Here is a 54,488-nt window from a genome sequence, read left to right as displayed (position 1 = left end):
CCGAGGCGATGTTGCGGACCTGGCTGGTCAGGTTCGACGCCATCGAGTTCACGTTGTCGGTCAGGTCCCGCCAGGTGCCGGAGACGCCCTTCACCTGCGCCTGACCGCCCAGGTTGCCCTCGGTGCCCACCTCACGAGCCACCCGGGTCACCTCGTCGGCGAACGACGACAGCTGATCCACCATCGTGTTCACGGTGTTCTTCAGCTCCAGGATCTCGCCCTGGGCGTCCACTGTGATCTTCTGCGACAGGTCGCCCTTCGCGACAGCCGTGGAGACCTGGGAGATGTTGCGGACCTGGCTGGTGAGGTTGCCGGCCAACTGGTTGACGTTCTCGGTGAGGTCCCGCCAGGTGCCGGAGACGCCACGCACCTGGGCCTGGCCACCCAACTTGCCCTCGATGCCCACCTCACGAGCCACCCGGGTCACCTCGTCGGCGAACGACGACAGCTGATCCACCATCGTGTTCACGGTGTCCTTCAGCTCCAGGATCTCGCCCTGCGCCGCCACCGTGATCTTCTGCGACAGGTCACCGCGCGCCACCGCCGTGGAGACCTGCGCGATGTTCCGGACCTGGGCGGTCAGGTTCGACGCCATCGAGTTGACGCTGTCGGTCAGGTCCTTCCAGGTGCCCGCCACGTTCGGCACCTCGGCCTGGCCACCCAACTTGCCCTCGGTGCCCACCTCACGGGCCACCCGCGTCACCTGCTCGGCGAAGAGCCGCAGCGTGTCGGTGAGGTAGTTCATGGTGGCGGCCAACTCGGCGACCTCACCACGCGCGCCGACCGTGATCTTCTGCGACAGGTCGCCCTTGGCCACCGCCGTCGCCACCTGCGAGATCGAGCGCACCTGGCCGGTCAGGTTCGACGCCATCGTGTTCACCGAGTCGGTGAGGTCCTTCCAGGTGCCGGCGACGCCTCGAACGTCGGCCTGGCCGCCCAGCTTGCCCTCGGTGCCCACTTCACGGGCCACCCGGGTCACCTCGTTGGAGAACGACGACAGCTGGTCCACCATCGTGTTCACGGTGCGCCCGATGCGCAGGTACTCACCGCGCAGCGGCCGGCCGTCGATCTCCAACGCCATGTGCTGGGACAGGTCACCGTCGGCGACCGCCACGATCACCCGGGCGATCTCCGTGGTCGGTCGACCCAGGTCGTCGATCAGCGAGTTGATCGCCCGCTGCCCCTCCGCCCAGGAACCGTCCAACCCCTCGTCGTCGAGCCGCTCGGTGAGCCGGCCGTCGCGACCGACGATCCGGCTGATCCGCCGCAGGTCCAGGTACTGCCGCTCCTGGAGCGAGACCACCTCGTTGAAGGCGTCCGCCACCTCACCGGCCGCGCCGGCGCGGCGGGGAAGCCGGACCTTCAGGTCGCCGCGACCGATCCGTCGCAGGGCCTCGGTCAACTCACCGAGGAGCGCCTCGTGGTCGGGCGCGGACGGATCCGCGACCGACTGCTTCGCCGTGGTCATCATTCCTCGCTCAACTCGGGGGCGCCGGTCCGTGCGGACACACCGGCACCCCATATTGTGCCCGCGCGAGCCGTAGTGCCAGGGTCCACGACCCGCCAGATGGCATCGATCGCCCGCCGACCCACCCGATCGGCACCGACCCGGCACACCGGGCCGCAAACCTCGCCCCGATCCCGGATCCGTCGATTCGAGCGCTCGGATGGGCGCGCCGCCACCGGTGTCGCTGACCGACGCGACAGCGCGCGATCGGTGATCGGCTTGGCACCCGGCAGGGGGACGGTGGAGGATACGAGGGTGTCAGCCGAGGCGGGGCCCGCGACGGCCGGGGCCCGGGACGGGGCCGTCCGGCGTGTCCGCCTGCCCGCGGACCGCCGCACGCCGGCCGCCGCCCGCGCCGTGGTCCGCTCGGTGTTGACCGAGTCACACCTGGACGAACTGGCCAACGAAGCCCTGCTGCTCACGACCGAGCTGACCACCAACGCCGTCGAGCACGCCCGTACCGAGTTGGACATCGAGGTCGTCGCCGACGACATCGGGCTGACCGTCACCGTCTCCGACTTCGCCCCGGGCTCGGGCGACGAGCTGACCGTCGGCACCCGCAACGACGCCACCGAGATCGACGAGGTCTCCGTGCGAGGCCGGGGTCTCCTCCTGGTCGACCACTTCGCCAGCCGCTGGGGCACCACCTACCTTCCCACCGGCAAGGGCGTCTGGTTCCGGCTGGACCGCCCCGGCGTGGACCCACCCGCCGCGGGCACCGTCGGCGACTCCACACCGGCCAACGCCGGCCCGCTCACCAGCGCCGACCGGTCCGCGCCGAGCGCCAGCGCCATGAGTGAACTCATGCAGACCGCCCCCGACCTGTACGGGGACGACCCGTTGCCCGACTTCGCCACCAGCCTGCTCAGCCGGGTCGCCGAGATGGTGGGCGCGGCCGGCGGCACGATCCGCCTGGACCGGGGCGACGGGCAGGGCCGCCAGGTGCTGGCCCGCTTCGGTCGGCCGCCCCGCCCCGGCAGCGAGTTGCTCCGGGTGCCGCTGACGGTGCACCGCCCGTACGCCGGGGAGTTGGAGCTGGACGCCGCCCCGTCGGCGTACGCCCGACCGCTGGCGGTGCTCACCGCCGAGCGGCTGTCGCTGCACCTGGAGAACGACCGGCTACGCCGGACCGACGTACGCCGGCAGGTGTGGCTGACGTTCCTGGCCGAGGCGAGCGAGCTGCTGGCCCAGTCGTTGGACGTCGACCTGACCATGGCGCTGGTGCCGCAGTTGGTGGTGCCGCGACTTGGTCAGTGGTGCGCGGTGCACACCACCGACGAATGGGGCCGGCTCCGGTTGGCGGCGGCCAGCCACGCCGACGAGTCGATGCTTCCGCAGTTGCACAAGGTGCTGGCGGAGACCGGTCCGGATTCGATCCAGGCCCGCCTGCGCGAGGCGTCCCGCAGCGCGGCGCAGATTCCGCTGGGCGGGCCGATGGAGGGCTTCGCGGTCCCGCTGATCGCCCGCGGGCAGCGGCTCGGGACCCTGGCGGTCGGGCGGCACCAGCGGCACCGGCACGACCCGGACGAGGTGGCCGTGCTGGAGGACGTGGCCCGGCGGGCCGCGCTGGCCATCGAGAACGCCCGGATCCACGCCGAGCGCCGCCGCGTGGCGCAGACGCTCCAACAGTCTCTGCTGCCGCCGGTGCTGCCGGTGGTGGACGGGATCGGTTTCGCTGCCGAGTACGTCCCGACCGGCGACGACGCCGAGGTGGGGGGCGACTTCTACGACGTGGTGCCGTTGCCCGACGGGCGCTGGCTGGTGGTGATCGGTGACGTCTCGGGCAAGGGTGTGCAGGCCGCCGCGGTGACCGGGCTGGTCCGGGACGTGATCCGGGTGCTGGTCGGCGACGGCAAGCCGTTGCCGGAGGCGTTGGCCCGGCTCAACGAGACGCTTGTCGAACGCGGCGGTGGCCGTTACTGCACGTTGGCGTTGGCGGCGGTCGGGCCGGGCGAGGGCGACCAGTTGGCCGTGTCGCTGCACCTCGCCGGGCACGATCGACCGGTGTTGCTGGCGGGGACGGGCGGTGCCGAGTTCGTCGGCACCGGCGGCACGGCGCTCGGCCTGCTCGACACGATCACCTCACCCACGGCGGAGATCACGCTCGCCCCGGGCGACTCGCTGATCTTCTACACCGATGGCGTCACCGAGCGGCGGCGCGGCCGGGAGCTGTTCGGCACCGACCGGCTACGGGACGCCGCCGCCCCACTGGCCGGATATTCCGCCGATGTGGTGGCCGCCCGGCTGCGCGCCGCGGCGATCAACTTCTCGGTGGAGCCACCCCGGGACGACATCGCCGTGCTGGTGCTCCGCAACGACGCGAGCTGACCGCCGCGCGGCCCCGGATTTCGGCTCTGCTCGGTAGATTGACGGCTATGTCGAGCGTCGCGCAGGTCTCGTCGTACTCTCGGCCGGCGGTCCGGGCCCTGATCGTCGCGCAGCTCGCGGCCATCGGCGCGTTCCTCGCCGTGCTGCTGCTCTACCTCGGTCGGATGGTGACCGCTGGCGTCGGCCCGGCCGAGATGCTGACCGGCGCGTACGACCCGAAGGACCTGATTCCGTTCGGGATGGATGGGCTGAACCCGTTCCTCTGGCTCTATGCCGTGGTCGGGATGCTCTATGTGGCGGGTGCGTTGCTCGGGCTGCCGTTGGCGATCGTCGCGCTGGCGCTGGCCGCCCGGGAGCGCGAGGCCATGCCCCGGATGACCCGAGCGCTGCTGCTGACCGGTGCGGTGGGCGGTCTGCTGGTGCTGGTCGCCCGCTTCACCCCGCCACTGCTCGACATGCACCGGTGGTGGCTGGACTGACCAACCCGGCCGGACGGGACCGCGCCGGCCCTACAGGCCGCCGGGGAGCCGTCCGGGCGCGAGCCGGTGCTCCGGATCCAGGTGTCTCTTCGCGGCTCGCAGCTGGGCCAGGCCGGCCAGATCGCCCCAGAGGTCGACGGCCTGCCGGACCGCCGCCGGAGCGGAGACCACCAGGCAGCGGCCCTGCCGAGCCAGCAGCACCCCTCGGACGGCGGCCAGAATGGACGCCACCCGGGCGGGCGCCAACGTTCCGGGTAGTGCCGCGTGCACCACGCCCAGCCCGGCGGACCCGCGCACCGGCACCGGCGTGCCGGCCGCGTCGCGGAGCGCGTAGACGGCGGCGTGCAGATCGCCGATCGGCACCTCCAGGCGCAGCGCCGTGTCACCGGGCGCGAACGGGTAGCGGCGCCACCACGTCGGCGCGGAGTGGGCGATGGTGGCCTCCCCGTGCAGCAGGCCGACCAGCCGCTCGGCCCGCTCGGTGACGTCGGCGGGGCCACCCTCCAAAAGCACCACCAGGCTGCCGGCCCGGGACGGGGCACCGGCCCGGCCGGACATCGAGGGGTGGCGTTCCCGGGCGGTGGCCGCCGGGTGACCGGGCGGGTACGGCGTACGTGGCCGCGGGGTGCCGCTGGGCAGGTCCAGCTCGATGGCCGACGGCTCCAGCCGAGCGGCGAGGATCGTCCGGACCAGGTCGTGCACCTCCAGCGGGGTCCACACCGGACGGGACACCCAGAGCCTGCTCGCCGGCACCGGCTGCACCCGCAGGCTCGCCGAGACCAGCACGCCGAGCGCGCCCTGCGAGCCGCAGAGCAGGCGGGCCAGGTCGAGCGCGGGCGCGGCGCCGCCGACGCTGACCAGCTCACCGTCGGCGGCGAGGTAGCGCACGCCGAGTAGTTGGTCGCAGGGGCTGCCGTGACGGTGTGACAGCGGGCCGGCCTCGCCGGCGGCGAGCACCCCACCCAGGGTCGCGCCCGGTGACGGGGCGTCCATCGCGAGCCGCTGGCCGGTGCGCTCCAGGGTGGCCTGCACCGCCCGCAGCGGGGTGCCGGCACCCACGTCGGCCACCAACGCGTCGGCCGGCTCGTGACCGATGCCGGCCAGCCGGCCGGTGTCGAGCAGGATGTCGACCTGGACGGGGGTGGCACCCCAGTCGATCTTCGTGCCCGCACCTCGGGGCACCACCGTCAGGTCGTGCACGGCGGCCAGCCGCAGCACCTCGGCGGCGGCGTGCGGGCCGCCCGGAACGGCCACCCAGCGCGCCGGCCGCCCCGCCACCTCGTCGGCGGGACCGGCCAGCCGGGAGAACGGTGGACCGCAGATCGCCGCCAACCGCCGGGTGATCTCGAGGGCTCCGGACCGACCGAGGGAACTCGCTGCTGCCGCCATGCCGGTCATCGTACATGTGTTCGAAAAGCGTGGTGGCGAGTATCGGGATGCCGCTGGTCCGGCGCGCTGCGGCCACCGGCCGGTAACGTGGCCGCCGTGACCACCGAGACTGCCCCGCCCGCGGCGAAGCGGGTGCCCAGCGAGCGCACCCACCACGGCGACACGGTCGTCGACGAGTACGCCTGGCTCGCCGCCAAGGACGACCCGGAGACGATCGCCTACCTGACCGCCGAGAACGACTACACCGACGCGCGTACGGCACACCTGGCCGGGTTGCGCGCCGACCTGTTCGAGGAGACCCGTCGGCGTACCCAGGAGACCGACCTGTCCGTGCCGACCCGCAAGGGCGGGCACTGGTACTACACCCGGACGGTCGAGGGGCAGCAGTACGGGGTGCAGTGCCGCCGGGCGGTCCGCGACGGCGAGACCGACCCGCCGGTCAGCGCGGACGGCGCCCCGCTCGACGGCGAGGAGGTGCTGCTCGACGGCAACCTGCTGGCCGAGGGGCACGACTTCTTCTCGCTCGGCGCGTTCGACGTCAGCCCGGACGGTCGCTGGCTGGCCTACTCCACCGATTTTTCCGGTGACGAGCGATTCACCCTGCGCGTGAAGGACCTGACGACCGGCGAGCTGCTGCCGGACGAAATCCCGGACACGTTCTACGGCACCGCCTGGTCGACCGACGCCTCGGTGCTGTTCTACGTGACGGTGGACGACGCCTGGCGGCCGAACCGGGTCTGGCGGCACACCGTCGGCTCCGCAGCCGCCGACGACGTGGTGGTCCACCAGGAGGACGACGAGCGGTTCTGGGTGGGCGTGGAGCTGACCCGGTCGGAGAAGTTCATCCTCATCGACATCCACAGCAAGGTGACCAGCGAGGTGCTGGTGATCCCCGCCGGCAACCCGACCGGCGCGCCGGCCGTGATCGCCCCGCGCCGACAGGGCGTCGAATACGCGGTGGAGCACCACGGCCACCGTTTCCTGATCCTGCACAACGACGGCGCGGAGGACTTCGCGCTGGCGTTCACCTCGGCGGACGCGCCGGGCGACTGGGTGCCGCTGATCGAGCACACCCCCGGCACCCGGCTGGAGGCCGTCGACGCCTTCGCCAACCACCTGGTGGTGTCGCTGCGCACCGATGGGCTCACCGGGCTGCGGGTGCTGCCGGTGGGCAGCGACGACGGGTACGACATCGACTTCCCCGAGCCGCTGTACAGCGTCGGGTTGGACGCCAACCCGGAGTACCGCACCGGGCAGGTCCGGCTGCGCTACTCCTCGCTGATCACCCCCGACTCCGTGTACGACTACGACCTGGTCACCCGGCAGATGGTGCTGCTCAAGCAGAAGCCCGTGCTGCCCGGGCCGGACGGGCGGCCGTACGACCCGGCCGAGTACGAGCAGCACCGGGACTGGGCGCTCGCCGACGACGGCACCCGGGTGCCGATCTCACTGGTCTGCCGCGTCGGCACCCCCCGGGACGGCTCGGCGCCCTGCGAGCTGTACGGCTACGGCTCATACGAGGCCAGCATGGACCCGTGGTTCTCGGTGGCCCGACTGTCCCTGTTGGACCGCGGCGTGGTCTTCGCGGTGGCGCACATCCGGGGCGGTGGTGAGCTGGGTCGCCGGTGGTACGACCAGGGCAAGCTGCTGGCCAAGAAGAACACCTTCACCGACTTCGTGGCCTGCGCCCGGCACCTCGTCAAGGCCGGCTGGACGGCCAGCGACCGGCTGGTCGCCCGGGGCGCCTCGGCCGGCGGCCTGCTGATGGGCGCGGTGGCCAACCTCGCGCCGGACGCGTTCACCGGGATCGTGGCGCAGGTGCCGTTCGTGGACGCGCTCACGTCGATCCTCGACCCGTCGCTGCCGCTTACCGTCACCGAGTGGGAGGAGTGGGGCAACCCGCTCGACGACCCCGAGGTGTACGCGTACATGAAGTCCTACACCCCGTACGAGAACGTGGCCGCCGTGGACTATCCCGCGATCCTCGCGGTGACCAGCCTGAACGACACCCGGGTGCTCTACTCGGAGCCGGCGAAGTGGATCGCCCGGCTGCGGGCGGTCGCCCCGGGCGGCGACTATCTGCTGAAGACCGAGATGGGTGCCGGGCACGGCGGCCCGAGTGGTCGCTACGACTCCTGGCGCGAGGAGGCGTTCATCAACGCCTGGATCCTGGACCGCATCGGCCGCGCCTGACGACGGGGGCGGCGGCGATGACCGACGAGGACGGGCAGGGGTCGGCGCCCCGGCGTGCCTCCGCGTGGATGATCCTCGCCGTGGTCGCCGCCGCCCTGCTCGTCTGCTGCTGCTCCGCCGCCGTGGGCCTGCTGATCTCCTGGTCGGCAGGGCTCTTCCACAACCCGGCCTGACCGGCCGACGGCTGACGCCATCCCGCTTCAGCCGCGGCCGGCGCCGATCAGCGCCGCCGCCTCGCCGGTGCGCACCATCCGCTGCCAGCGCAGCCGGTTGCCGATCAGCGCGGTGACCACCGACTGCACCACCACCAGGTACATGAGCTGCCGATAGACCAGTTGTTGGAACGGCAGCGCCCAGAGCGGCCCGTACCGCTCCCGGTCCAGTCGCAGCGCGTACGCGGCGGTGGCCGCCTGGAGCAGCAGCAGTCCCGCCCAGGCCAGGGCGAGGGTCGACCAGGGCAGGAAGAGCAGGCCGTACACGGCGAACACGTCGACCGCCGGCGCGGTGAGCGGCAAGACGATCTGGAACACCGTGAGGTACGGCAGGCCGCGTCGGCCCAGCTTGCCGCCGGCACCCGACTCGCGCAGCGCGTGCCGGTGCTTCCACATCGCCTGCATGGTGCCGTAGCACCACCGGTAGCGCTGCCGCCAGAGCTGGCGCAACGACGACGGGGCTTCGGTCCAGGCGATGGCCGACTCCTCGTAGACGACCCGCCAGCCGGCCCGGAGCACCTTCATGGTCAGGTCGGTGTCCTCGGCCAGCGTGTCCGACGGCACCCCACCCACCCGCAGCAGCACCTCGCGGCGGAACGCACCGATCGCGCCGGGGATGGTCGGCATGCACTCCAACACGTCGTACATCCGTCGGTCCAGGTTGAAGCCGATCACGTACTCCAGGTGCTGCCACCGGCCGAGCAGCCGACGCCGGTTGGCGACCTTGGTGTTGCCGCTGATCGCGCCCACCGACGGGTCGGCGAAGCCCTGGACCAGCCGGTGCACGGTGTCCGGTTGGAAGACGGTGTCCCCGTCCACCAGGACCAGCAGACTAGCCCGGGCGGCCCGGATGCCGGTGTTCAGCGCCGCCGGCTTGCCGGCGTTGGCCTGCCGGATCACGCGTACCCCGCGCAGTCGCATCCGCTCGACGATGTCGGCGGTGCCGTCGTCCGACCCGTCGTCGACCACGATCACCTCCAGCGCCGGGTAGGCGCTGGCCAGCAGGGACCGGACCGTGGCGGCGATGTTGGCCGCCTCGTTGTACGCGGGCACGATCACCGAGACGGGTGCCCGCACCTCCGGCCGGTCCCGGCGGGGACGGCGGACCCGGCGCACGTGCCGCTGGGCGCAGAACACCTGCACCGCGAGACGGGCGACCCCGAGCACGAGTGCGGTGGCGAGCAGGACGTTCATCACGTCGGCCGACCAGCGGGCACCGGTCTGGGTCCAGCGCAGCGCGGTGCCGCTCAGCCGGGCACCCACACCGGCCGGGACCATCGACGGCGAGGCGTCGATGCCGGCGGAGACGGTGGTGAACCGGTAGCCCTGATCGCCCAGCGCGGGCAGCAGCCGGTCCAGCGCGGCGAGCGTCTGCGCCCGGTCACCGCCGCCGTCGTGCATCAGCACCACCGCTCCCCGACCCCGTTTCGGGGTGGCCGCCCGCACGATCTGGTCGGCGCCGGGGCGCTGCCAGTCCTTGGTGTCCAGGTCGCTGAGCACCGCGACGTGCCCGGCACCGGCGGCGGCGCGCAACGCGGCGTACTCGGGCCCGGTCAGCGCCGTCGGCAGCGACGAGAACGGCGGCCGGAACAGGGTCACCTCCCGGCCGGTGGCCGACGCGATGGCCTTGCGGGTCAGCGACAGTTCGAGGTCACGACGCCATGACGACACCTCGGCGAGGTTGGCGTGGGTGAACGTGTGCGACCCGATCTCGTGCCCCTCGGCGAGGATCCGCCGGACCAGTTCGGGATGCTCGTTGACCCGGGCACCCACCACGAAGAAGGTGGCGTGCGCGCCGTGCCGGCGCAGCACGTCGAGGACCTGCGGCGTCCAGCGCGGGTCCGGCCCGTCGTCGAAGGTCAGCGCGATGGTGCGGTCCGGTAGCGCCCGGCTGGCCGGTTCGGCGCGGTCCAGCCGCAGCACCGGGCCGCCCGAGCCGACGGCGGCCGGAACGTCCGGCGCGGGCCGTGCGGTGGCGTTTCCCGAGCCACCGGCGAGGCCGCTCACCAGGCCGTTGACGGTCAGCGCCGCGAGCAGCAGGAGCAGCCCGAGCAGGAGCAGCAGCCAGTGCGCCCGAGGGTCACGCCGGGCCACGTGTTTCGCCATCGTCACTGCGGCTTACCGGGCGACTTGCTCGGCTTGGCGGTGTTGCGGTGCTCGTCGCCACGACCCGGTTGATCGGTGACGGACGGCGCTCCGGTGGCCGTGGCGGTCGGACCGGCCGTGGTGGGTCGGTTTCCGGTGGTCGGGGTGGCGCGCGGCAGCGGCGCCGACGTGCGGGTCGCCGACGACGGCGACGGCGACGTGGCCACCCGGGGCTGGTTGATCCCGTCCACGCCGGCCTCCACCGGGCGCGTCCCCCGGGAGTCGTCCGACCAGCCGGGCAGCGGCACCGAGGTGTCCAGGAAGAGCCCCGCGGCGATCAGGGCGAGGCTGGTGAGCAGGCCAAGGCCCATGGCGGTGCCCGCGATGACGGTCAGCCGTCGACGACGTCCGGTGCCGTCGACGAACACCGGCGGGGCGGAGCCCGGTTGGTTGTGCATCTGGCGAACTCCCACGGTTACCGTGCCGGGACCGTCCGGTCCGACACCGCAGACCCGATCGTCCGGGCCTCCGGTGCACACAGCGGCACCGCCACCAGCGGTGTTACATCGGCTCAGGCCGTGCGCAGCTCGTCCAGCGCCGTGCTGACGCGCAGGAAGAGCAGACCGACACCGACCGTCACCAGCACCGCGGCCAGCGCGCCGACGCCGAGCCAGGCCAGGTGCTCCAGCGGTACGGGAACGGCTCGCCGCACCTCGGGAACGTGCACGATCCGGGTGTACTGCTCGCGGGTGGCAGGGTCGTCGCAGAGCGCCACCGCGGCCTCGCAGATCGTCGTCGACCAACCGCCCGTTGACACCTCCCCGACGAGCCCTCGACCGAGCAGCGTGCCCACGGTGAGCGCGAGCAGGATCGCCGGCACGGCCGGTGCCAACGCCTGCCAGGCCACCGAACGGCTCAGCGTGGCGCGGGGCACCCCGGTGGCGACCAGGGCGGCGTACGCGCGGCGACGGGCGACGATCCCCTCGACCAGCGCCACGATCAGCCCGCCCGTCGCGATCAGGACGGCCACGGCGACCGCGCCGTCGACAAAATCCATCGTCGACAGGTAGAAGGGGTTGGCGCCACCGTCCGCCCCGACGAGCCGGCTCTGCTCACGGTCGAGCTGGTCCTTGGTGGCGAAGTAGGCCCGCTGGGCGGCTGCGCCCCCGCCGAAGATCAGGGCGGCCAGCAGCGCGGCGAACGTGCGGCTGCCCGCCCACGGATCGGCCATCAAACGGCCCGCCGCGAGCAGGGCCGGGGCGCGGCGGGCGTACCGACGCAGCAACAGTCCGCAGTGGTACGAGATCCAGCCGGTGCCGATCACCACCCCGATCATCGCCGCGATCGCACCCGCCGCGAACAACAGCGGCGCCAGCCAGGCCCACTCTTCGTTGTCGTCGACCCGATGCGCCACCGGATGGATCACCGCGAACGAGACCACACCGAACCCGATCAGGAGCCCGGCCCACGGGCCCGGACCGCGCTCGCGGGCCGCCTTGCGGCTCACCCCGAGCGGGCTGGTGGTGACCATACGCAGCAGCACGGCGGTGGCCAGCGCAGCGACGATCGGCAGACCGAGCACCACACCGGCCACCGCGCCGACCGACGGCAGCACGTCGGTCGGCAGGGCCAGTTGACCTCGCGCGTCCGGTCGGTGCAGCAGATCGCGGCCGATCAGATAGACAGCCAGCCCGATCAGCGAGCCGAGCAGGGCGGCCACCCCGGTCTCCAGCACCACCAGTCGGGTGACCTGCCCGGGAGTGGCGCCGGCCAGCCGGAGGGCGGCCAGCCGGCGGTCCCGTGCCGGCGCGCCGAGCCGGGCGCACTGACCGGCCAGCGCCAGCACCGGGATCGTCAGCATCAGCAGCGCGAACGCCGTCCCGCCGCGCAAGCCCGGCTCCACCAGCAGCGCGTTGTGGTACTGCTCCGACCACCTGTTCGGGTTCTCCTCCGTCGCCGCTGGCGTGGGGATGGCCAACACGGTGAACGCCGAGAGCCCGGCCAGGGTCGCCAGCAGGGCGCTGAGCGCGGTGAGCACCACCCGGGCGGTGTCGGTGCCGGTGCCGGCCAGCGCGAGGCGGACCAGCGTCGTCGGTCTCACCGGGCACCGCCGGCCAGCGGCACGTCGAGCCCCAGGCCGGTATGGTCCACCAGGCCGTCCCGCAGCACGATCTCCCGATCGGCGTACGCGGCGATCCGCGGCTCGTGGGTCACCAGCACGACGGCGGTGCGCTGCTCACGGGCGAGCCGGACCAGTTGGGTGAGGACCTGCTCGCCGGCGAGCGTGTCCAGTGCGCCGGTCGGCTCGTCGGCGAAGAGCACCCGAGGCTCGGTGACCAACGCCCGCGCCGTGGCGCAACGTTGCTGCTGACCGCCGGACATCTCACCCGGCCGGACGTCGGCCACCTCGGCCACCCCGAACCGTTCCAGCCAGGTGAGCGCCGCCGTCCGCGCCTCTCGCCGCCCCGTGCCGGCGAGGAGCAGGGGCAGGGCGACGTTTTCGGCTGCGGTCAGCTCGGCGACCAGCTGACCGAACTGGAACAGCACCCCGAACTCGGTGCGCCGCAGCCGGGACCGGGCCGCCTCCGACCAGGTGTCGATGCGGTGCCCACGCCAGGTGACCTCGCCGGCGTCCGGTCGGAGGATCCCGGCCAGGCAGTGCAGCAGGGTCGACTTGCCGCAGCCACTCGGCCCGGTGACGGCGACTACCTCGCCCTCAGCCACGTCGAGCGTCACGCCGCGCAGCGCGGGTGTCGGGCCGTACGCCCGAACCACACCGCGAGCCTGGAGTTGCGTCACGGATGCACCTCCCGGTGCCAGTCGGCGACCCGGCCCAGGGTGGCGTGCAGCCACCGCAGGTCCGCGTCGAGGTGGGCGATCGCGAAGTCGGCCGCGACCACATCGCTGAGGGTGGCGGCCCGGTCGGCCTTGACTGCGGTCAGCTCACGCAGCCGTGCGGTGTGCGCGGCACGCTGGGCGATCAGGTACGACCGTGCCCGGTCGACGTCGGCGACCAGGAGCGCCACCACGACCTTGGCGAAGAGCGTGCTCGCCACATACGGCATGGGCGGCTCCACCGTGGACAGCCACCGATCCAGCGCGTCCCGCCCCTGGTCGGTCAGCGCGTACGCCGTGCGCTCCGGCCCCGCCACCCGGTCCTGCCCGGCGGCCGCCACCAGGCCATCGCGTTCGAGGCGGCCGAGAGTGGCGTAGACCTGCCCGAAGGCAAGCGGCCGAGCCCGCGGCAGCCGCTCGTCGTGCGCACGCTTCAGCTCATAGCCGTGCCTGCTGCCCCCAGCAAGCAACCCAAGCAGAACATGCGGCGTAGACACCCCGCCCACTATTCACCCAGCGAATACCAGAGTCAACAACCCCCACCCCACCCACCCCACCTCCCACCCCCACCTGGTTGATCAAGAGGTTTGCGTCACTAAATCGCCGAAATCTGACGCAAACTTCTTGATCAACCAGGTGGGGTGGGAGGCCCGCCAGGTGGGGGTGGGAGGCCCGCCAGGTGGGGTGGGAGGCCCGCCAGGTGGGGGTGGGAGGCCCGCCAGGTGGGGGTGGGAGGCCCGCCAGGTGGGGGTGGGAGGCCCGCCAGGTGGGGTGGGAGGCCCGCCAGGGGGGGTGGGGTGGGGTTGGGGGTGGGTGGGGCGGTTAGGGGGTTTGGGGCCAGGTGGGGGTGCGGCCGGTTTGGGCCAGGAGGTGGGCCAGGTCGGGGGTGGGCCCGGTGGTGGGGGTGGTGGAGGTCGGGGTGGGGATTGGGTCGGCGAAGACGCCCATCTTGCGGGCGGTGGGCCCCAACTGCTCGACCAGCCCGTGCAGCTCGGCCACCGCCTCCGGGGCCGGGTGGTACGGCTGGCCGGTGGCGACCGCGAGGTCCCAGCCGTGCACGGTCAGGTCCAGCAGGGCCATACCGCCGATGACGGACTGCGGCAGGCCCATGCCCGGCGACACGCCCTCCAGCGTGGACGGATCCGACCATGCGGCGATCAACCGTTCGGTCTCCGCCTCGAACCGGTCCCGCCAGCCGTCGCCCAGGTGGTCGGGCTTCTCGGCCCACTCCACCTGCCGCTTCTCGGCCAGGTCCTGAAAGTTGACCACCACCTGGAAGAGGTGGTTGAGCAGGTCGCGGACCAGATAGTCGTGGCAGGGCGTGGGCAGGTCGAGTTGGTCGTCGGAGATGCGGCGCACCACGTCAACGGTTCGCGGCGCGGCGGCGGCCAGCAGATCGCTAGTCTGAGTGGTCATAGGGCCAGCGTATGAGGGTGGTCTTGAACAAATGCGACAGCGACCGCGCGGTGACAGCCGGGGAATTCTCGACCCGGTACGCCTGCTGCGCGAGGTCGACTTCCGCCGACACCTGCCGGCGGAGTCGCTGCGCCCGTGGGTCGAGCACTACTGGCTGATCGACTGGACGCTGACCACACCGTTCGAGCAGCGGGTCGTGCCACACCCGGCGGTCAACGTGGTGTTCCGACGTGACGACGGCAGCGACCGCAGCGGGCCCGAGTCCGGCGAGGTGGCCGGGGTGGGCCGCCACCTGTTCCGGATCACACTGACCGGGGTCGGCCGGGTCTGCGGCGTCCAGTTCCGCCCCGGCGGGTTCCGCCCGTTCTGGCAGCGGTCGGTCGCCGAGTTGACCGGACGCCGGATCCCGCTGCCCGTCGGCCGGCTGAGCCGCCCCGACGGACCGGTGTGTGCTGGCACCGACGACGAACGCTGCCGGGCGCTGGACGCCCTCCTCGCCGCCTGGCAGCCGGAGCGGGACCCGATGACCGAGGAGGCTGTCCGGCTGGCCGAGGCGATCCGTACCGACCGGACGGTACTGCGCGTCGACGACTTCGCCAGGCGACACGACGTTCCCGTCCGCCGGCTGCAGCGGCTGTTCACCGAGCACGTGGGGGTCGGCCCGAAGTGGGTGATCCGCCGCTACCGGCTCCAGGAGGCCGTCGAACAGGCCGCCGGTGGCCCGCAGAACTGGGCGGAGCTCGCCGCCGACCTCGGGTACAGCGACCAGGCGCACCTGGTCCGCGACTTCACCGCCGTGGCCGGCGTGTCACCCGCCGCGTACGCCCGCTCGGTGCGCTGACACGCTCAGCGTCGGCGCAGGACGACCACGGCCACGTCGTCCTGGATCTCCGGTGGTGCCAGCTCGACCAGCAGCCGCTCGCAGAACCGCTCCAGGTCCTCGTCGACGGTGCCGGTCAGCGCGGCGAGCGCCGCCAACCCCTCGTCGATGGTGGCGTCCCGACGCTCGATCAGCCCGTCGGTGTAGAACACCAGCGTGGCCCCGGCCGGCAGCACGAACTCCAGGTCGGCCGGGCGAGGGGCACGGACGCCGAGCAGCGGAGCGGAGTGCTGCACGAACTCGACCTTGCCGTCCATGCTGAGCAGCGGCGGAAGATGCCCGGCACTGGCCAGCCGGACCCGGCCGCTCGGTGGATGCAGCAGCAGTACGCAGAGCGTCGCCAGCTCGTTCGGCAACAACGTCCGCATCAGCTCGTTGACCCGGTGCAGGATCTCGCCGGGCTGGTGGCCCTCGACCGCGTACGCCCGCACCGCGTGCCGAAGCTCGGCCATCACGGTGGCCGCGTGCAGCGAGTGGCCGGCGACGTCCCCGATCGCCAGCAGCAGGTGCCCGTCGAGCATGACCAGCTCGTAGAAGTCGCCACCCACCTCGGTCTGTGCGCTGGCCGGCTCGTAGCGCACCGCGAGGTCCAGGCCGGCCACTGTGGGCAGCCCACGCGGGAGCAGGCTGCGTTGGAGGGTGACCGCGATGCGGTGCTCCTCGTCGAACGAGCGTTGCGCCTCCACGGCCGCCGCCACCGCCTGCGCCAACTGCTTGAGCACCGGCGTCCGAGCGGTCTGGGTGGCGGTCGGCACCACCACGTACAGCGGGGCGCGGTCCTCGCGCAGCCGGGCGGCGGCGACCGTCACCGTGTCGTCCGCCGGCCAGTCGACCAGCGACCAGTTCGCCGGGGTCTGCACCCGGACCGTGGCCCCGGTCGGCACCCCGGTGTCGTCGACGACCCATGGCACCACGGCGGCCGACGCGCCGGGACCCGTGCAGATCCCCGCGAGGCAGTCGCCGTCGAACGTCTCGGCGATCACCGCAGCCGGGCTCTTGAAGATCTCGGCGGCCCCCTCGGCGGCGGCCTCCAGCAGGCGCGCGAAGGTCGGCGCGGCGTGCACGGCCACGGTCGTGTCGGCCAACCCGAGCAACCGCTCGGCGAGCAGTTCGGCGCGCTGCCGTGCCTGGTAGTAGCGCAGCACCGCCCGGGTGGTGGCGATCAGCTCCTCCGGCTCGATGGGCTCGGTGAGGTACGCGTCCGCACCCCGGGTCAGCCCCTGGGCGCGGTCGGCGACGTCCACGGCGTGCGCCGACACGTGGACCACCGGCATCGCCGGATGCCGCGCTTTGATCTGTTCGCAGACCTCGTAGCCGCTCAGGTCGGGCAGCCGGACGTCGAGCACCACCAGGTCGATCCGGTCCACCTCGACCCGAGCCAGCGCCTCGGCACCGTTCTCGGCCTCCAGCACGGCGAAACCGGCCCGGGTCAGCCAACTGACCAACAGGTAGCGCTTGGTGCGACTGTCATCGACCACCAGGATGGTCGCCGGCATGGCGTCCACGCCGTCACGCTCCCCCGACGGGCAGGGACACCGTGAATGTGCTGCCCCGACCCGGCGCGCTGGTCAACTCCAGCGTCCCGCCGAGCAGCGTCACCAACCGCCGGGCGTACGGCAGCCCGAGGCCGGTGCCGCCGACCCGGGTGGCGCCGGGCACCTGGTAGAACTCCTCGAAGATCCGGTCGTGCAGCTCGGGAGCGATGCCCGGCCCGGTGTCGCTGACCTCGAACTGCCAACGGTCGTCGTGCTGGCGGGCCCGCAGTCGCACCTCACCGCGCTCGGTGAACTTCAATCCGTTGTGCAGCAGATTGCGCAGCACCTGGCCGAGCAGCACCTCGTCGGTGCGCAGCACGGCCGGCGCGGTCGGCTCCTCCACGACCAGCTCCACCTCCGGGCGGGTGGCCAGTGCGCGCAGGGTGCCGCGCAGTTGACCGAAGACCGGTCGCAGGTCGACGTCGGCCAGGTCCGGCTCGATCCGGCCGGATTCCGCCTTGGCCAGGTCGAGGAGTTCGTTGACCAGGCCGAGCAGGTCCGCGGCGGACGAGCGGATCAGGTCGACCTGGCGGCCCTGCTCGTCGGTGAGCGGGTCGGAGGCCGAATCGGTGAGCAGCCGGCCCAGGCCGATGATCGCGGTGACCGGGGCGCGCAGCTCGTGGCTCACGTTGGCCAGGAACCGGCTCTTCGACTCGCTCGCCGCGCGGAGCTGGGCCGACTTCTCGTCCAGCTCGGCGTAGAGGGCGACGACACCGCGGTTGGTCTCCTCCAACTCCTCGGTGAGCTGGTTGTAGAGCGCCAGCACACCCCGGTTGGTCTCGGCCAGCTCCTCGTTCAGCACGGCCAGCTCGTCGCGCTGGCTGCGCACCTCGTCGAGTGCGGCGACGAGCTGCCCGTTCTGCACGGTCAGCTCATCCAGCGCACTGGCCGGTGCGATACGGCCGAGTTCGGTACGGAACTCGGCGAGCCGCTCCGGGGTTGGCGTCGGCGCGTTGGCCGGGACTCGTCGGGACATCCTCACGACCGTAACCCCCTCGACGGTCGACACGCTCAGTGTGTCGACCAGTCGGGACACCGCGCCGGACTGCGGCTCGTAGCGGCCGTCCGGGAGTGGGGACACCGGGGCCAGATCGGCGCGCAGGTGGAACCGACCGTCGGCACCCGCGTCGACGTGGAAGGAGACGTCCGCGCCGCCGGTCGTCCGCAGCAGGTCCCGGGCCACCTCACTGAGCGCGGTGGCGATCCGTACCTGGTCCTGGTGTTCGAGGCCGACCACGGCGGCCACCTCGCGCCCCCGCTGACGGATCACGAAGATGTCCTGCTCGACCCGCAGCGCCATCTGCAGCAGCGGCAGCGCAGCCGGCTCGCCGGTCATGCCCACGCCCTCGCGACCAGTACGCAGGCGTCATCACGTCGTGTGCCGGCGTCGCGCAGCAGGGTCGCCGCCATGACCAGTGGGGATCGCTCGGCCAGGCCGGGGTAGTCGGCCGACCGCCACCGGTCGACCACCCCGTCGCTGTGCATCACCAGTCGGGCACCCGGACCGAACGGGTAGTCGTACTCCCGGATCGCCGGCCGTTGGTGGCCGGCGATGCCGGGCAGCGACACCAGCCCTCGACGGTGGCCGTCGCCCTCGACGATGGCGCCGGAGATGTTGCCCAGGCCGGCGTAGTGCAGCACACCGGCCGCCGGCACCAACTCGGCGACCGCGAGCGCGGCGCCACGGGTATGCGACATGCTCCGGTGCAGGTGACCGACCACCGTCGCCGGTGGGCCGGCGGGAGCGTCGCGGAACGCGGCCAGTGCCGCGTCGGTGGCGGCCCCGGCCAGCGGACCGTGCCCCAACCCGTCGCTGACCAGCACCTGGTGCCGCCCGTCGGCGACCCGGACGGCGTAACCGTCGCCGCTGACCGTCTCGCCGGTGAGCGGTCGGGCGAGGGCACCGGCCCAGGACGGCCGCGCCGCCTCCGCCGGCCAGACCTGCACGGCGAGGACCGTGCCCCGGCCGGGCAGCGAGTATCCGTCGAACCAGCTGGCCTGGCGGACGATGGCACCCAGACCGATGCCGAGCGTGCCGGTGGTGGAGTGCCCGTCCTGGAACGAGACGGTCAGGTCGGCCATGCCGGGCCCGGAGTCGATGGCCACCAACTCCACACCGGCCTGCCCCGCGCGGCGTACCGGCCGGAGCAACAGGACGCCGTCATCGGCGTGCTTGACCAGGTTGCTGGTCAGCTCGGCCACGACGATGGCCAGGTCGGCGATGCGCGCCGCCCCCATCTCCACCTGCGCGCCGAGGCGCTCCGCGGCACGCCGGACGGCGCTCGCCGCGCTGCTGGCCTCGACCCGAAACCAGATGCCACTGTCGGTGACCGCGTCGCCGTTCACCTTGACCACTTGGTGACCGTGATCCGCGTACCACTCTCCGCTGACGTCTCGATCTGGAACTCGTCGACCAGGCGTCGGGCGCCACTGAGCCCGAGGCCGAGCCCGCCGCCGGTGGTGTAGCCGTCGGTGAGAGCCAGGTCCAGGTCCGGGATGCCCGGCCCGGAGTCGGCGAAGATGATCTGTACGCCCTTGCGTCGACCGTTGTCCACGGTCGTCACCTCGACCGCCCCGCCGCCGCCGTACACCAGGGTGTTGCGGGCCAGCTCGCTCGCGGCGGTGACCACCTTGGTCTGGTCGACGAGGGACAGCTTGACGGCCACTGCGACGGCGCGGACCAACTGCCGGACGCGCACCACGTCCTCATCGCTGCGAACCGACTGCGCCTGTGGCTGGCCCAGGTCGATGCCCGCGGTCACGGCGTGGCCGTCTCGGCGTCCGGATCGTCGTCGAGCTGGTAGTCGAGCTCGTCGGCGTGGGCCGCCGCGATCAGCTCCATGCCGCGCTCGACGTTCAGCGCGGTGCGGATGCCGTTCAGCGACAGCCCGAGTTCGACAAGGGTGATGGCGACGGCCGGACGCATTCCGACGACGACCGTCTCCGCGTCGAGCACCTTGGAGATCGACGCGATGGTGGAGAGCATCCGACCGACGAAGGAGTCGACGATGTCGAGTGCGGTGATGTCGATGATGACGCCGTGGCAGCCGGTGGCGACGATCCGTTCGGCCAGGTCCTCCTGAAGCTGGACCGCCGTCTGGTCGGACATGTCCAGCTGGATGGAGACGAGCAGGATGTCCCCGATCTTGAGGATCGGCACCCGTTCCATCAGGCGTCCCGGCGCGGCGGGCGGCGGGCGGTCTCCACCCCGTTGAGTCGCAGCACGTGGCGCAGCGCGTCGGCGAGGCTCGCCTTGGTGGCGATGTCACCGAACTCGATGCCCAGCGCCACGATGGTCTGCGCGATCTGCGGGCGGATGCCGGAGATGATGCAGTCGGCACCCATCAGCCGGGCGGCCACCACGGTCTTCAGGATGTGCTGGGCGACCTGGGTGTCCACCGCCGGAACGCCGGTGATGTCGATGATCGCGTACGGCGAGCTGGTGTCGACCAGGGTCTGCAACAGCCGCTCCATGACGACCTGAGCGCGGGCCGAGTCCAGGGTGCCGACCAGCGGAACGGCGACCACACCCTCCCAGAGCTTGACCACCGGCGTGGAGAGCTCGAGCAGCTGCTCGGCCTGGTCGGCGATCAGGCTCTCCCGGGTGCGCACGAAGCTCTCGAAGGTGAACAGGCCCATCTCGTCGACCAGCTTGGCGAAGGCGATGTAGTCGTGCAGCGCGTTCGTGCCGCCGGCCTCCTGCACCAGCTCGGCCAGCACGTCCTTCAGCGCGAAGATGCTGATCGTGGTCTCGGTCGCGGAGAAGCCCTGCCGGGCTCGGCCACGGGACAGCTCGGCCAGCGCGGCGCGCAGCTCGGCGGCGTTCTCGGCGGACAGGTCGATGTCGCCCTGCTCGCCGGTGGCGACGATGGCGCGGTGCAGGTCCTGGACCTGTCGGCGCAGCTCGGCCTGGCTCAACCGGCCCCGCAACGAACTGGTGACGATCTCGGTCCACCGAGACGTGACGCGTTCGTCCTGCCCGCTGAGCAGCGCGGCGAGCCGACCACTTTCTTCGGTGCTCAACGCCATTTCGAACCCCCTTGACCTGGACCGGGCGGACTCTATCACCGGGGGCTGACCAACTACTTGCCCCGTAGCAACGGAATGACGATGGCCACCGGATCACGGCTCCCCTTCTGCGTTCGACCCCGGTCGTGGGATACCGTTCCCCCGATAACAGGAGGTCTGGCGATGTCGTTGACGGTGCACACGGAACAACGCGGCGATGTGGTCGTCGTGTCGGTCGCGGGCGAGCTGGACATGGCGACTGCACCGCAGCTGCAGGACCAGATCACCGACCTGCTCGACAAGGGCCGCAACCGGCTGGTGTTCGACCTGGCGGACGTCTCGTTCTGCGACTCGACCGGTCTGTCGGTCTTCGTCCGCGCCAAGAACAGCTGCGACGAGGCCGGCGGCGTGGTCCGGCTGGCCGCCCCGCAGCGCGGGGTGCTGCGCATCCTTGAGGTGAGCGGGCTGGTCGAGGTGCTGCACACCTACCCGACGGTGGATGAGGCGGTCGCCGGCGAACCGACGCCGGCCTCCTCCTGACCGTCGGCGTTCGTCACTCGTCCTCGACGTAACGGGGACGAGCGATAGCCATGCCCGCCGTCGTCTGCACGGCGAGGGCACCCAGCAGGAACCCGATCGGCGCGGTCCAGCCGCCGGTGGCCTCGTAGAGGATGCCGACCAGCAGCGGGCCGAGGGCGGCGATCACATATCCGGTGCTCTGCGCGAACGCGGAGAGCGCGACCGTCCCCTCGGCGGTGCGGGCGCGCAGGCCGATGGCGGTCAGGATCATCGGGAACGCGCCCTGACCGATGGCCAACAGGGTGACCCAGAGCAGTGCGGCACCGTGCGGAGCGAGCGCCAACCCCAGGTAGGCCAGCGCCGACGCGGTGGTCAGCCCGAGCACCAGCGGACGCAGGCTGCCCAGCCGACCGGCCAGGGTGGGCATCAGCAACGCGATCGGCACGCCGAGCGCGGTCACCCCGGCGAGCAGCAGCCCGGCCGACTCCGGCTGGTAACCGGCGTCGCGGAACAGCTGGGCCAGCCAGCCCATGATCGCGTACCCGCTGAGCGACTGCGCCCCGAAGTAGACGGCCATCGCCCAGCCGAGCCGGGTCCGCGCCGGCCGCACCCGCGTCGGCGCGGCGACGGCCGCCGTCGGGGTCGCCCGCCGCGCGGCGGCGCGGGTTCGCAGCGCCAGCGGCACCCACGGGAGTACGGCCACCGCGGCCATCGCTGCCCAGACGCCGAGCCCGGCCCGCCAGGACCCGAAGGCGTGCGCGATCGGCACCGCGGAGGCGGCGGCCACCGTCGTGCCCACCGTCAACGCCATCGTGTACGCCCCGGTGACCAGGCCCGTACGGTGCGGGAAGTGCTGCTTGACGAGCATCGGCAGCAGGATGTTGGCGACCGCGATGCCGGACAGCGCCAGCGCGCTGGTGAGCACGAAGATCAGGGCCGAGTCGGTGGCGACCCGGAGCACCTGGCCGACGGCGAGGGCGAGCATGGCGACCACCAGCACCCGGGCCGGCGCCACCCGGCGGACGAGCCACGGGGTGAGCGCGCCGAGGCCGGCGAACGCGATGGTCGGCAGGGTGGTGACCAGACCGGCGGTGACGCCGGACAGGCCCAGCCCGTAGCGAACCTCGTCGAGCAGTGCGCCGAGGCTGGTCACCACGGCACGCAGGTTGAGCGCGACCAGCAGCATCCCGACCAGCACCAGCGCGCCGCCGGTCGCCGGGTGCGTCCGCCGGCCGGCACCGGGGTCCCGCGTCGGGCGAGGGTCGACGGCGACGGGAGCGGGCGGTGCCGGGGCGGCGGTTGGTGGCGGGGTCATAACCGCTAACCTACAATCATGGGATGAATTTGGGACCGGTGATGTAACCAGTGCCACCGTCAGTCAATTCCGCCCCGCCGGTGCCGCCCCGCGGTCACCGGGTCCGGCAGACCACCGAGCAACTCCGCGCCCGGATCCTCGGCGGCGAATGGCCCGTCGGCGGGCGCATCCCCACCGAGCCGCAACTGGTCGCCGCACTGGGCGTCGGGCGCAACACGGTCCGCGAGGCGGTCCGCGCCCTGGTGCACGCCGGGGTGCTGGAGTGCCGCCAGGGCTCCGGCACCTACGTGGTGTCCACCGACGAACTGGCGCCGGTTGTCGCCCGGCGACTCGGCGACGACCGGATGACCGAGGTCATCGAGGTGCGCCGCGCCTTCGAGGTGGAGGCCGCCCGGCTCGCCGCGCTGAGGCGTACCCCGGAGGACCTGGCGGCGCTCGACGGCGCGCTCGCCCGGCGGGAGGCCGCCTGGCACGGCGGCCGGGTCGACGCGTTCGTCGAGGCCGACGCGGCGCTGCACACGGCGGTGGTCGCCGCCGCGCACAACACCATGCTCGCCGAGCTGTACGGCTCGGTCGGCACCGCCCTGCGCAGCACGGTCGCCCAGGCCACGGGCGGGGCGCTCACCCCCGAGCGCTACGTCGACCACACCCGGTTGGTCGAGGCGATCCGGGCCGGCGATCCCGGTCGGGCGGCGCTCGAGGCCGGCGCTTTTCTGGAACCCGCCGAGCGGGCATAGGTTGTGCCGGACAGAAAAGCGGACACCTCGGGAGTACGAATGCTCAAGGGCTTCAAAGACTTCATCATGCGCGGCAACGTCGTCGACCTGGCGGTCGGCATCGTGATTGGCGCTGCTTTCACCGGCGTGGTCACCCAGCTCACCAAGTCGTTCCTTGAACCACTGATCAAGGCGCTGGGTGGCGGCACTGCCCTCTCGGCCGGGAAGTGGAAGATCAGCGACGGCAACTACGTGGACTGGGCAGCGTTCATCAACGCCGTGATCACCTTCCTGCTCACCGCCGCAGTGCTCTACTTCTTCGTGGTGTTCCCGATGAACAAGCTGGCCGAGCGGCGGCAGCGGGGCGAGGAGCCGCCGCCCTCGGCGCCGAGCGAGGAGGTCAAGCTGCTCACCGAGATCCGGGACGCGCTGGTCTCCGCCGGCCACGCCACCCCGGGCCAGCAGCGCGGGGCGCTGGACGACGTGCTGGGCCGTCGCACCGAGCCGCCGACGCAGCGCTGACCCGAACGGATGCACATCGGCCCCTGTGGGATTCCCGCAGGGGCCGCATCTTCTCGTACGTGTGTTCGATAGAGTCCCGCCATGGAGCAGCGAAAGCACTGGTGGAACGGGAAGTGGGGGCGGCTGGCCCGACGGGACGTCTTCCTGCGAGTGGACGCCGACCGGTGGCACGTCGAGCAACGGGCCGGCGGCGCCGAGGGCATCTCCCGTTTCTACGAGTACGGCAGTGCGGACGAGGCCGAGGACACCGTCCGGGCGCTGCTCGACGGCCCGGACACCTGGCGGGAGTTGTCCCCCCGTCCGCCCGGCAGCTGGACCCTCCCGAACGGTTGAGCGGGCGGGGCTGCCGGTGTGCGGGGCGGGCGGCGGCGTTTAGCGGCTCACCGCCCCGGGAACCGCGGTGAGATGGACCAGCAGGACGAGCAGCAGGCGACCATCTCGCGGATCACCACCGGGATGCCGGTGATCGACTCAGCCGGCACCGAGGTCGGCACCGTGGACCTCGTCCAGCGGGGCGACCCGAACGCGGTGACCGTCCAGACACCGACCGCCGACCCCGGCAGCAGTCTGGACGAGCTGATCGAGGCGACTGCGCTCGAGGAGCCGGACGTCCCGGCCGATCTGGCGGCGCGGCTGCTGCACAGCGGCTACCTGAAGGTCTCGACCGAACTGACCCGCACCGGCGCGGTCTACGTACCGGCCGACCGGATCGGGTCGGTGGCCGACGGCCGGGTCCTGCTGGCCGTCGGGGTGGCGGACCTGCCGCCCGAGGAGTGACCCCACCGCACTGATCGACTCGGGTTCAAGGAAATCGGGGCGTCCGGAGCCTTGGGATGGCCCGACTTCATGAAACCCGAGTGGATCTATCCGGCGCGGCGAGGGCGGGCTGCTCAGGCGCGGCGGGGGCGGGCGCATCCGGCGGGGCGGGTGGGCGGCGGCGGAAGAGCAGCAGCATCAGGCAGCCCGCGACCAGGCCCCAGAACGCGCCGCCCACACCGATCAGCGTCACCCCGGACGCGGTCACCACGAAGGTGACCACGGCGGCCTCGCGGGTCGCCGGGTCGGTCACCGCCGAGGCGAGCGCGGTGGCGAGGGCGCCCAGTAGCGCCAGCCCGGCGACGGCCTCGATGAGGATCGGCGGGGCCACCGCGACCAGCGTGGTGGCCACGCCAGCGCCCAGGCCGAGCACGGCCAGCCCGGCGCCGGCGGTCACCGAGGCGATCCACCGGCGCTCCGGGTCCGGGTGCGCGTCGGGGCCGGCGGCCAGCGCGGCGGTGATCGCCGCGAGGTTCACCGCGTGCCCGCCGGCCGGGGCGGCGAGCAGACTGGCCAGGCCGGTGGTCCGCAGCGCCGCACCGAACGGCGGACGGTAGCCGTAGCCGACCAGCACCGCCATGCCGGGTACGTTCTGCGCGGCCATGGTGACCAGAAACAGCGGCAGGGCCAGCCCCACCAGGGCGGACGCGTTCCAGGCCGGCGCGGTCAGCGTGACCGACGGGATCAGCGCGGCACCGGTCAGGCCGGCCGGCGGTGTGGTCAGCGCGATCGCCGCCACCGCCACCACCAGCGCGCCGGGTACTGCCCAGCGGCGGGCGAACCGGTGCAGCAGCAGCCAGCCGACCACCACCGGCCCGGCCACCATCGGCAGCTCGACCAGCGCGCGGACCGGCGCGGTGCACAGCGGCAGCAGCACCCCGGCGAGCATGGCGCCGGCCACCGGCTTGGGGATGGCGGCCACCGCCCGGCCAAGCGGCGGAAACAGCCCGGCCGCGACGATCAGCGCGCCGGAGACGAGGAAGGCACCCACCGCCACCCGCCATCCACCCGGCGGCGGCCCGGTCGCCACGAGCAGCGCCGCGCCCGGCGTGGACCAGGCCGCGCTCATCGGTATCCGGTACCGCCAGCCCAGCCAGGCGGCGACGAGCCCGCTCGCCACGCAGAGAGCGAGCAGACCGGAGGCGGCCTGCGCGTCCGACGCGCCCGCCGCTCGGAGCCCGGCCAGCACGACGGTGAACGAACTGGCGAAGCCGACGAGCGCGGTCACCGCACCCGCCAGCACCGGTTGCACGCGTCCGGCCACCCCACCCTCCCAACTGTTCCGTTTACGGAACGGAAGTGTGTAGCACGATAGCCGGGTGCCGCACCCACCACCAGACCCGCGTCCGGGCCTCGACGTGGACCCCGCCGTCGTCGGCCGCCGGGTCCGTGCCCTACGCGAGGAGCGAGGGCTCTCGCTGTCCACACTGGCCCGGCTCGCCGGCGTCGGAAAGGCCACTCTCTCCGGCCTGGAGCACGGCACCCGCAACCCGACCCTGGAGACGCTCTGGGCGGTGACCGCGCAGCTCGGCGTGCCGTTCACCGCCCTGCTGGCCGAACCAACGGCCGAGCCCACCGTGCACGGCACCGCGGTCACCGCCACCCTGCTGGAGGTGTTCACCGACACCGACGCGACCTACGAGCTGTACCGGATGCGGGTCGTGCCCGGCGTCACCCAACTCTCCCCCGCGCACGCGCCGGGGGTCACCGAGCACGTCACCGTCTTCGCCGGGGTGCTGCGCGCCGGGCCGGTCGACGCACCGCTGACCGCGCCGGCCGGTGGTCACCTCCGCTGGGTGTCGGACGTGCCACACAGCTACGCGGCGGTGGGTGACGAGGAGGTTTCCGCCAGCTTGCTCCTGCGCTACCCGCGCCGCTGAGGCCGGCCGAGCGGGCGCGCATCGTCGGAAATCGCAATCATTTCTCGACCTACGCAGGAGGCGTAGAGACGAATGCGGGTTGTTCTTGGCAAGCTTGACCCCATGACGCTGATCCTCCGCTCGGTCATCCTCAACGACATCGGCTTGGTTCGCACCAACAACGAGGACTCCGCCCTCGCCGGTGACCGCCTGATCGCCGTCGCCGACGGCATGGGTGGGCTGCCTGCGGGCGAGGTGGCGAGCGAGATCGTGATCCGGATCCTGGACGAGCTGGCTCCGCCCACCGACCCCGACAGCGCCGCCGACGCGCTACGCGCCGTGGTCAGCACCGCCAACCAGCGCATCCACGCCGCGATCACCGTCGACCCGAGCCGGGACGGCATGGGTACGACGCTCACCGCGGCGCTGCTGGCCGGGGAGACGCTGGTGCTGGCCCAGGTGGGTGACTCCCGCTGCTATCTGCTGCGCGACGGGGAGCTGACCCAGCTCACCCGGGACGACACGTTCGTGCAGGCACTCGTCGATCAGGGCACCCTCTCGCCGGAGCAGGCCCGCCACCACCCGCAGCGGTCCCTGGTGACCCGGGCCGTGCAGGGCGCCGACACTCCGCCTGCGGTCGGTGTGCTCACCGTGGTCCCCGGCGACCGGCTGCTGCTGTGCAGCGACGGGCTCTCCGACTACGTCGAGGACGAGGCCATCGCGGCGGCGCTGGGCATGTACGCCGACCGTCAGCAGTGCGGTGAGCAGTTGGTGAAGCTCGCCCATCACGCCGGCGCGCCGGACAACGTCACCGTCGTGGTCTCCGACGTCGTCGCCCGCTGACCCGCGGCGGCGCGGCCCGGACGGCCCGCACGGTCACCTGGCTCGGTTGATCCGTGGATCCCGCCAATCCGGTTGCCCCGACCATCCGGGCGGGTTGAGATGGGCGAATGACCATCCGCCGGGTGACCGACGACGACCGTCTCACCACCAGCTTTCCGCTGGCCGCGTACGCCTTCGAGTCCTCGCCGCTCAGTGCTGCCCGGACCGCGGAGTTCCGCGACTACCTGCCCTACAACCAGGGCAACCGGACGCTGATCGCTGAGGAGGACGGCACCACGCTGGCCGCCGTGTCGGCCATTCCGATGCGGCAGAACCTGCGCGGCGTGGTGCTGCCGATGGCGGGTGTCGCCGGGGTGGCAACCCATCCGCTGGCCCGCCGGCAGGGTCACGTCCGCACGTTGCTGCACCAGCTGCTCGACGAGATGCGCGACGAGGGGCATCCGGTCAGCGCGCTCTATCCGTTCCGGCCCAGCTTCTACGCCCGGTTCGGCTACGTCGGGCTGCCCAAGCCACGCCGGGTCACCTTCACCCCGGCCAACCTGGGCTCGCTGCTCACGGTGGACCTGCCCGGCGAGGTGGGCTGGGAACGCATCGCCGCCGGCTATCCGGCGTGGCGGGCGTTCACCGAGCGCAACCTCCAGGAACGACACGGCTTCGCGATCTTCCCGGACTACCGGGCGATCGGAATGCGCGACCGGGACGAGCACTGGCTGCTCACCGCGCGAGTGGCCGGGGAGGTCACCGGCGCGGTGACGTACCGGATCGACGAACACGGCGGCACGCTGCACGGCAACGAACTGCTGGTCACCGACCCGCTCGCGCGGGCGTTGCTGTTGCAGTTCTTCGCCCGGCACGTCGACCAGATCGAGCGGGTCACCGTCCAGGTCCCGCCGGACGAGTTGCCCGAGCTGTGGTTGACCGACCTGGACGTACACGTCGAGGCCCGAACGGCCGTGCCGGGTTCGTCCGCGCCGATGGCCCGACTGCTGTCGCTGGACGCGTTGCGTGGGCTGCCCGCCGGCCCGGGCCGGGTACGAATCGAGCTGACCGGGGACCGCTGGCTGGCCGGAACCCACCTGCTCGACGGCACGACCGGTGCGTTGGAGCTGGTCGACGACACCTCCGGCCCCGCGCCGACCGCCACGCTCACCGCCGCCGGGCTCTCCGCCCTCGCGTACGGGGTGCTGGACCCGGCCGAACTGCCCCTGCGCGGTCTGGGTGAGGTGCCGGTGGACGCCGCCACGGAGCTACGCGGCATCTTCCCCCGTCGGGTGCCGTACCTCTTCGCTGACTTCTGAGCGCGGTTTGCCGCCTCTGCCGCACCGGGCGGCGGGCGGCGGGCGCGGCTTAGCTGTGCCTTAAACCGGCTCGGTGGATTCGTCGCGACGCCGTCGCGGCTCCTAGCATCACGGGGTGCGCATGACGTCGCTTGCCGCTCTCCTCGTCCTCGGTGTCGCCACCGCGACCCTGCCCGCCTGCGCGCCCAACGACCCGGCCCCCGCCTTCGAAGCCGGCTCGTCCGCCTCGCCGACGCCGACCGGCGGTCAGAGCGAAGCGCCGGGGGCCCGCGACGGCCTCGGTGGCCCCGGGGCCAGCACGAGCCCGAAGCCCGCGAACAAGGTGCTCGCGGCCGGCAACCCGAACGGCAAGGCCACCGTGCCCGCCGAGGCGCGGGCGGTGGACACCTCGAAGCCGACCCGGACGATCGGCACCGGCACCCCGGCGAGCTGCACCTCCGCGGCGGTCGTGAAGGCCGTCGCGGCCGGCGGTGTCATCACGTTCAACTGTGGACCGGCCCCGGTGACCATCAAAATGGCCGCCACCGCGAAGGTCCGAAACGCCAACGGGCCGAAGGTGGTGCTGGACGGCGGCGGCACTGTCACGTTGAGCGGCCAGGGGCAGCGCCGCATCCTCTACATGAACACCTGCGACGAGGCCCAGGGCTACACCACCTCGCACTGCCAGAACCAGGATCACCCGCAGCTCACCGTGCAGAACCTGACCTTCGCCGACGGCAACTCCACCGGTGAGAAGGCCGAGGGCGGCGGCGGTGGGGCGATCTTCGTACGCGGCGGGCGGCTGAAGGTGGTCAACTCGCGCTTCGTCCGCAACCGCTGCGACCGCACCGGCCCCGACCTGGGTGGCGCGGCCATCCGGGTGCTGAGCCAATACGAGAACAAGCCGGTGTACGTGGTGGGCAGCACCTTCGGCGGCGCGTCCGGCCAGGGCGGTTCCTGCTCGAACGGGGGCGCGCTGAGCAGCATCGGCGTCTCCTGGGTGGTGCTGAACAGCGTCCTCAGCCACAACGAGGCGATCGGCAGCGGCGCCAACCCGGCGAAGTCCGGCACGCCCGGCGGCGGCAGCGGCGGCGCGATCTACTGCGACGGCAACGAGTTCACCGTACGGATCGCCGGCACGATCATCGAGAACAACAAGGCCAACGAGGGCGGCGGCGCGATCTTCTTCGTAAGCAACAACCGCACCGGCACCATGAAGATCGAAAACTCGACCCTGCGCCGCAACCCCAGCGCCCAGTTCGAGACCCGCGGCTTCCCCGGCATCTTCTTCCTCGGCGCCCGCAACCCCACGCTGTCCAACTCCAAGCTCTCCTAACGCTGCCCCCTGCCCCCCGGCCCCCGGGTGGCTCCCCCGGTGATCAAGAGGTTTCGGTCACCGGGGCGGCGTTTGCTGACCGAAAGCTCTTGATCAACGAACCGGGGGTGGGGGTCAGTAGGGATTTCCTTGGCCTGGGGGGCGGGCGTGCAGGAGAGCGGCGGGGCGGCCGGGGAGGTCCCGGGCGCCGGACATGGGTGGGCTCGCGGTGTGAGCGCCGTCGGCCATTCCGGCGAAGAGTTCCTTGAGCGCCGTCAGCGCACTGATCTTGGGCTGCCAGCCCAGCTCGGTCTCGGCGCGCTCGCTGGACATCAGCGGGGCGTTCAGACCCAGCTCCACCCAGCCCGCGTCGACCGGTTGCAGCCGCGCCCGCCAGGTCAGCGCCGCCGCCGCCCGCAGCACCGGCGCGGCGACCGGCACCGTCCAACCATGAAAGTGCCGGGCCACCAGCTCCGGAGTGAGCACCGGGTCCGCAGCGACATTGAAGGCACCGCGCGCATCACCCAACACCGCTCGGGCGTACGCATCGGCCACGTCGTCGGCGTGCACCGCCTGCATCCGTAACCGGCGGTTCGTCGGCACCAGCGGGATCCGACCGAAGCGCAGCAGCCGCACCGGCGCCAGCGGGCCGAGGAAGTAACGCGTGATCTCCGCACCGGCGGCCCGCTGGAAGATCAACCCGGGTCGCGTCCGCACCACCCGCAGCGTCGGGTGATCCCGTTCGACCCCGTCCAGCAGCGCCTCCACCTCGGCCTTGTGCTCGCTGTACGACGAGCCGGGGACGCCGGTGGCCGGCCACCGCTCGCTGATCGGGTGGTCCTTCGGGCCGGGCGCGTAGGTGCCGACCGACGAGGCGTACACCAGGGCGGGCACACCGGCCCGGACCACCGCGTCGATCACCGCCCGGCTGCCCTCGACGTTGGTCCGGCGCAGCACCCGCTGGTCGTGGCTGGGCTGGATCTGCCAGGCCAGGTGCACCACCGCGTCCGCACCCGCGAACACCTCGGCCAACTGTCCGGCCGCGCCCGGTGCGCCGATGTCGCAGGAGTGCCACTCCACCTGGTCGTACGGCTCGCCCGCATCCGGGCCGGGCAACCGTCGGACGACCCCGGCCAGTTCCACTCCCCGCTCCCGGCGCAGCCGCCGCAGCAGCGCCGTACCGACGTTGCCGCTCGCCCCCACCACCACGATCCGCATGCCCGACCCCGTACCCGCCCAGCCGCAGCTCAACCACCCACGCCGGCCCGCGGCTCGTGGCTCGCGGATCGAGGCCCGCGGCCCGCGGCACGCGACTCGAGGCCCGCGGCCCGCGGCCCGCGGCCCGCGGCACGCGGCACGCGGCACGCGGCACGCGGCTTGATCCACTCGACTTCCTGAAGGTCGGGGCATCCGACCTGGCAGGACAGCCCGACTTCCACAAACCCGAGTCGATCAAGGGCGAGGGGAGTCCCGTACCCAGCCGTGCTTCTCCTTCCCCCGCCGGCCGGTGGTGGCAGCCAGGCAGCGCGGACAGATCCAGCCCACCGCGTCCGCCTCAGTGAACACATCAGTGCCCGAGTAGTCGAAGCGCACATGCGGGAAGCGACGCAACCGGGTCCGGCTCAGTGCCAGCCCGCAGACCGTCTGGTTCTGGCCGGGCAGCCAGGCGTGCACTTCCCCACCCGGCTGACGTACGCCATCCCGCCCGACCTCCTCCCCGGAGGCCGCCACCGCCGGCGGGCTACTCGATCTCATGCCGGTCCTGATTCCCCACCGGCCCACACCCATGCGCCGCCCGGCGACACGACCAGTCGCAGCCATCGACGGCCGGCCGGAAGCCGAGAGTCGTCGGCGCTCACCGTCGGGTAACCTGAGCGCGCGGGCCGCTAGCTCAATGGCAGAGCTGTGGACTTTTAATCCATAGGTCACGAGGCATCGGATTGATAGATGCCCACGGAATGAATGCGCTTACCTGCAGAGTTCCGATCGCTTTCGTGGTGGGCACCGTCCTGTGTGGACCCGGGTCGCTCGACGGGTGCTCCTCAGGTTTCAACCACCCGCGATCAACCGATCCAGACCTGGCGCCTGCCCACCGGTGCGCTTCCCTACAGCGAAGGCCTCCTGGATAGTCCCGGCCGCCCCGGCCTTAGATGTGGCGCGCCATCCGATCGGGGCATACCTTGTGAGTAGCGAGTACTGGTGAGCAAAGTAGAGAAGGTACGCCCTTCAGTGCTGCAGGTCGGTCGTCGCGGCGTAGGTCGCGCGCGCCGCGCGCCGTCGTCTTCACACCCTAGACGCAGCGTAGTCGAAATAATTCGATCACGCGGCCAATCGCAGTGTCCGCAGACATTAGCGGGACTGCAGGAAAGACGACGCAGCAAAGTGCCTTTCGGCCCGCTTCTTCCAATCACCTTCCAGCGTCCCCACCTGAAGGAACACGTCAGCCACGGTCTTCAGGAAGGCAGCTTCATCGCTGGTAGCGAGCGACCCAGGGGCATGTTGTTTTAGTTCGACGGAAGTCGCGGGCACCAAATCGAGGATGAGGTCGAGAGTGCAGGCGCGCACACCCCGCTTCGCTTGATCCGTCTCATTCTCGCTGTGCACGATTTCGCACCCTGCGGCACGGAATCCGGCTGCTTGCAATGCAGAGAAGAGAGCTATCCATGCTGAGGGGCTACGGTTGGCGTAGCTAAATATGAGACGACCGTTAACTGAAAGCGTCCTGCGCGCCTCTCTAAAGATTCGGGCGAGCAGGGCCTCGTAGGAACCATCATTAGTGAGTTGCCCGACGGCCGCGTTTACAACAGCTTCACCTAGAAGAGAGCCGTCTGTTAACTGCGCCCAGGCGCGGAACGGCAGCGATAGTTCCGAATACTGCACGTCGTCGTGATAGGGAGGATCCGTGAGTACGAGGTCGACGCAGCCGTCGGGCAGTAGCACCGCCTCCGACGAGCCCTCGACAACACGAACGTCGGCGCTGAAGACCCCACCAGGGGCCTCGCTCAACTCAGACACCGGACCTTCGACTACGAGCTGTTTCTCGATCCGGGAATGGATCCACGCCGCAGCTTTTACGAGCTGATTCAGGCGCCGCAGAACTGTTCCGCGTCCGCTGTTAGCTGTGCCCCAGGCATTGGGCTCCACAGCCAAGGTAGTAAGGTTGAATCGATGGCCAGCCATCGATTCGTAGCTCTTAAGGTAGAAACGGTCCCATCTCGACATGTGGCCGGCCATCTCAGCGGATCCAACGACAGCAATCTCGATGGCTCGACTCACCGCATCGTCAGTAGAGCAATCTTTTGCGGCGCAAAGTAGCCGCTCAAGCATCACACGTTGACGCACAGGGTACAACTGTTCCCAGCGCGAGAACCCATGACGGGTAAGAACCTTCGTTTCCTGCCCGTCGGGAATAAATCCTAAGTCCCTTCTAGGCGTTCCATGAGAGGCGTTCGCCGCGTCTAGTTCGCCGGTGGTAGGCTCCGCGATTTCCCGAAGACCAGGTCGGCTTCGCTCGACAAGCACGACCTCCCATTCCCAGGTTCCGGCCCGCGCGTCGAGGCGGTCAACGTGTCCGCAAGCACAGCCGATCTTGCGTCTTGCAGTGTAGTTCGCGGCCGGATCGGTGACGGATCGGCATTGTGGGCAGGGTGATGGTGCCGTGCAGAGCCCGCGAAATAGGTGTCCGTTGGAACACGCGAGGAAGGCTTCGGGGCGCTTGCGCTCGCGCCGGGCGAGGAGAGTTACGAGCGCATGCGGAAACATGCGGCTACGTCTTCCGCAGGCGGTGCACTGAGCGGTCGCCACTCTGATGGTATGCGAGACGAGTCCCGGAGTGCTGTCAGACAGAGTCGTGCCGTAAGCCGCTTGAACTTGAGTTTCAACGCGCTGCCAGAGAGCAGCCTGCGCTTCCTTGAGCTTCTCGGCAGTCGGCATTCCCAACATTGCAGCGAGTCCAGTCGCGGCCCAAGGGTTGAGATCTTGCGCGTAGACTTTATGACCGCGGATGGCCGCTGCGAGGGGAATAACACCACCACCTGCGAAAATATCGGCGACGAGCATCCGGCCCGGCACATCTCGGGATGTCGCTTCAATCAGTGCGCCGTTAACGGCCTCGGTTCGCCGAGCCCACCAGCGATACGTACTAATTGGGGGCAAGTGTACTTCCCGATTGCGGCTCTCCGCTTTGGCCCTGGCGCTGACGGCAGAAGGCGTGAGGTGACGCAGGGGGCTCTCGATGTGACCAGCGCCGGGTAGTGCGTGTGGCTCGACGGGAACGATGTCCGCGTCACGGTGCGTCACGGCGTTCATCGTCATCCTCCTCATCGTGCCTCGTCAGCGGTACGCGCTCGCAACGTCACGCCAACTTGTGTCTTCGACCTCATCGCTCGCATTACACGGACATCGTGCGGTGATCATAATGGCTGATCAACGGAGGTAGCGAGTCGCGGCCGATAACGGCAGGGTGTAGCTAGTCTCGGTCCAAGGGCAGCCCCGGTCGGAGGAGGTCGTCCGGCACCGTGATGCGTGCGCTCGCCCAGCGACCATGCAGGTGTCCCCCGAGCGCGGCGTCATGCGGCAAGGCGGGGACGATGTCGGCGTAGCAGAGCCAACCGATGACGCGCATGGCGAGAACTCCGTCGGGCGGGTGGATTTCCTGCCGGGCGATCACGATTGACCAAGACACATCGTTGGCACCGACAGTGGCCTCGTTGCGACTGATGTAGAACTCAACACGCGGACCGATCGACCGAGTCGCTTTGACTTCCAGATGATGTCGACGGCCGCGACAGTCAGGACTTGTGACGTCGTAACCGAGCGTGTCGTCATGGATACTCAGGCGAGCGACTTGGTCTGCAAGGTCGCTCCGATCCTTGGACAACAGATATTCGCGGCATGCCAATGCCACAGCCTCTTCGCCGTCATCGCCAATTTCAGCTAGGAGTGCCGCGTCAACCTTACGCGCGGTCGATATGACGAATGCAGCGCGTCGGCTCGGGTCCTCAAAGACCGACCGCAGAAGGTGTGCTGCATCAGCCGGCACACGTTCCCAGTAGACGTCGTCGGCCGATGTAAAAGCGGACAGCCACATGTCATGCCGTTGTCCGAAAATCCTCTGTAAGACTGCCTCAACGAACGCATCGAGCGGGAGAGGCCGCAGGCTCAAGAGGTCCATCCCTGGTGTAACCACCTCTTCGCGCTCGACGAGAAGTCCGAGTTCCGTGAGAAGGCGCTGCCCTGCAATCAGGGATTTACGATCGTGTAGGCCTCCAGTGGGAACGTGGAGGAAACTCCGGCTAAGTTCGACGTTCGAGATGCCGTCTTCGCTCACACACCTGGTCACCCAGAAGGCCGCTTGCAGCTGCAGCATGGTGGGCAACTTTGGCGCCACCACCGCGAATCCCCTACGTTCGCGCTCCACTACGGTTCACCCCGTAGGTGAGAAAATAAGGCTTGCAGATCGTCGGCATCGTCCAGCGCGTACCCGTAGCCCTCTTCGTCTTCTTGCGGCAATGCCATCGTCACGAGATCGGGGTCATCGAGCATGTTACCCAGGGCCGTCGCCTTGACTCGGATCCGCTCGTCGACGACGTCATCGATCGTCCCTTGACTGGTGAGGAACGTCAGGGTCGTCTCGGTACCTTGCAGCAGGCCCAGCCGGTGAATTCTGTCGATACTCTGCAAGTACTGTCCGGCGTTGAAGGTGCGGTCGAGATATACAGCGTCATGGCACACCTGGTGGAGGCTTACACCCTCGCTCATAGCAGCTGGGTTCGCGAGTAATATCATGCAGTCGGAGTCTTCGCGGAACCGTTGCAGTTCAGATTCTCGAGTCAGCACGGCCGTTGGGCTGCTAGCCGACGATGGCACACCACCGTAGATAAGAGCCGGTTGGTATCGGCCAAACATGCGTCGGAGGGAATGCAGGTTGCGAACGAAGTTGGACCAGATCAGCGTCTTCCGCCCGGCTTCGGCGTTTCGGCTCACCAGCCGCGCGAGGTGCTGGAACTTTGCCGGTGTCTCGTATTGGTTGTAACGCTGGATAAGGTCCCACAACCGGCTCCCTGGCTCGACGGGCAGAGGAGGGTGCCGAAATATGGGCGGATCAGCGGTACTAGATCCAGCTGCCAGCAGATGCGGGTTCGTGGCCGCTTCGAGCAAATACATCACAATCGTGCCCATTTTTCCGAGTTCAGCACGGTCGTTCATGCTGACGGAAAGTAGTCCAGCATATCGGTTTCGAAGCGCCATGTAAATGTCTCGGTGCAGACCCTCGAGCGGTACGGGCTCTACATGTAACTTCGGTGGCGTCAGTCCGAGTTCCTCTTTGCGTGTCCGCACAAACAGAGGTCGTATCGCGGAGGCCAAGTCGTGCGCCACTTCCGGCGCCGGCCGGCTGGCCAGTGCAGTTTGCGGAAGGATGCGCTGCGCCTGCCCGGGCCACAGGAAGTCGAGCAATGCAACGAAGTCGTTCGGCGCCTGGGGTGCCGGCGTACCGGTTAAAATATCTCGGCGGTCAGCGCTGAAGGCGAGGTCGAGGCACGCGCTGCCGTGTGTGCCACTTCTCCCGGCCTTCATGCGGTGTGCCTCGTCGAGTAAAACCAGTGTGGGCATTTTGCTCACCCAGTTCGCAAGCTCGTCATAGTTGGAAGCGAGGCGGTGATAGTTGACGAGTAGGACTTCCGCGTCGCTCGGGGCGTAGTCGCCAAAGACTTCGACGCGAGGGCGGTCGTCCGGGGCGAAGCACGCCTCGGCTTCCGTCTTCCACGCCTCGAACGCAGATAGCGGAGCCACCACCAGTAGTCGAGCGACGCGGCCCGCGGTCCGTTCCGCCTCGTATACCGCGTAGGCGACCGTGGTCTTTCCCGCACCGGGTACGGAGAAATTGGCACCGTGAGGGAGAGCAAGCAGGCGCCCGGCGTCCCGTATTTGGAACGGCTTCAAGTCTCGACGAAACCGGCTGGCGGCAAGACGCGTCCGCAGTTCATCGGCGGACACCATTGGCTCATCGGCGATCACTGAATCGAGCTGTCGTCGCTCTTCGCTGACCTGGCGGATGACATCGGCCACCCGAGGACCCCAGTCCAGGGTAACTCGGTAGGCATTACAGGCCGGTCTAAGCCACGCTAGGTTGCTACGAAATCGGGGCAGTGGCACGCGAACGGCCTGGCTCGGATCGCCGGCGTAGCCCCATTCGACGCGCAGTTGTCCCCAAAAAACGTCCGGGACTCCTTCACCGCGCTCGGCAATAATCGCCGGAGGGTTCCCGGGACCCAAACGTAAACGAAGTATCCCAGCAGGTGCCATCAGGTGTTGTCGTATTCGGTCAGTCGGACACCGACGTTCTCAAGAACCATCATCAACTCGTCGTGCGAGCGCATATAGTCTTCATACGCAGTCTGCAGCTTATTCACGTCGAACGACTGATGCCGCGCTACATTCGATAGTGAATCCCGCGCGCGGTCACATGACGCTGCAGCATTCAGCAAATGTCGCATTGGTGAACGTAATTCATCATTACCCTTGCTGTCTTGCTCCTTCACATCGATAGCGACGGTCAGTGCTTTATTGACAGCTGCGGTGAAGACCCTCTTTGACATGGTAATCGGCGCGGCGTCACCACTCCCCGGGAGCATGATCTCGTCATCGTCGTCGACACTCGCCAACATACGATAGATAGGCAGCAGCGTAACCTTCTTCGCGCCGATGTCGCCGTCGTGAACTTCGTCGAGAATGTCAAGTCCGTCAAGATCGGAGTCGTCGACCGGCCCTGCTCCTGTGGCAAGCTCTATAGCTACCGCCTTGAGAGCTTCTTCTTCCTCAAGCGCCGGGAGTACATAATCATTGAGCAGCTTGTCGTCAATTTCGCGAACCTTACGATAATCGAGACCTGCGAGCATGCCCGCGATCTTGGCGTCTCGGACTCGAATGGCCCCTTGGGGATCTTTCTTCCGTTGAGTCTCGTACGCGCTGTCGATGTCCTTGACGTTTTGAATCTCGCCGTCAAAATACTCGTAGGTGAGTTGACCCCCGCTCGTAGCGATAATAGTTTCGATCAGCTGCAGCAGCCGAGCGTTCGCCTCCACCTGCAGAGCCGCTCGTTTGCGGTCGCCCTCCTTGTTGCCGTCGAGGGCGCGGTCCATCTCCAGTCCGATGCGCTCAGGGGTCCAACTCTCGTCGAGCAGGTCTTTGATGAATATCAGTTCGTTCGTGAACGAGTAGGCCTGGCGGACGTCTGGCCGCATCTGAAAGCCAAGCTCTAGCTCCGTCAGCTCCGCTGGTCTCGCGTCCGGCGGGAGCACTTGGACCTTGATGTACTGCACCCCGAGCTCGCGTAGTGCGACAAGGCGAGTGTTCGCGTTGATCAACACACCTTTGTGTGTCATGACGCCCGGATCCTGCTGCTTATCGCGCGCTAGAGTCGCCTTTATCCGCGCGTAAAGTGGCGTGCGGCGGATGATTTCGGCGATGAGCTGCTGCGCCTCATCGCCGAACGGATCCTCAGAGAGGATCTTTTCCGTGGCGCCGAGCGAGCCGACCTGCGCCTTGATCCGGTGGCTGTAGGGGTTTAGAAGCGCGTGCGACACAGGCATCTGGACCACCGGCCAGGACACGTCCTCGCCGCGCCACCTCAGAGGACGCCGGTCCGAGTGGTCGGCGGCAACCGCGTTGACGGTCTCCTGGATGAGGTTAATTCGGGTCTGGCCGCTGATCACGTAAATCTCCCACGTCTTTGCCTGCCGGCGTAGGTCAACCGGGCGTTTCTGAGTCTGCACGCTAGGTACGACATTCTTGCGACCGACCCTCGCGGGCAACCCGACCGCGGAGGCCCCGAGACTCAACCCTCGGCGTCGGGCAACATGTCCCTCACTAGCTGGTTAAGCGTCCGCTCTGTATAAGTGCGGCCTTCAAAGGCGTGGATCAGGTCTGCCGACTCCCCCCGCTTCGCCCAGCCGGGTCCGATCAACACCACGGAGACAGGAACCCGGAACTTCGGCGGCAACTGCACCAACTTTCCGCCGCTCTTGTTCGCGGTGCCACCGTTGGTGGCCACCGAGACCACGATCGCGTGGGTCTGCCCAGCCGGCGGTTCAGCGATCACGGTGACCGCGGCAGACACGCCCTTGCCGTCATGGGGGTCCTCCTCCTCGATGTCTTCTCGGGTGACCGCCGCCAGCGCGGCGAGCGCTTCACCTGCAGCCTTACCGCGCTTAAGTCGTCGATGCGGGACCCCGTGTTGTTCAAGCAACTGGCACAAGTCGTCAGTCACCTGTGCTTGGACGATGGAGGAAGTGCTGTTTCGGTGTCCTCCCCAGGACGTTCCTACCACCCGCTGCGCCAGGAGCACCTCGTACGGCGCGCCTCCGGTCCGCATCTGCTCCACGAGATGCCAGCCCAGCGGGGCACCGTCGTCGGCGAAGAGCATCTCTACCGGCCGCCGAGCGACGGCCGCAGGATTGCGAGGGAGGGCAGCGCCGCGAACCACACGATCGATCACTTCAAAGGCCGCGGAAACCTGCGACACGGACCAAACGCCTGCCGGATTCCCGGGCAGGCGCTCCTCTGAGCGGTCTCGTAGCTCGTTGAACGTCATGCCGGCCACAGCGCAGAGGGTGGGCACAACACTCGAATCCTGCTTCTGAGCATGGAAGACAGCGGTCACATTGATGTCTTGAAGCGTGCCCGAGGCGGTTGATGTCGCCAAGGAATCTAACGCCTTCCGGTAGGCACCCGGAGGCATGACGGTGTCGATGTCCAACAGCTCCGCCGAGGGATCGATCTGAGAGTGCAAGTGCACTCTGCGTGCCGCCTGCAGTGCCTGTCCGCCGAGACGTGCCGTCTCCACATTAGGGTGTCGAGCGAGGGCGGCAAGAGCCGCAAAAAGCTCACGAGTGCGCGTCGCAGTTGTCTGACGGCCTTCCTGAACCCACTTCAACGCGTCACGCGTAGAACCTCGCCTGGTAACACGCCGTAAGTACGACTCCGCTTCCGCGAACTCCACTCGGACCCCCTAACAGTTGCGTACAGCGTAGTTGCGTCGCCGAGTTGCCGACAGGCCTCCATCTGGCTGCACTTCTAGGAACGTTGATGGTGATCCAGTTTCGGCGAAGACCAACTCCGCCGGGATCGGTTGGGCGGACGGGACGATGAACTGTGGGTGATAGGTGGTCAACATGGGTCAGGTGGCGCTGGTAGCGCGGGGGCTCGGGGTCCGAGCGGACGGTGTGGCGGTGGGCGGCGGTTACTGCGGGCCGGATTGAGCCGACAGTGCGGCCGCGGCTGACTCTCGATGCCGGGCTGCGGGAGCCGTTGGCGTTCTGGCGGGGCAACGTCGCTGCGGTGCATCGGGAACTGGTCGATGCTGCGGCGGCGGGTGGTCCGCCGGCGCCGGGTCTGACGACACTGCGGCGGGCGGTGCGTGAGGCGCTGGCGCCGGGTGACCTGGCGGGGCTCCGCAAGGGCGAGCAAGCGGCCCGGTCGCACGATGTGTTCCTTCAGCGGCCGGCGACGTACCGCAACGCCGCCTGGGAAGGTGATCACGTTGAGGCGTCGGTGGAAGTCGACGTCGACGGGCGGTTGGTCAAGCCGTGGGTAACCTGTTCGTCGACCTGGCCGCCGCCGTGGTCGACCTGGACCTGGCCCGGCCCGGCCCGGCCCGGGACCGGACTGCGCGGCGGCGGTACGCCGACCTGCCTCGCCGGCTGCCGGTCGGCCAGGTCATGCACTACCGCGCTGACATCTGCCGCCAACACGCCGGGGAGACGTTCGCCCGCGTCGACGACCTGCACGGCGGCGGCCTGGACGCCTCCTGCCAGTGGCTGCGCGACCGGCCCGCCCACAGACAGGCACTGCCGTCGATGAGCGGCTCCACCGGTTCCTCACCGATCAACCCACAGACGTTCCTGCCCGCCTGCTGCGCGCGTACCTCGACGGCACCGAGCCGACCCTGCGCGGGTTTCGAGAGCACGAAGCCACGTCGCCGTACGCCTCCGGGTACACCGCCGACCACCGGCGTCGCGGCCTCGTCTAGCAGCACCTGGCCGTCCGTGCCGCGCCAGCCGACAACACAACGGCCGGGCGGATCACCGTGCACCCGGACATCACGTTCGCGATGCGCTGGACCGCCCCGCCCCGCCCCGCCCGACAACTGATCTTGTTCGAAGTACCGGGAGCGAACATCGATGCACCGCTGAATTGGACGCCGTTTCTGTCGTACGTCTGGCGTACCCTCGCGCGCGGAGGTTTGATATGCCACGAAAGGTCACCCCGGCCCAGTACAACCGTATGGTCAACGACTACAACCGCAAGGTGAAGCAGGCCGTCGACAAGCACAACCGCGAGGTCACGGCGCACAACCGCAAGGTGAAGCGCGACATCGACGACTACAACCGCGAGGTGCGCGCGCACAACGCGCGCGTGCGTTCTAATCGACAGCGGCTCAACGCCGAGATCGCGCGGCTCAACCGCCAGCGCTCAACGACCCGCTACGTCACAGTTCAGACCTCCACCATCGCGCTGCACACCGCGTACTCCCACGTCGACGAGCAGTCCGAGCTGTGGAACGAGCGCGGGCAAGAGCTGGCCGACCTGGCGGAAACCGAGACCGCCAACAGCGCGCACGTCGCCAACACACTTCTGAGCGAGACGGCCGCCGACGCGGAGGAGGCCGAGGAAACGTCGCTCACCGACGAGCTGTCCGCCCTGTCACTAGACCTGCACAACCGTTGGGAGGGCGCGCGCTTCGCGATCAATCCGCGGAACCCTGACGCCGCGCGGCACTTCTGCACCAGCGCCCGCGAGGTCATCGTGGAGCTGATCAACATGAAGGCGCCCGACGCCGTGGTGCTGCAAGCCAAGCCGAACTGCGAGCGAGGACCGGACGGCAAGGCCGTCGCGCGGCGGGAGAAGATCGGTTATCTGCTCGAGCTGAACGGCGCCGGCTACGAGGCTCTGGGCGACTTCGTGGAGACAAACGTCAACGACGTGTTGAACCTGTTCTCCCAGTTCAACAAGGGTACGCACGGCATTGCAGGACGCTTCGACATCCCCACCCTTCGCACGATCAAGCACCGTGTCGAGGACTCCATTCGATTTCTATCCACCCTGGTCCGAGGCTCCAGCCGCTGATCTAAAGACGGAACTGCCCCCGGTTCGGTTGACACCTTCGTGCATGGCTGCACCGCTACGCCAACCACGGCGGCGGGCACGCCTTCCTCATCGAGGACTAGCAGACGGCACCAGATCCGGCCCGCCGACCAACCAGGGTCGGCGGGCCGGATTCGCACGTCAGGCAGCGCCCTACCAGCCGCGCCGGGTCTGGTAGGGCGGCAACTGGTCCCGCAGCACCCCCGCGAACTCCTTCCGCAGGGCCGCTAGGTCGACCAGCCGTCCGCCCATCCGCTGGCCCAACTCGGCGAGGGGCCACGCGGCGAGGTAGCCGAACCGCACCGCGTACACCCCGACGGTGTGCAGGCCGTACCGGTCCGAGTAGTCCATCAACGCGTACCCGAGCAACTGGTCCAGGTCCGTCCGTCCCAGCGACGCCGCCCGCGTGCCGTCCGCGCGGGGCTTGCCACCCTGACCGGCCTTGAAGTCGACCAGCATCCCACCGGCGACCAGGTCCGCGTCGGCGGCGAGGTCGGCGCTGCCATCGAATGTCATCCCGGTCGTCACGGGCCCGGCCGGCAACGCCGGCAGCAGCCGCTCGACCGCCAGGTCCCGCATCGCGACCAGGTCAGCCACCTCCACGTCGTTGGCCAGCGCGAGCAGGTCCCCCGAACCGCTCGACTCGTTCAGGCGCATCAGCCGGGAATTCTCCACCGACGCCGCCCGGTACAGCTCCACCAGCAGCGCCAGGGCGTAGCAGACCCGCGCCCACCACTCGTCGCCACGATCGGCGAACCCGGCTGTACGCATCCGCAGTTCCACCTCACCGCCCGCCGTCTTGTGAGGCGATTCCCCGGCCGCGAGTTCGTGGAGCAACTCCCGGCCCGCCCGCAGACACGGCGCCCGTCCCGACACCAACCCGACCAGCGGCAGCGCGATCGACGGTTGCGGGTCGACGAGCATCCGCAGCCAGAAGTCGATCGCCGCACCCTGCGTACCCGGCGCCACCCCGGCCGGCATCACCACCCGCTGCGGACCCGCCGCGACGCGGAACTCCGCCTGAATCTCCTTGTGCTGCGCAAACGTGACCCCTAGCCACGCCGCCACCGGGCTCTGCCGGTCCTTCACTTCGTACGTCAAAGCAGACATACCGGTACGCTACCGAGAGCTACCGACAAGAAACGTTAAGCGATCCACGCTCCAAGCCGGTCCCTCCCCGGCCGGCCCGGTACGGCGTCACCGCTGACAACGAAGTGGCCGCCGCGCTGACGGCGAAACAGCCGATGAGCGCTGACATCGACGCGGCACCTCGCAGCCGGACAGTCGCGCGAACGTCGGCACCCTTCGGCCGTTCGTAGCGAACCGATCGATGCCGATTCAGCTACAGATCGCCACCAAGTGCGGTGGATCGCCCGACGCCGGTCTTGCGGGCCCCGACGGAGCTTACGGCGGTCTGGGTCCGGTATTGTACCGGCCGCTGGAACTTCCTCGCCCTCAAAACGCCGTTTGTCAGCTCTGGCGAACGCCCCCCTGGTCTGACAAACTCTGACACCGCTCGCACACAGCCGTTAGCAAGGCTGACAGAGCAGCTCAGCCGGCATGCGCCCCCGGTTGGCGGAGGGATGCCGCCGGCCGAGGTGTCTGCCCTTCCCGTCCCTGCTGGTGTCTCACGTCAAGATCGGGGATCAGCCGGCAAAGCTCTGACAGTCAGCAGTGCTGCCCGTCGAGAGGTGGATCCGGCGTGCGAGGGCGGGTAGGCCCGTGACCAGGACTGTCAGGCCAACCAGCTGCGCTGTCAGAGTCCTGACAAACCCCGTTTTGAGGGTGTCGGAGCAACACGCCCGCGACGGCGGACTCGATCAACGCTCATCTTCGCCTGAGCGTCAAGCGGTCCGCCGCGCTCGTGGTCACGGATGGTCGGTGAGGTCTGCCCCTCGGCCGGACCATCGGACCGGCCACGGGTCAGCCGGTCGGGTGAGATGACAGATTCGTCGTACGGGCGGTCGGGGTCATAGATGAGGGGTGAGGCTCGCGGCAGCACGCCAGCGAAGATTACAGCCGCTGCTCGCAGACGCACGGGCGGTCGGTCGGTCGGTCGGGGGTCAGGCGGTCAGTTCCGCCGATCGGTCGCTAGATCGGCGCTCCCACACTCAAACCGTCGTTTGTGTGCTCTGGCGAACGCCCGCGGTATTCGAGTCCCGGCGTGTTGTCCGCTTGATTTCCGCAACTTCAACTGTGGCGTCGGCTAGATTTCCCGGCATGAACCTGTTGGACAACGCGGCCGCGGTACTGGATGAGCGGGGCGTGCTTGAGCCGCTAGGCGGGTTGATCCGGCAGGTGTACCGGCGTGCCGCGGACCGGCATGAGCCGGAGCTCGGCGACGATGCGATGAGTTTCGGCACCACCGTGTGGCGCAACTTGACCAACCTGGGCAAGGCGACGTTCGCCGGTGTCGACGGGGTGCGGGTGCGGCTGGAGGACAACTCCCTGGAGGTCCTTTGCGCCGGGTACGTGGTGCGGCTCTACTCGCTGCAGGGTGGGATCGAGTCGATCCGGTGGGAGGGTAGCGAGGCCCGGCTGGGCGGGGCGGTGGAGAACAGCCACGACGGCCAGTTGGCTTTCGACGACGACGAGCAGTTCCCGGAGGTCTTCGCCGGTATGGTGCCGCCCAAGCGGCATCTGCGCGTCGCGCACACCGGAGACATCACGACCGGCGAGGCGACGGCGTACCTCGGACTGCCCCGGGACAACCGTGAGGGCGGATCGCCGTGGTTCGAGGTGATGCTGTGGTTCGGCGAGGCGGTGACGGTGGGGACGCCACTCCCGGTCGTCGGCGACCCGACTGGCGTGCCGGGGCAGCGGCACGATGAGCTGCCGATCCCCGAGCTGCCGATTGAGACGCTGCGGTCCGGCCGCACCGCCGGCCGTAGTTTCGGTGCTTCCGCCGGCCGCTCGGCGTGACCGGGGGGACTCGTCCGCCGGTTCCGGCCACTGCGGTCGTCGCGGCGTTTGAGCCGCACGCCCTCGGGTTGGCGCGCCGGTGGCGGCGGATGCGCAAGAACGAGCTGGCTCGGCAGATCGGGGTCACGGCGGCGGCGGTCAGTCAGTACGAGCTAGGGCAGGCCCGCCCCTCGGCGGCGGTGCTGGCCCGGTTGGCGTTGGCGTTGATGATGCCGGTCGAGTTCTTCGCCGCCGGCATTCCGGCTCCCACGTCGGCGGGGCGCGCGCACTTTCGTAGCCTGCGGACCACCAGTCAGGCTGAGCGCGACCAGGCGGAGGCTTTCGGTGAGGTCGCCTGGCGGGTGGTCGAGGTGTTGAGCCGGCAGCTGCGGCTGCCCGAGCTGCGGCTGCCCCAGCTCGACCTGCCGGAACCGGCGCGTGCCGAGGATATCCGCGCTGCCGCCGCGGCGGGGCGCCGGGAGTTCGGGCTCGACGACGGGCCGGTGCCGCACACGGTACGGCTGCTGGAGGCGCACGGGGTGATCGTGCTGTCGTTGCCGGATGCCTCGGAGCGGGTCGACGCCTTCTCGCACTGGTACGGGCAGCGGCCATTCGTCTTCCTGAACCCGGGCAAGAATGACAGGGCTCGCTCCCGGATGGACACCGCCCACGAACTGGGTCATCTGTTGCTGCATCACGACGCGGAGCCCGGCAGTCAGATCCTTGAGCGGGAGGCCACGGCCTTCGCTTCCGAGTTCCTCGCCCCCAGTCCGGCGTTGGCCGCGGAACTGCCGACCCGCCTGGACTTTGACCGGCTGCACGAGTTGAAACGCCGCTGGGGCATCAGCCTGAAGGCGCTCGTGTATCGGGGTCACGACCTGGGCGTGTACCGGGACCACACTTACCGGCGGGGCATGACCCTGCTCGCCCAGTGGGGGCATCCCGAACCGGGTGACCTGGGCCCTCGCGAGCAGCCCTCCCTGCTCGGCCGGGCTGTGGCACTCCTCGGGCCGCAGCGGGTAACGATAGAGAGTTTGGCAGCGCAGGCCGGCCTTCCGGCAGCCCTGGCTCGTTCAGTGATCGACGCCGCCAGCGAACAGTTGCCCGAACTGCGGCTGACTACAGGGGGCTCCTGATGCGACGGAGGGTGCGTCGGACCTGCTGGGTCGGCCGACGATCGGGATGATCCTTCGAGGTTGCGGCACTCCGCCCCTGGGCGGGGCGGTCACTCCGGTGTCCTGCGGGTGGGGACGGCTGGTTGGGTGGCTATCCCAGGCCCACTGTTCGTCACCGACGGCCCGCCAGTTGCGCTGGCGGAAGCGGTGGGTTCCGGGCGGATGTAGCGCCGGCGAGTGATCGAACCGGCGGGGCCGGCGCAGCATTATTGCGAGAGCTTCCAGGTGCAGGCGGGGGCCGGAGGTAGCTCAGGGCTGCGGAAGTGTCACCCCTCTGCTGTTGCTTCCGGCCGGTGTCCGCAGGTCGCGCAGGCGTTGTCCAGCACTCGTCGGCGTACGGCCCGGTGTCGTGCGGCCTGACACGCGAGGGCAGCTGTGAGCAGCGCCGCGCCGGCGAGAAGAATCAATGATCCAGTGGTGACGACGAGGCCCGCAGGGGTGTGTCCGCCGCCGCTGGTCCCCCAGATCGCCTGGCTGAGTTGATCGGTGCCGAACAGACCGGCGGGGGTGGTGAGGAGCAGTGTCGCCCAGAGTCCGGTGTCATCGGCGCGCAGGGCGCGGCCGAGTCCGACGAGTAGGACCAGGGCGAACAGAAGCCCGCCGGCCATCGCCATGAGTTCGGGGGTCGAGCTGTACGAGACGAACCAATTCCCGCCGTTCTCGGCGGAGCTGAAAGCCGCGGACACGGCTGTTCCGAAGCCGGCCGCGAGGAGCGGCAGGCCTCGTGCGATCCAGCTGGGATGAGAGGGCAGCGCGAGGGTGGCGAGGCCAAGGGCGATGGTGGGGAGCAGCACGGACAGCGGCGGTCGGGGTTGTCCGATGAGAGCGGCCACGAGTGGCAGTGCGACGGTTAGCAGGAGGCAGCCGGCCGCAGCGGTTCGTGCCCAAGACCCGGGCAGCGCCGTCGCGGTGAGGCCGACGACCAGCCAGCCCAGCCAGATGACGGCGCCGATGGTCTGGAACGGACCCGCCGGGTCCAGCCCGCTGACGCGGGGGTCGTTCAGCTCGACCTGCAGGAGCAGGAAGGTCGCGACCGCGACGAGGGTGTTCAGCGCGGCGGTCGCGGCCAGTGGCAAGGCGGCGGCCAGCCCGAGGGCGCCGTACCCGCGCAGTCTCTCCCGGAGTCCGGCACCGAGGAGGTCGAGGGCGTCGTGGGGGGAGGGCCAGCGTCGCCCCGGTCTGATCGTGTCGAGGTACGTTCCGACGATCTCGTCGCCTCGCTCGGCCTGGTAGTCACCCGGGTAGGCCCGCAGCAGTCGCCGGTAGCGGGACTCCAGCGGTGACCCGGCCTGCTCCGGCGCGGGGTTGGGCTGGTTCATGCCAAGCCTCCGCTCGGTCGAAGGGTGGGGCGGGCGATCGCCCCCGGGAGGTTGACAGGGGCGCGTGAGGTGCCGCCTGCGGCGGCGGTGCCCGCGGGCCGAATCCGTAGCCGCTGACTGGCGGCCTCGACGTTGCGGCGCAGTCGTTCGGTCTCCGCGGTGAGCACGGACCGGCCCACATCGGTGAGCCGGTAGTAGCGGCGCAGCCGTCCCTCGACGACCTCCTCGTGGTCCCGTTCGACCAGCCCTTCGTCGCTGAGGCGATCAAGCGCGCCGTAGAGGGTGCCGGGCCGCAGCGCCAGCCGACCGCCGGAGAGCGCGGCGACGTCGCCGATGATGCCGTAGCCGTGCATGGGCTCCCGCGCAAGGGCGGTAAGGATGAGGAAGGTGGGCTCCCGCAGCGGCGTGGGTGTGGCCATGGCCTCAATATATCGGTGATGAAGCTATACCGGTGGCCAGACGCTGAGAAACGCTGGCCCGGTCCTAGGTAAGGGCAATCGCTGGCGGATCTTGCCGATCAGGTCGGGTGTCGTCCTATGCGGCCGTCGGTGCCGACAAGGATGGCCGAGGAGATCGCGGCAGGCGCCTGTCCGCCGCCGGCTCTGCCGGCGAAGTGGTGAACCAACCACGAAACGGCACCGGCCGGGAGGCGGCCACGGTCGCGCGCCGGTGCGGTCGCCGGGTTGTGGGCGGGGTGGCGGCTGGCCGTGCTGGCCGGGCGAGGTTCATGGCTCGGCGGGCGGCGCGGGCGGCAGCGCACATGCCGCGCTGGCCGGCGCACTGCAGGTTGCGGCAGTTGCCGTGGTTGTCGGGTTGGTGGGCGGCGGCGACATCGAGGGCGAGCCGCCATAGGAGTGGGTCGATCACATCACCGGGGATCACGGCGAGCAAGCTGAGGCGTTCACGAGGCATAGTGAAGTCCCTTTCGTCGACGGTCACGTCGTCCGGCACGGACTACCGGACGGTGGACACGATCGACGCTCACCTTTGCCCAGAGATCAAGTCGTCCGGTCTCTTCGGCTTCCGGCTGGCGGCGCGAAGGTTGTTGTGACGGTCAGCTACAACTGTTACTTTCAGCGATGGTTGTCACCGCAGCTGATCCGCCGCTCCGGGCGGTGGTAGGGCGGGCGCGGGCGCTGTCGCCGGACAGCGTGGCTGACAGACTCTGACAGTTCCCGATCGGGGCGCAGTTCGCTTCCGGTCGCCTCGGTGCGCGCCCGTACGGACGGGTGACGGTTACGGGGCCGGCGAGCTGGCGGGTGGGGGTGGTTCGGCGGCGTGTGCCGCCTGCAGGCCGCCGCACGCCGCCGCGTGTTCCGCTCCCCCTCATTAGTCGGCCCGCTCGTCCGGGGTGGGCTGGTCGTGGGTGAGGTATTGGTCGTCGTGGTGGGCGTCGGTGTAGGGCAGGTCGATGAGGCGGTGACGGCCGGTACGGCCGGGTAGTTGCCAGATCTGGTGGGCGGGGCTGGCGGCGAGTGCGGTGCGTAGTTCGGCGGTGGTGGTGGCGATGACCGCCTTCGGGTCGGTGCCGGCGAGGCGGTGGTGCAGGTTCGCCTCGCGTCGTGCGGAGGGTAGGTGGAACAGCACCGGCCATGCCCAGGTGCTCAGGAGGTAGAGCCGCTCGTATTTGATGATTTTGTCGATGAGGACCTGCAGGTTCTCACCGTTGGTGTCGTACTCGAGGAAGAACGGCACGGACCGTTCGTGCTCGGTCCATATCCCGGCGCCGTCTGGGCGGGGGAGGCCGGTCGCTCCGGCGAGGATGATGTGTGGGTCGCCGCCTTCGCGGTAGAGGGTGCCGGGTTCGTGGTAGGCCGACGCGGGCTGCCAGCGGACGAGGTCGCTGTCGGGGTGGGTGCGGGCGTGGGCGGCGAGGTCGATGAAGACCTGGTTCCCGCCGAGCAGGTGCGGCAGGTCCGGTCGGTTGGTCAGGGAGTGTTTGCGGCGGCGTGCCTGGTCCCGGCGGCTTCGTGGGAGTCCGCGTTGGGCGTGGACGTGGTCGTAGCCGAGTTGGTCCAGGACGTAGTGGTAGGGGTGGGAGCCTCCGTCGGCTTTGTTGGGTCGGAACCGGTCGACCGCTCGCAGGGCGGTGAGGCGGCGTAGCCGGCGTTGGGTGAAGTCCAGGGATGGGAACAGGGCGGCGGCGATCTGGTCGGTGGTGAGCACGCCGTGGTCGTAGAGCCAGCCCAGGAGCCGGTCGTCGCGGGCGGTGATGCTGGCCTGCAGGCGCAGCAGCGGATCCGCGGTCGGTAGGTGTTTACCCATGGGCACAAGCCCGGGGGGAGAGACCCGAGACTGGAGGGTCTGTCTGGAGCGGTCCCCGACTGCTGACAGCGGGGCTGACCTGGGCTGTGAGCGGCCGTGAGGGGTCAGGTTGGGGGTCAGGATCAAGACGGACGGTAGAACGGAGATCGGCACTGACCGCTGAAGCGCCGGGCACAACGGGTTCGGCCAGACGGTGCGGCGAGGGTGGGTGTGAGTCGGGCCGGTGACGCCGGTGAGGTTCGCGGTGCGGGGTGATCATCGTTGGTGCTCCAAGGTCAGAGGTGCGAGTGGGTGTGAGGTTGGTGCGCCCCGCGGTCGCCAGCGGGCGGAAGCAGCCGGAGGTCCCCAGGCGCTGTCCGCAAGCCTGGCTGGACATGCCAACCTGTCTGGTCTCGCGCGTGTGACGAACTTCCGGTGACAGTCGCCTGTCGATCGAAGTTGGTCACAGCGGCTGCGGCCTGCGGTGTGAGAGCCGTCGGCGTTGCCGTTCGGGTTCGAAGCGAACGGCAACCTCCGGTAGTCCTCCTGACAGTGACCGGGTGGTCGCTTCCGTGGGTCGCCCTGGCCTGCTCCTCGACCGGCCCGGGTGGGCCGGTCGAGGAGCAGTGGTCGGTTGGTCAGGGGCGCGGCGGGTAGTGGTACTCGCCGTTGGCCACGGATTCTTCGTAGGGGCGTTCGGGGTCGTAGATGGGGTGTGGGGCTCGGGGCCGTACCTCCTTGAAGGTCACGGTGTCGGGCGGCCACTGCTCGGGGGTGTGGGGAAGGTCGGTCAGGGCGAGGCGGTGTGTCTCGCCGATCGGCTGCCAGACCGGGTCGGCCGGGTGGCCGTGCTCGGGGTTGCTGGTGACGACGGTGAGGTGCCGCGTGTTGCGGCGCTCGAGGTAGCGGCGTAGTTCCTGCTCTCGCTGGGGGTCGGCGGCGTGGAACAGCAGGGTCGCCAGGCCGGTCTGTTCGGCCAGCCGCCGGTAGGCGTGGACGCGGTCGGCGAGGTCGGCGGGACGGATCTCGCCGGGGTCGGGCTGGTACCAGAACGCGTGGCGGTTGCGGTCGTGGATGTACTCGCCGTGCCAGGCGGCATGTCGCGCCGCGGTGACGTATCGGCAGGTGCGCGGTGACCACCAGGTGCGTAGGTCACTCCCGGGCTTGGTGAGCGCGTGGGTGGCCAGGTCGACGAAGAAGTCGTTGGCCCGCAGCAGGCCGGGCAGGCCCGCGTGTTCGCGGAGCCGGTCGCGGGCCCGGTACGCCTGCGCCGGGGTGACATCGTGGTCTTCGTCGAGTGGGGTGAGTTGGGTGCCGATCGGGCCGAGGCACCACCAGGTGTCGGCGATGGCCGCGGCGCCGGTGTTCCAGAGGCGGTCGATCCAGCCGCGGCGGGCGAGGATCGCCAGACGTCGGGTTGCCGACGCCGTGGTGGTGGCGAAACCGAGTGCGGTGAGCTGCGCGGTGGTCAGGACGCGGTGCTCGGCGAGCATCTCGACGGCCCACCAGTCGGGCAGGCGCATGCGGCCGCTCTCGGCCAGGAGCAGCTCCGCCGGGATCGGTCGGGTGGACGGGACAGTGAACTGGGGATGGTAGGTGGTCGACATGACCGGTACCTCCAAGATGGCGCCACCCCGGCAGGGGGTGGCAGGGGTGGATGATTGCCCGTGTGACCGCGTCGGTGCGGCGCACCTCGGGCGGATCACCCACCGCGGTCGTGCGTCGCGGTGGGTGACAGGGCAACGGCTCGCCGGTTCCGTGCCGGGACGGCCGCCCGGGCACGGAACCGGCCGGTCCGCGCGGCCGGATCACCGGCCGGTACCTGCGGTACGGCGAGAATCCGAGCGCGGCTTCTGGCGCCGTCATTAAGGAACCGCCGTTTGTGTGCTCTGGCGAACGCCTGCCCCACTCACAGCCACTCACAGCCACTCACAGCGGGCGGGTTTCTCAGTCGAGGTGATCTTGTCCGTTGCCGGCGACGTTGAACTTCTTGCCATCGAATTTGGTTCGGATCGAGTTTCTGCCATCGAAGATGACCCGCCCCTGTTCGCGGGGGCGGACGAGATTCGACTTCGCTGTCAACGGACAGATCCAGCCCAGGCTCAGCCGAACCCCCAAGGAAGTGACGGCGTCACGAGGGGGTCTCCGGGAGCGGACCTACGCGACTGCCGTCGACGTGGCGGCAGTGGTGGAGAGGCGACGGCAGCTGGCGGCGCGCAGACTGGCCCGGCGTTCGGCTCGCGCCGCCAACGCCTCGGCGGCCTGCGGGGACGCCGCGCCGGTCAGCATGCCGCTGGCGAGGGCTTCGGCGAGGCGGGTGTCGATGCGACCCAACCGCATGCGCAGGGCGTCGGTGCTGATGCCCATCCGGGCCGCGATCGGATCCATGGCCCGCCGGCCCAGCCGCACGTCGACGTAGGGCTGCTCGTCGTCGGCGTCGAGGATCCCCAGGCGCACCGCGCGGCGTACCAGCACGTCCGGATGCCCGTAGGGCACCCTCGGGGTCCGCGGTCCCGTGACGCGCTCCACGTCCTCAACCAAAACGAACTCGCTGGCCTGCCGGCGCAGCGCGTGCCCGGCGCGCCACCCGGCCCGGCACAACGACGCGTACGGCGCCCGGCGGGCCACGTCCACGTGGTCACGCAGCGCCGCCAGGAAACCCGCGAGGATCTCCGCGCCCATGTCGTCGGGGTCACCGCGGTAGCCATCGGACAACCGCCTCGCGTAGCGGCGCAGCGCCGGCATCGCCATGCCGACCGCGGCGATGACCCACTGCGGCCCGTCCAGGCGGGCACGACGGATCAACTCCCGCCACACCGCGTCGCGGGCCGTGTAGGCGCGCGGGTTCGCCAGCAGCCAGTCCCGCAGCGCCGGCAGCGCCACGACACCCCTTAGCAGGCCGTCATCCGGACCGAACATCTCGAGGTCGAGGGACAGGGGCGCCGGGTCGCTGGTCAGCGCCGCGAACGCCACGTCGACGGCGTCCAGGGGCGCGGCAGGGAAGGTCGTGTCGGACACACTCATGATCAGTACTCCTAGGCCAGAGAGACCATCGGGCGTCGCCGCCGTGTTCTGGCGACGCTGGAATGCCGATTACGCCACGGCCGACTCACAGGCACTCACAGCGCAGGTCAAGCCGGCTTTCGCGCCCAGCGGGCCGCTGCGGTGCCTCGCCCGAACTCCGGACCCGGGGCCGGCACCAGGCGGGCGATGCGGGACGGGCCGCGGTACGGCTGAGCAGGGCTGTGAGCCACCGACGCACGCCAAGCGCGGCACCCAGACGGCTCCGCGACGAGGCCGCGATCGTCGGGCCGCGCCCACCGCTCACAGTCACTCACAGCGACTCACAGGCGCTCACAGCCGCTGACACAGCCCGTCCGGTCTGGCGCTGAGCTGGCGTTCGCGCCGGCGTCCCCTCGTACGAGGGTTCTGAGCAGGGCTGTGAGAGAGCAGAGGGCCGTGCGAGAAGTGCCCGACAAGATGCCTCCGGGGCCGTACACCCTCTCACTCACAGCGACTCACAGCCGATCACAGAGACTCACAGCGGCGTGGCATCCGCTGCCGGCACGCCCGAAATGCCGGCGACGACGCCGGTGGTGGTGGCGCGCATCCTGACCACCTGCCGCGTCCCCCGGGCCGGGCATCGTGCCTGGCGCCTCGCCCGTGTCGGTCGCCGGTGGACGCACCAGTGATGGGGAACCCTCCGTACCGGCTGCCTTGCCCGGGAACGCGCGAACCGGTGTCAACGAGGATGATCGATTGACATCTTGTCCGTACAGGCAGCGGCGGGCCGCGCCCGAGAGGACAGGAACGTCGGCAGGGGTGCTGTGTCACCTTGTCCGGGCATGGGATCGGCGGCGGTCACACGACGTCGAGACATGTCGATTGCGTCCGTGCGCGCGGCCATGGCCTCGAGGTGGGCAGAAGGTGTCCTCCGCGTCCGGCCGAGTGTCCGCGGCATCGCACATGTCATCGATGTTCGTCGTTGACAAAGTGTCCGGCGCGGTCGCTGAGCAGGGCCGGGACAGCGCAGTCACGCGCGTGTTCCTGACCTGGAGTGACACTGGCTTCGATCGGCGACAGCCCTTCCCGTGGTGGCGGTGGTCAAACCGACATGACATCCCCGCGCCGCATGGACGGGCGTGTCAACCGCACGCAGGCCGTGTCCGCGCCTGTCGGGTAAGGACATGTCCGCGGACACCATGTCATCGACCTGCATGAGTGCCTGACCGGTCGTCGCCGCTGCGGCGTGTGACACGTTGGCACTGCGGCCGAGCCGTCGGCGGACACGCTGTCGCAGTATTCGTGAACCGTCACCCACCCACCGTGTCATCGACTTCTGCCACTGTCCGGGTGGTTGGCGCCGAGGCGGTGGCGCATCCGCGTCGGATCGGCTGGCCCGGGTGTCCGTTCTCAGCGAAGTTGCTCCGGGTGGGGCGCGCTGAGCTGGGCGGAGCAGTTCGATTGAGAAGGCCAACTCGGCTTGATTCTCAGTCAATCTGCCCCGCAGCCACGTTCTGCGGCGGGTCGCTCAGTCTGGCCGCGTCTGCGAGTGGGACCTGTGTCGGCTCCGCCTGAAAACTGACCATGTGGTTCCGGCTGAATCGGGACCACCTCCTGAAGCATCGGGAGGTGCTGAGCGTGGAGGACTGGGCG

The 54,488-nt window shown here is 70.0% G+C and carries 47 protein-coding genes and 1 tRNA gene; 19 read left to right on the top strand and 29 right to left on the bottom strand.

Translation table 11 applies throughout. The features are described from left to right. The coding region (locus ACIBF8_RS22390; protein ID WP_396785306.1) for a HAMP domain-containing protein at positions 1-1,468 on the bottom strand (1,468 nt) is incomplete at its 3' end. 294 nt (positions 1,469-1,762) lie between these two features. Between ACIBF8_RS22390 and ACIBF8_RS22385 the strand changes: the two genes are divergently transcribed. Both ACIBF8_RS22385 and ACIBF8_RS22380 read left to right on the top strand, forming a co-directional pair. Then, positions 1,763-3,835: a SpoIIE family protein phosphatase gene (locus ACIBF8_RS22385; protein ID WP_396785305.1), complete on the top strand. Its 2,073-nt coding sequence runs from the start codon at positions 1,763-1,765 to the stop codon at positions 3,833-3,835. Positions 3,836-3,882: 47 nt separating this feature from the next. Continuing rightward, positions 3,883-4,314 carry a hypothetical protein gene (locus ACIBF8_RS22380; RefSeq protein WP_396785304.1) on the top strand — a complete coding sequence of 144 codons (432 nt, stop codon included), beginning with the start codon at positions 3,883-3,885 and terminating at the stop codon, positions 4,312-4,314. A 30-nt stretch (positions 4,315-4,344) separates the two neighbouring features. Here ACIBF8_RS22380 and ACIBF8_RS22375 read toward each other — a convergent pair whose 3' ends face one another. Further along, positions 4,345-5,703 (bottom strand): FAD-binding oxidoreductase, encoded by a 1,359-nt coding sequence (locus ACIBF8_RS22375; protein ID WP_396785302.1) that lies wholly within the window; start codon positions 5,701-5,703, stop codon positions 4,345-4,347. Positions 5,704-5,799: 96 nt separating this feature from the next. Between ACIBF8_RS22375 and ACIBF8_RS22370 the strand changes: the two genes are divergently transcribed. Together ACIBF8_RS22370 and ACIBF8_RS22365 are read left to right on the top strand one after the other, a co-directional pair. Then, positions 5,800-7,896 (top strand): S9 family peptidase, encoded by a 2,097-nt coding sequence (locus tag ACIBF8_RS22370; protein WP_396785301.1) that lies wholly within the window; start codon positions 5,800-5,802, stop codon positions 7,894-7,896. A 17-nt stretch (positions 7,897-7,913) separates the two neighbouring features. Continuing rightward, the gene (locus ACIBF8_RS22365) at positions 7,914-8,069 is read left to right on the top strand and encodes a hypothetical protein (protein ID WP_396785300.1); all 156 of its coding nucleotides are present in this window, start codon (positions 7,914-7,916) and stop codon (positions 8,067-8,069) included. A 27-nt stretch (positions 8,070-8,096) separates the two neighbouring features. Here ACIBF8_RS22365 and ACIBF8_RS22360 read toward each other — a convergent pair whose 3' ends face one another. The 6 genes from ACIBF8_RS22360 to ACIBF8_RS22335 form a co-directional block, all read right to left on the bottom strand. Then, positions 8,097-10,214 carry a bifunctional polysaccharide deacetylase/glycosyltransferase family 2 protein gene (locus tag ACIBF8_RS22360; RefSeq protein WP_396785299.1) on the bottom strand — a complete coding sequence of 706 codons (2,118 nt, stop codon included), beginning with the start codon at positions 10,212-10,214 and terminating at the stop codon, positions 8,097-8,099. A 2-nt stretch (positions 10,215-10,216) separates the two neighbouring features. Beyond that, a complete protein-coding gene (locus tag ACIBF8_RS22355) occupies positions 10,217-10,651 on the bottom strand; it encodes a hypothetical protein (protein WP_396785298.1) in 435 nt (144 codons plus the stop codon). A 113-nt stretch (positions 10,652-10,764) separates the two neighbouring features. Continuing rightward, positions 10,765-12,294 carry an FtsX-like permease family protein gene (locus ACIBF8_RS22350; protein ID WP_396785297.1) on the bottom strand — a complete coding sequence of 510 codons (1,530 nt, stop codon included), beginning with the start codon at positions 12,292-12,294 and terminating at the stop codon, positions 10,765-10,767. Beyond that, on the bottom strand, positions 12,291-12,992 hold the full coding sequence (locus tag ACIBF8_RS22345) for an ABC transporter ATP-binding protein (protein ID WP_396785296.1): 702 nt from the start codon (positions 12,990-12,992) through the stop codon (positions 12,291-12,293). Before ACIBF8_RS22345 ends, ACIBF8_RS22350 begins: the two co-directional genes overlap by 4 nt. Then, complete coding sequence (locus ACIBF8_RS22340) at positions 12,989-13,525, bottom strand: PadR family transcriptional regulator (RefSeq protein ID WP_396785295.1); 537 nt, start codon at positions 13,523-13,525, stop codon at positions 12,989-12,991. The genes ACIBF8_RS22345 and ACIBF8_RS22340 overlap by 4 nt, the downstream gene beginning before the upstream one ends. A gap of 325 nt (positions 13,526-13,850) precedes the next feature. Further along, positions 13,851-14,444, bottom strand: a complete 594-nt coding sequence (locus ACIBF8_RS22335; protein ID WP_396785294.1) for a TIGR03086 family metal-binding protein — start codon at positions 14,442-14,444, stop codon at positions 13,851-13,853. 31 nt (positions 14,445-14,475) lie between these two features. Between ACIBF8_RS22335 and ACIBF8_RS22330 the strand changes: the two genes are divergently transcribed. Further along, entirely contained in the window at positions 14,476-15,285 is an 810-nt protein-coding gene (locus ACIBF8_RS22330) for a DUF6597 domain-containing transcriptional factor (protein ID WP_396785293.1), read from the top strand. Between the two features lie 5 nt (positions 15,286-15,290). On the opposite strand, the gene ACIBF8_RS22325 is transcribed toward ACIBF8_RS22330, so the two are convergent. The 6 genes from ACIBF8_RS22325 to ACIBF8_RS22300 are packed head-to-tail and all read right to left on the bottom strand — an operon-like array spanning position 15,291 to position 20,888. Continuing rightward, entirely contained in the window at positions 15,291-16,820 is a 1,530-nt protein-coding gene (locus tag ACIBF8_RS22325) for a SpoIIE family protein phosphatase (RefSeq protein WP_396785528.1), read from the bottom strand. A gap of 13 nt (positions 16,821-16,833) precedes the next feature. Then, a complete protein-coding gene (locus ACIBF8_RS22320) occupies positions 16,834-18,195 on the bottom strand; it encodes a sensor histidine kinase (protein ID WP_396785291.1) in 1,362 nt (453 codons plus the stop codon). Further along, positions 18,192-19,205: a SpoIIE family protein phosphatase gene (locus tag ACIBF8_RS22315; RefSeq protein ID WP_396785526.1), complete on the bottom strand. Its 1,014-nt coding sequence runs from the start codon at positions 19,203-19,205 to the stop codon at positions 18,192-18,194. The genes ACIBF8_RS22320 and ACIBF8_RS22315 overlap by 4 nt, the downstream gene beginning before the upstream one ends. Next, entirely contained in the window at positions 19,202-19,621 is a 420-nt protein-coding gene (locus tag ACIBF8_RS22310; protein WP_396785290.1) for an ATP-binding protein, read from the bottom strand. Before ACIBF8_RS22310 ends, ACIBF8_RS22315 begins: the two co-directional genes overlap by 4 nt. After that, positions 19,618-20,028, bottom strand: a complete 411-nt coding sequence (locus tag ACIBF8_RS22305) for an STAS domain-containing protein (RefSeq protein WP_112586344.1) — start codon at positions 20,026-20,028, stop codon at positions 19,618-19,620. The genes ACIBF8_RS22310 and ACIBF8_RS22305 overlap by 4 nt, the downstream gene beginning before the upstream one ends. Beyond that, a complete protein-coding gene (locus tag ACIBF8_RS22300; RefSeq protein WP_396785289.1) occupies positions 20,028-20,888 on the bottom strand; it encodes an STAS domain-containing protein in 861 nt (286 codons plus the stop codon). The genes ACIBF8_RS22305 and ACIBF8_RS22300 overlap by 1 nt, the downstream gene beginning before the upstream one ends. 162 nt (positions 20,889-21,050) lie before the next feature. Here ACIBF8_RS22300 and ACIBF8_RS22295 point away from each other — a divergent pair, with 162 nt between their 5' ends. Next, entirely contained in the window at positions 21,051-21,407 is a 357-nt protein-coding gene (locus ACIBF8_RS22295; RefSeq protein ID WP_007454464.1) for an STAS domain-containing protein, read from the top strand. Positions 21,408-21,420: 13 nt separating this feature from the next. Here the strand turns inward: ACIBF8_RS22295 and ACIBF8_RS22290 are convergent, their stop codons facing one another. After that, a complete protein-coding gene (locus ACIBF8_RS22290; protein ID WP_396785287.1) occupies positions 21,421-22,701 on the bottom strand; it encodes an MFS transporter in 1,281 nt (426 codons plus the stop codon). A 50-nt stretch (positions 22,702-22,751) separates the two neighbouring features. Between ACIBF8_RS22290 and ACIBF8_RS22285 the strand changes: the two genes are divergently transcribed. The 4 genes from ACIBF8_RS22285 to ACIBF8_RS22270 all read left to right on the top strand — a co-directional run bounded on the left by ACIBF8_RS22285 (position 22,752) and on the right by ACIBF8_RS22270 (position 24,716). Continuing rightward, on the top strand, positions 22,752-23,438 hold the full coding sequence (locus ACIBF8_RS22285; RefSeq protein WP_396785286.1) for a FadR/GntR family transcriptional regulator: 687 nt from the start codon (positions 22,752-22,754) through the stop codon (positions 23,436-23,438). A gap of 39 nt (positions 23,439-23,477) precedes the next feature. Then, positions 23,478-23,939, top strand: coding sequence for a large conductance mechanosensitive channel protein MscL (gene mscL / locus ACIBF8_RS22280; protein WP_396785284.1), 462 nt, complete (start codon positions 23,478-23,480; stop codon positions 23,937-23,939). Positions 23,940-24,020: 81 nt separating this feature from the next. Next, positions 24,021-24,272: a hypothetical protein gene (locus tag ACIBF8_RS22275; RefSeq protein ID WP_238642919.1), complete on the top strand. Its 252-nt coding sequence runs from the start codon at positions 24,021-24,023 to the stop codon at positions 24,270-24,272. A 72-nt stretch (positions 24,273-24,344) separates the two neighbouring features. After that, complete coding sequence (locus tag ACIBF8_RS22270) at positions 24,345-24,716, top strand: hypothetical protein (protein ID WP_396785283.1); 372 nt, start codon at positions 24,345-24,347, stop codon at positions 24,714-24,716. 67 nt (positions 24,717-24,783) lie between these two features. On the opposite strand, the gene ACIBF8_RS22265 is transcribed toward ACIBF8_RS22270, so the two are convergent. Then, positions 24,784-26,019 (bottom strand): benzoate/H(+) symporter BenE family transporter, encoded by a 1,236-nt coding sequence (locus ACIBF8_RS22265; RefSeq protein ID WP_396785282.1) that lies wholly within the window; start codon positions 26,017-26,019, stop codon positions 24,784-24,786. A 55-nt stretch (positions 26,020-26,074) separates the two neighbouring features. Here ACIBF8_RS22265 and ACIBF8_RS22260 point away from each other — a divergent pair, with 55 nt between their 5' ends. The 4 genes from ACIBF8_RS22260 to ACIBF8_RS22245 all read left to right on the top strand — a co-directional run bounded on the left by ACIBF8_RS22260 (position 26,075) and on the right by ACIBF8_RS22245 (position 30,070). Beyond that, entirely contained in the window at positions 26,075-26,635 is a 561-nt protein-coding gene (locus tag ACIBF8_RS22260; RefSeq protein ID WP_396785280.1) for a helix-turn-helix domain-containing protein, read from the top strand. A 102-nt stretch (positions 26,636-26,737) separates the two neighbouring features. Continuing rightward, the gene (locus ACIBF8_RS22255) at positions 26,738-27,457 is read left to right on the top strand and encodes a protein phosphatase 2C domain-containing protein (RefSeq protein WP_357805322.1); all 720 of its coding nucleotides are present in this window, start codon (positions 26,738-26,740) and stop codon (positions 27,455-27,457) included. Positions 27,458-27,564: 107 nt separating this feature from the next. Continuing rightward, entirely contained in the window at positions 27,565-28,755 is a 1,191-nt protein-coding gene (gene eis / locus ACIBF8_RS22250) for an enhanced intracellular survival protein Eis (RefSeq protein ID WP_396785278.1), read from the top strand. A 121-nt stretch (positions 28,756-28,876) separates the two neighbouring features. Beyond that, positions 28,877-30,070 (top strand): hypothetical protein, encoded by a 1,194-nt coding sequence (locus tag ACIBF8_RS22245; RefSeq protein ID WP_396785524.1) that lies wholly within the window; start codon positions 28,877-28,879, stop codon positions 30,068-30,070. A 114-nt stretch (positions 30,071-30,184) separates the two neighbouring features. Here ACIBF8_RS22245 and ACIBF8_RS22240 read toward each other — a convergent pair whose 3' ends face one another. Together ACIBF8_RS22240 and ACIBF8_RS22235 are read right to left on the bottom strand one after the other, a co-directional pair. After that, complete coding sequence (locus ACIBF8_RS22240) at positions 30,185-31,267, bottom strand: NAD-dependent epimerase/dehydratase family protein (protein WP_396785276.1); 1,083 nt, start codon at positions 31,265-31,267, stop codon at positions 30,185-30,187. Positions 31,268-31,501: 234 nt separating this feature from the next. Next, entirely contained in the window at positions 31,502-31,804 is a 303-nt protein-coding gene (locus ACIBF8_RS22235; protein WP_396785274.1) for a hypothetical protein, read from the bottom strand. A 124-nt stretch (positions 31,805-31,928) separates the two neighbouring features. Between ACIBF8_RS22235 and ACIBF8_RS22230 the strand changes: the two genes are divergently transcribed. Beyond that, positions 31,929-32,072: transfer RNA gene (locus ACIBF8_RS22230), tRNA-Lys, on the top strand. A 326-nt stretch (positions 32,073-32,398) separates the two neighbouring features. Here ACIBF8_RS22230 and ACIBF8_RS22225 read toward each other — a convergent pair. From ACIBF8_RS22225 to ACIBF8_RS22205, 5 genes are all read right to left on the bottom strand, one after another. Further along, the gene (locus tag ACIBF8_RS22225; RefSeq protein WP_396785273.1) at positions 32,399-34,363 is read right to left on the bottom strand and encodes a hypothetical protein; all 1,965 of its coding nucleotides are present in this window, start codon (positions 34,361-34,363) and stop codon (positions 32,399-32,401) included. Between the two features lie 154 nt (positions 34,364-34,517). Continuing rightward, the gene (locus ACIBF8_RS22220) at positions 34,518-35,417 is read right to left on the bottom strand and encodes a protein NO VEIN domain-containing protein (RefSeq protein ID WP_396785271.1); all 900 of its coding nucleotides are present in this window, start codon (positions 35,415-35,417) and stop codon (positions 34,518-34,520) included. Between the two features lie 50 nt (positions 35,418-35,467). After that, positions 35,468-37,117 (bottom strand): DEAD/DEAH box helicase, encoded by a 1,650-nt coding sequence (locus ACIBF8_RS22215; RefSeq protein ID WP_396785270.1) that lies wholly within the window; start codon positions 37,115-37,117, stop codon positions 35,468-35,470. 236 nt (positions 37,118-37,353) lie between these two features. Next, complete coding sequence (locus ACIBF8_RS22210) at positions 37,354-38,763, bottom strand: hypothetical protein (RefSeq protein ID WP_396785268.1); 1,410 nt, start codon at positions 38,761-38,763, stop codon at positions 37,354-37,356. A gap of 122 nt (positions 38,764-38,885) precedes the next feature. Next, the gene (locus ACIBF8_RS22205; RefSeq protein WP_396785267.1) at positions 38,886-39,839 is read right to left on the bottom strand and encodes a hypothetical protein; all 954 of its coding nucleotides are present in this window, start codon (positions 39,837-39,839) and stop codon (positions 38,886-38,888) included. A 796-nt stretch (positions 39,840-40,635) separates the two neighbouring features. Between ACIBF8_RS22205 and ACIBF8_RS22200 the strand changes: the two genes are divergently transcribed. Both ACIBF8_RS22200 and ACIBF8_RS22195 read left to right on the top strand, forming a co-directional pair. After that, positions 40,636-41,199, top strand: a complete 564-nt coding sequence (locus ACIBF8_RS22200) for a hypothetical protein (protein WP_396785266.1) — start codon at positions 40,636-40,638, stop codon at positions 41,197-41,199. 97 nt (positions 41,200-41,296) lie between these two features. After that, positions 41,297-42,175, top strand: coding sequence for a hypothetical protein (locus ACIBF8_RS22195; protein WP_396785265.1), 879 nt, complete (start codon positions 41,297-41,299; stop codon positions 42,173-42,175). Positions 42,176-42,346: 171 nt separating this feature from the next. Here ACIBF8_RS22195 and ACIBF8_RS22190 read toward each other — a convergent pair whose 3' ends face one another. Beyond that, positions 42,347-43,303 carry a hypothetical protein gene (locus ACIBF8_RS22190; protein ID WP_396785263.1) on the bottom strand — a complete coding sequence of 319 codons (957 nt, stop codon included), beginning with the start codon at positions 43,301-43,303 and terminating at the stop codon, positions 42,347-42,349. 1,110 nt (positions 43,304-44,413) lie between these two features. Here ACIBF8_RS22190 and ACIBF8_RS22185 point away from each other — a divergent pair. Continuing rightward, positions 44,414-45,115, top strand: a complete 702-nt coding sequence (locus ACIBF8_RS22185; protein WP_396785261.1) for a hypothetical protein — start codon at positions 44,414-44,416, stop codon at positions 45,113-45,115. Then, positions 45,112-46,230 carry an XRE family transcriptional regulator gene (locus ACIBF8_RS22180; RefSeq protein WP_396785259.1) on the top strand — a complete coding sequence of 373 codons (1,119 nt, stop codon included), beginning with the start codon at positions 45,112-45,114 and terminating at the stop codon, positions 46,228-46,230. The genes ACIBF8_RS22185 and ACIBF8_RS22180 overlap by 4 nt, the downstream gene beginning before the upstream one ends. Before the next feature lie 305 nt (positions 46,231-46,535). Here the strand turns inward: ACIBF8_RS22180 and ACIBF8_RS22175 are convergent, their stop codons facing one another. From ACIBF8_RS22175 to ACIBF8_RS22155, 5 genes are all read right to left on the bottom strand, one after another. Next, positions 46,536-47,588, bottom strand: coding sequence for a GlsB/YeaQ/YmgE family stress response membrane protein (locus ACIBF8_RS22175; protein ID WP_396785258.1), 1,053 nt, complete (start codon positions 47,586-47,588; stop codon positions 46,536-46,538). Next, complete coding sequence (locus tag ACIBF8_RS22170) at positions 47,585-48,007, bottom strand: PadR family transcriptional regulator (RefSeq protein WP_396785256.1); 423 nt, start codon at positions 48,005-48,007, stop codon at positions 47,585-47,587. Before ACIBF8_RS22170 ends, ACIBF8_RS22175 begins: the two co-directional genes overlap by 4 nt. A gap of 910 nt (positions 48,008-48,917) precedes the next feature. Beyond that, positions 48,918-49,853: a replication-relaxation family protein gene (locus tag ACIBF8_RS22165; RefSeq protein ID WP_396785254.1), complete on the bottom strand. Its 936-nt coding sequence runs from the start codon at positions 49,851-49,853 to the stop codon at positions 48,918-48,920. A 617-nt stretch (positions 49,854-50,470) separates the two neighbouring features. Next, positions 50,471-51,439, bottom strand: coding sequence for a replication-relaxation family protein (locus ACIBF8_RS22160; protein WP_396785252.1), 969 nt, complete (start codon positions 51,437-51,439; stop codon positions 50,471-50,473). 550 nt (positions 51,440-51,989) lie between these two features. Further along, positions 51,990-52,856, bottom strand: a complete 867-nt coding sequence (locus tag ACIBF8_RS22155) for a hypothetical protein (RefSeq protein WP_396785250.1) — start codon at positions 52,854-52,856, stop codon at positions 51,990-51,992. Between the last annotated feature and the right edge of the window lie 1,632 nt (positions 52,857-54,488).

Source organism: Micromonospora sp. NPDC050276, assembly GCF_044459545.1.
In the GTDB taxonomy this organism is placed as follows: domain Bacteria; phylum Actinomycetota; class Actinomycetes; order Mycobacteriales; family Micromonosporaceae; genus Micromonospora.
The sequence above is the reverse complement of the archived record's forward strand: the minus strand, read 5'-3'. Positions and strand labels throughout refer to the sequence as shown.

Coding starts and splice junctions, on each gene's coding strand:
- ACIBF8_RS22380 (WP_396785304.1), top strand. CDS start 3,883: ATGTCGAGCGTCGCGCAGGTCTCGTCGTACTCTCGGCCGGCGGTCCGG.
- ACIBF8_RS22375 (WP_396785302.1), bottom strand. CDS start 5,703: ATGGCGGCAGCAGCGAGTTCCCTCGGTCGGTCCGGAGCCCTCGAGATC.
- ACIBF8_RS22365 (WP_396785300.1), top strand. CDS start 7,914: ATGACCGACGAGGACGGGCAGGGGTCGGCGCCCCGGCGTGCCTCCGCG.
- ACIBF8_RS22360 (WP_396785299.1), bottom strand. CDS start 10,214: ATGGCGAAACACGTGGCCCGGCGTGACCCTCGGGCGCACTGGCTGCTG.
- ACIBF8_RS22355 (WP_396785298.1), bottom strand. CDS start 10,651: ATGCACAACCAACCGGGCTCCGCCCCGCCGGTGTTCGTCGACGGCACC.
- ACIBF8_RS22335 (WP_396785294.1), bottom strand. CDS start 14,444: ATGACCACTCAGACTAGCGATCTGCTGGCCGCCGCCGCGCCGCGAACC.
- ACIBF8_RS22330 (WP_396785293.1), top strand. CDS start 14,476: ATGCGACAGCGACCGCGCGGTGACAGCCGGGGAATTCTCGACCCGGTA.
- ACIBF8_RS22325 (WP_396785528.1), bottom strand. CDS start 16,820: ATGCCGGCGACCATCCTGGTGGTCGATGACAGTCGCACCAAGCGCTAC.
- ACIBF8_RS22320 (WP_396785291.1), bottom strand. CDS start 18,195: ATGACCGGCGAGCCGGCTGCGCTGCCGCTGCTGCAGATGGCGCTGCGG.
- ACIBF8_RS22305 (WP_112586344.1), bottom strand. CDS start 20,028: ATGGAACGGGTGCCGATCCTCAAGATCGGGGACATCCTGCTCGTCTCC.
- ACIBF8_RS22300 (WP_396785289.1), bottom strand. CDS start 20,888: ATGGCGTTGAGCACCGAAGAAAGTGGTCGGCTCGCCGCGCTGCTCAGC.
- ACIBF8_RS22295 (WP_007454464.1), top strand. CDS start 21,051: ATGTCGTTGACGGTGCACACGGAACAACGCGGCGATGTGGTCGTCGTG.
- ACIBF8_RS22290 (WP_396785287.1), bottom strand. CDS start 22,701: ATGACCCCGCCACCAACCGCCGCCCCGGCACCGCCCGCTCCCGTCGCC.
- mscL (WP_396785284.1), top strand. CDS start 23,478: ATGCTCAAGGGCTTCAAAGACTTCATCATGCGCGGCAACGTCGTCGAC.
- ACIBF8_RS22275 (WP_238642919.1), top strand. CDS start 24,021: ATGGAGCAGCGAAAGCACTGGTGGAACGGGAAGTGGGGGCGGCTGGCC.
- ACIBF8_RS22270 (WP_396785283.1), top strand. CDS start 24,345: ATGGACCAGCAGGACGAGCAGCAGGCGACCATCTCGCGGATCACCACC.
- ACIBF8_RS22255 (WP_357805322.1), top strand. CDS start 26,738: ATGACGCTGATCCTCCGCTCGGTCATCCTCAACGACATCGGCTTGGTT.
- eis (WP_396785278.1), top strand. CDS start 27,565: ATGACCATCCGCCGGGTGACCGACGACGACCGTCTCACCACCAGCTTT.
- ACIBF8_RS22245 (WP_396785524.1), top strand. CDS start 28,877: ATGACGTCGCTTGCCGCTCTCCTCGTCCTCGGTGTCGCCACCGCGACC.
- ACIBF8_RS22240 (WP_396785276.1), bottom strand. CDS start 31,267: ATGCGGATCGTGGTGGTGGGGGCGAGCGGCAACGTCGGTACGGCGCTG.
- ACIBF8_RS22235 (WP_396785274.1), bottom strand. CDS start 31,804: ATGAGATCGAGTAGCCCGCCGGCGGTGGCGGCCTCCGGGGAGGAGGTC.
- ACIBF8_RS22225 (WP_396785273.1), bottom strand. CDS start 34,363: ATGACGATGAACGCCGTGACGCACCGTGACGCGGACATCGTTCCCGTC.
- ACIBF8_RS22220 (WP_396785271.1), bottom strand. CDS start 35,417: ATGCTGCAGCTGCAAGCGGCCTTCTGGGTGACCAGGTGTGTGAGCGAA.
- ACIBF8_RS22195 (WP_396785265.1), top strand. CDS start 41,297: ATGCCACGAAAGGTCACCCCGGCCCAGTACAACCGTATGGTCAACGAC.
- ACIBF8_RS22190 (WP_396785263.1), bottom strand. CDS start 43,303: ATGTCTGCTTTGACGTACGAAGTGAAGGACCGGCAGAGCCCGGTGGCG.
- ACIBF8_RS22185 (WP_396785261.1), top strand. CDS start 44,414: ATGAACCTGTTGGACAACGCGGCCGCGGTACTGGATGAGCGGGGCGTG.
- ACIBF8_RS22175 (WP_396785258.1), bottom strand. CDS start 47,588: ATGAACCAGCCCAACCCCGCGCCGGAGCAGGCCGGGTCACCGCTGGAG.
- ACIBF8_RS22170 (WP_396785256.1), bottom strand. CDS start 48,007: ATGGCCACACCCACGCCGCTGCGGGAGCCCACCTTCCTCATCCTTACC.
- ACIBF8_RS22165 (WP_396785254.1), bottom strand. CDS start 49,853: ATGGGTAAACACCTACCGACCGCGGATCCGCTGCTGCGCCTGCAGGCC.
- ACIBF8_RS22160 (WP_396785252.1), bottom strand. CDS start 51,439: ATGTCGACCACCTACCATCCCCAGTTCACTGTCCCGTCCACCCGACCG.
- ACIBF8_RS22155 (WP_396785250.1), bottom strand. CDS start 52,856: ATGAGTGTGTCCGACACGACCTTCCCTGCCGCGCCCCTGGACGCCGTC.